Genomic DNA, 57,671 nt, shown 5'->3' on the forward strand with positions numbered 1-57,671 from the left:
TGGCGTTCATCGGCTACGACTGCCCGGAGATCACGGTGGTTGGCGTGCTGACGAACTACCGCGACGAGGGGCACCTGCAGCAGCTGGTCGGCCGCGGACTGCGAGTATGGAAGGAGGGCCCGCGTCCCCGCCAACAGTCCTGCATCATCGTCGCGCCTGACGACCCCAAGATGCAGAACTTCCTCAATGTTCTGCGCGACGAGGAGATGCAGGGTCTTCGAATCATCCAGGAGCGCGACGACGACACGCGCGAACCGGGAGAGTTTGTTCAGGAAGCCTTCTCCTATGTGGAGGCCTCCGTGGCAACCACGACTCGGGCAGCCAGCAACGACACCGATGTCGAAGCGGACGAGTTCCTCCTGATCGAGGGTTACAAGGTGATGGCGGACTCCGGCGAGGACGCCACCAAGCTGAAGAAGATCCTCGAGTTCGCTGGGGTCAGCGTCCAGAGTGAGACGATTCCGCCACCGCGGTCGGAGGCTTCAGCCGCTACAGCTGCTGCAGCTCCGAGGACGGATCGGGCCCAGATCGAGATCCTCAAGTCGAAGGCTGCTGACGCGGTCAAGAGCGAACTCGCACGGCGCGGCGTGACACCGGACAAGCCCGGATACGCCGATGCCATGACCAGGGCGAACTTCGCGTTGAAGCAGGCTTGCGGGTTCAGCGCGGACGAGGCGAATACGCTTCAGAGGGCGGAGAAGCGGCTCCAGGTGGCTCTCAACATCAGTAAGCACCTGGCTTAGGAGACCTAGATGACCGTGCGAGTCGAGTCCAACAGCTATCTCACAGAGGACCAGCAGCGGGTCTACCAGCTCCGCACCAGCCTTGAGCGAAACGGCGGCACCCCCGGGGGGTTCCTCGACTTGCTCGCGGCGGTCGTCGAGGAGGGGACTTGGCGGCAGGTTCCCTCTGACGTCAATGTCGACCAGTCCTTCGCCTCATTCAAGGAGTTCATCGAGGCCAAGCCCCCCTTCGGCCTCGGGCACAAGGCCGAGTACGTGCTGAAGGTTCTCCAGGTTCCTCACCCTAATGAGGGCGTTCCTGAGATTCGCCGGCGCATGGACAAGATGCGGGGCGCGGTCCGCACGATGCTCGCTGAGGACGGGGTCACCGGGTACAGCGAGGACCAGCGAGACCGGGACATCAAGGCATGGGCAGCGCTGGACCGTTCAGGAGGCTGGTGGCTTGCGTTCTTCGTGGCCTGCCAGGTGTCCAAGGGCGCCGACGGCAAGCAGGCGGCTTCCAGCCGTCCTGCAAAGATTTCCGCTGCCGAGTTTGCGCGCCGGTCAGGCACCTCGTCCGAGCGTGTCCTTCGCTATCTGCATGCCTGGGAATCAGCAAAGGAGGCTGGCGTAGTCCAGTTCGGAGGTGCCGATCTATTCCCCGGACACGAACCCGTCGCTCTTCCTGACGAGGAAATCTGGGGCCAGTTTTACAGCTCCCGGAGAAACTCTACCTCGGAGCGAAGCGCCTTGGTCGCAGCGGCAGCCGAGGTCGCCGGCATCCGACCCACCAAAGCGCTGGAGGTCAAGGAGAACCCCACTGCGCTGAAGGTTGCGATCATCGCAGACCAGCGAACCGCTGAGGCGGCCAAGCAGGCACTCGAAGTGCGAGCAGCCGAAGTTCGTAAGGCCGAGCGCGTCGAGTACATTCGGCGGGTTGCTGACCAAGGCAAGGCCAAGACACCGGCCGGCCTGCCAGTCGACCTACCTGCCCAAGCCAAGGAGAAGGCCGCATCGTACGTAGCTGTCGTCCAAGACGAGAAGGCCACGCCAGAAGCGGTGGCCGAAGCCTACGAAGCGGTTCAGGCACTCATCGTCGAGACGGTCACCTCTGACCCAGAGATCTCGATCCGGGAACAGCGGACGCGCTTCACCAAGACGATCAGCTCCACGATGAAGTCCATCGAATCCATTGATCCCGACGACCTCATCGCGGTCGCTGACGACGATCTCCGGGCTATCGTTGCCGCCGCACAGAAGCGGATCAACGAGCTGGCTGATCGAATCTCGCGCCCGTGAAAGATCCCGGCACTAGCTAGACCTCGGAGGCTGCGGGTCCCGCGTGCATCATGCGGGACCCGCACGTATTCCACGACTGTAGCTGCTTAGCTATTAAGTAGCCTGGTTCCTCGTCGTGTCGGTTTTTAGCTCCAGTACAGGTGCGGGATATCACGCTCATCATGAGTGAGAGTGCGTGGGCCAGCTTCTCTTGTGGCTGAACTCCCGAAGAAAGGAAGATGGGCCTTCCATAGGTCGGGATAGAAATTCCGGAAGATGAAGTCGGTGAACCGTCCGATGTGCATCGGCGCAGCGCAGGCGATTCGACAGTTCGCAGAATTGATAGTCAAGTGTGCTGCCGGATGCCCTGGAGCCGCAGCCACCGGGTCAAAATCGAATCGGATCGCGGAGTGCAGAACCATGTTCGTTGGCTCGGTCTCGATGTGGAGATCGATTATGTCGATGATCGGATCTTGGCGCACGAGTTCGCTGTCCATCCGATAGGGGCAAGGAATGTATGCGAGTCGGTGCCCGGCGATTTCTCCCCCTTCGACCTCATAGGTGATCTGCAGCAACGCGCCATCGAACAGGAGAGCCGAATAGGCGCCGGCTTGAGCCCATCGCCGGTAGTCCTGAAGAGTTGGATCCCCTCGATTGACCAGGAAAGGGATGCCAGGGTCTGTCGCATGCCAGGAGACGCGCGTTCCGCTGACAGATACTGTGTTTACGTAAGCGGCTATTTCCGCGATGAGAAGGTAGTCGAGGAGGTTTCGGACTTCCTCGGCGACTGTTCTAGTTGTCGTCACGCGGCATGTCTTCCTTGAGCTTCATCACCAGCCGTGTCCGCATTGCTGGAGGAATGTCATAGAGATCGATCTGATCGGTCTCATAAGCTTCAAGGAAGGTCTGAAGCCCGTCCGTGGCCTTCTGTACCACAGCGCGATCGTCGTCAGAGCGGTCGCGGTGAAGGTGGCGAAGTTGGGCCAGCTCCTCGCGCGAGGGGATGGTGAAACCGAGACGGAAGTTCTTCTCCCGCACCTTGTCGATCTCGCGGGAGATCGCGTCCATCCGGTCGCCCCAGCCCACGACGCGGACCCACGCTCTACTGCGGGTGATGGCGGTGAAGAGGGTGTTGCGACGGGTGACTGCCTGATGATCACTGTTTGCGTACTGAGCATCGACGACATAGACCATAGGAGCTTCGTTGCCCTTGGCCCGGTAAATATGGGCCAAGGCGACGGAGTCCCGTTTGAACACCTCGTCGACACTTGTGCCGACTCCTACCAAATGCGAGGGGATCCCGTGTTGCAGGAGTGTCTGCATTAGCCGCGGGGCCCGGGACTTGGCGCGGTAGGCATCGGGCAAGACGATCAGGATGTCGTCGTGCTCAAGTTCGTCATCGGTCAAGTTCTTTTTGATCTGCTGAGCTACCCAGATGTCCTGGGCGGTCTGATCGTCGAAACGCTTCATTATGACCGCGTCGTCCGAGGTGAGCAGGTCACGGAAGTAGGCCGGGGAGCTCGACTCTGCCCGCTCCAACGTGACCGCTGAGCCGAGAGTAAGACTGCCGTGGACCGTGTTGTAGCCGATGTCCCCCCACAGCTCGGGGGCGTCAAAGTGCTGCAGCAGACCATCTTCGCGGTAAACACCGATTCCCAAGGCATGAGCTGTGGCCAGTGCCCAGGGAGTGTTGCGGTAGCAGACCGGCAGCACAATGTCGCGCCGCGGCTGCTTGTCCTGCTGGGCGAGACTGACGAGGCTTTCCCCCGAAGGACCTGTTCCGAACAGCTCATCTGTCCCGGGCATAGCCGACTCAGACAGCTTCTGGAGCTCGTCGTAGCCCCAGACGATTCGCTTGGGATCCCTCGTCAATAGATAGACGAGCTGAAAGAACTCCGGCGGAAGATCCTGGGCCTCGTCGATGAGGACCGCATCGAAGACCGGCTCGGGCGAGCCGGCACGCACCACCGCGAGGAGTTCCTGGCACACCCCCTGGAAGGCGTTGTCCATGCCATAGGTGGCGCGCGCGTAGCTCCAGTCCCGAGGCGTGACCCCCACAGCCCGGGCCATCTCGCTATACATGCCCGCCTTGGAGTTCGACCCCCAGGAGTGCATGATCTGCAGAAACTGCTCGTCGTAGCGGTCGTTGCTGTACTCGAACGTAAAGCGTTCCACCAGATCCTGGATCTGCTGATACAGGGCTCGGGAGTGGAAGGTCACTGCAATGCGCCACTCGGGGTGCTGGGTATGCAGGTAGGCAGCCTTAAGGGCCAGAACCACCGTCTTGCCCGATCCGGCCAGACCACGGATCCGCTGCGGCCCCTCAGGCGTCTCGATTGCGGCAGCCTTCTGCCACTGGTCTAGGTTCGCAATGCCCCGTTCGATCACCTTCAAGGTGGCGCCGCGGGAGGATGCATCTTGGACCGATGAGCGCTTTTTGACCGGCTTGATCGTCGTTACTCGCTGCAGTGCCGCTTGCAGTGCCCGCTCGGTACCCTCGTCGATTCCGTCGAGACCCGCCACTTCCGTGGCGACGTCTAGTAGGTCGCAATAAATGCCCTCGACGTCGGAGGGCTGATCGCCTACCGGGCCCGGGAAGACGGTGACCGTGGAGATCTCCAGGGCCAGCTGCCGACGCCGACGCAGCCCGCTGTGCTTGCCGAGCGTGCTCTCCAGGACGTTGTACAGACGATCCTGGGCCGAGGAGACGGCCTCCCATTCGTCCGCATCGCGTGGAATGGTGTCTTCGAGGAGGAAAGCTACGAGTCCGTGGCTCCTACTGACCAGTAGAGCATCCACCTCAACACGGTCTTCAGCCGTGGCCAGCACCGGGTATCCGAGATACACCGTGCCATCGGAGACCACGTCACGCAGCTTTTCCGCCAGCTGCGATGCGGTGCTCCGGTCTCGGCTCTCGCCGTATACAACCTCCAGCGGCACTACGGCGCTCTCTTCCCTCTTGATGCGGCCAGGCGTAGCCGTGGCACACATGCGTACCGGTCATCGCTCATCCTAGGGATCCAGGTCTGCCTCCATTGCAGAGTCGACGCGGCGATCTCCAGAAGCTGGAGGTTTTCGTGTAGCGATGCCCGGCGCAATGAGCGCCCTGACCTGGCCGGCTCCGAGCCTGTTCGATGTGGCGGGCGCGAGGTGCTTGCACGGCGACCGCTCGACTCACTTGCATAACGAACTCATAACGTTCGGGGGGTGGTGGTGAGACAGATGCTGGGTCTCAACTCCCGAGTCGGATCGCTTCCTGGGGCCTGTATTGGTGAGACAGGAGACGTCATGAGACAGGCGAACTGTTCCTAAGAGCATACTCGTCACCCTGCGGGACCTGGTCCGGCAGGCCCTGCGGATGCGGCCCGACCGGCTGGTCGTCGGCGAGGTCAGGGGCGCCGAGGCGGTGGACCTCCTCGCCGCCCTGAACACGGGACACGAAGGCGGCTCGGGCACGGTCCACGCCAATACGGCGGCGGACGTGCCGGCGCGGCTCGAAGCCCTGGGGACGGCCGCCGGGCTCGACCGGGCGGCCCTCCACAGCCAGTTGGGCGCGGGTCTGTCGGTCGTGCTGCACGTGGCGCGGGACCGGGGCGGACGGCGACGGATCGCCGAGGCACACGTCCTGGAGCGGGACCGCGAGGGCCTCGTCCACACGGTTCCCGCGCTGCGATGGGGCCCCTCCGGTTTCGAACGCGAGCGGGGCTGGGAGCGGCTGCGGTCGCTCATCGGAGGGGGAGCGTGATGACGACGGACCCGGAGTCGGTACGGGCACTGGCCCAAGCGGTGGCGGACCCGGACCCGGTACGGGCGCTGGCCTGGACGGCGGCGGACCCCGACGCGGTACGGGTACTGGTCCAGGTGGCGGCGGCGCTCTGCGCCGGATCGGCGCTGTGGTGGACGGCCGAGCGGCGGCGCGGTGCGCGCCGGGCGCGAGCGGTCCTCGTGGACGGCACCCTGACCGGGCTGGACGAGCTCGGCGGACCGGTCGGACCCGGCGGACCTGGCGGACCCGGCGGACCCGGCGGGTCTGACGGGAGTGGTGGGTGGTGCACCGGCGGCCGGGGTGAGGGGTGGTCGCCGTTCCGTCCGGAAGGCGGGTGGCGGGCCTGGGGCGTTCGCCGGTGGGCCGTGGCGCGCGAGCGGCGGGCGTGGCTCTGCCTGCCGGTCGCGGGGGTCCTCGCTCTCCTCGGAGCCTCGCCGTTGCCCCTGGTCGCGGGCGCTCTCGCGGTGCCGCTCGTCGGGCGGTGGCTGCGGTCCGCCGCGCACCGGAAGGAACGCGAGGCGCGGGCCGGGCGGGTGGTCGCCCTGTGCGGGGCCCTCGTCGGGGAGCTGAGAGCCGGATGGCAGCCCGCGCAGGCCCTGTTCTTCGCGGCCGGGGAGACGGGCGCGCTGGGCGGCGAGGAGGCGGCGGTACTGGCGGCCGCCAGGTTCGGCGGGGACGTACCCGAGGCGTTGCGCGCGGCGGCGGTCCGGGACGGTGCCGGGGGACTCGCGGGACTCGCCGCCTGCTGGCAGGTGGCCGTGGACGGCGGCGCGGGCCTGGCCGCCGGTCTCGAACGGCTCGAAGCGGCGCTGCGGGACCACCACGAACAACGGGAGCGGCTGCGCGCCGAACTGGCCGGGGCCTGGGCGACGGTGGTGGTCCTCGCGCTGCTCCCGGTGGCGGGGATCGGTCTCGGGACGGCGCTCGGCGCGGGCCCCTTGCGGGTGCTGCTGCACACCCCGGTGGGCCTCGGCTGCCTGGCCGTCGGCGGTGCCCTGGAGGCGGCGGGGCTGTGGTGGGCCGCGCGGATCGTCCGGGGAGGCGAGCGGACATGAGCGACGCCGTACGGCTGGGGGCGCTGCTCGCGGTGCTGCTGGCGGGTTGTGCGCAGGGGGCCCGGCAGTGGCTGGGCGGGCGGCGGGGGCGTGGGACGCGACGGCGGGCGGGCGCCCTGTTCCCGCCGGTGGCGCCCGCGCGGCCGAAGGAACGGTCGGGGCAGCCGGGATGGCTGCGGCACGGGGCCGTGTCCCTCGGGACGGCCGGTCTCGGCTGGGTGCTGTGCGGGGTGCCCGGCGCCCTGCTCGCCGGAGCGGTGACGGGGGCGGGCGCCCGGCGGTGGCTGGTCGCACGGGAGACCTCGGCGGCCGACGAGGAGGCCGCGGCGCGGGACCTGCCGCTCGCCGCCGACCTGCTGGCGGCCTGTGCGTCGGCCGGAGCGGGGCCGGGTGAGGCGGCGGAGGCGGTCGGCCGCTCATTGGGCGGTCCTTTGGGCGAGCGGCTGTGCCGTACGGCGGCGGAGTTGCGGCTCGGTGGCGAACCGGCGGAGGTGTGGGGGCGGTTCGGGTCGATACCGGGTGCCGAAGGGCTGGCCCGCTGCATGGAGAGGGCCGGTACTTCGGGGGCGCCCGCAGCGGAGGCGGTGGCCCGGCACGCGACGGCGCTGCGCGCGGCCCGGACCCGTGCGGCGGTGACCGGGGCGCGCAGGGCGCAGGTGCTGATCAGCGCCCCCGTGGGCCTCTGCTTCCTGCCCGCCTTCCTGGCGGTGGGGGTGGCGCCGGTGGTGATCGGCCTGGCGGCGGGCCTCATGACCGGATGAGCGGTCAAGGCGGGGCGAGTGACGCCACGGCGGCGCAGCCGCCACGGCGACGCGGCGGCCATGACGGCACGACGGCGACGGCAGCACGACAGGACGACAGGACGAGACATGACGGAACACGGACGATTCGAGGAGAACGACATGGCAGTCAGCGAGCGTGGGACCGTGGGCGAGGGCGGGACCGTGGGCACGGGCCGGGGGACGGCGACGGCGGTCCGCACGGGCCGAACGGAGGCCGTGGCTGCCCGGAAGGCGGGCCCGGCGGTGGTCGGGCCGAGGGCGACGGGTACGGCGGAGGTCGGTCCGGGTGGGGCGGATCCGGTGGGCGCGGTGCGTCGGGCGGGGCCCGGCGGCTGGTGGCGGGCGCGTCGGGAGGCCGTGCGCGGGGACGCGGGGATGACCACGTCCGAGTACGCGGTGGGGACGATCGCCGCGGCGGGGTTCGCCGCGGTGCTCTACAAGATCGTGACGAGCGGGACGGTCTCGGGGGCGCTGGAGTCGGTGATCGGGAAGGCTCTCGATGCGCCCTTCTGAGCGCCGTTCCGACCGGGGCTTCGTGACGGTGGAGGCGGCGCTGGTGCTCCCCGTCCTCGCGCTGTTCACGGTGACCCTGCTCTGGGCGCTGGCAGCGGCGGCCGCGCAGATCCGCTGTGTGGACGCGGCGAGGGCGGGCGCCCGGTCGGCGGCCCGATCCGAGCCGGTGGCGACGGCGGAGGCGGTCGCGAGGGCCGCCGCGCCCGAGGGTGCCCGGGTGGCGGTGACGCGGTCGGGGGAGCTGTGGCGGGTGACGGTGGAGGCGGCGGCCCCGGGCCCCGGCGGCATGGGACTCACCCTGCGGGCGGACGCCGCCGCGCTCGCCGAGCACGGAGGCACACCGTGACGGCCGGGTCCCGGCGCCGTGAAGGCGACGGCGACCGGGGTGCGGCGACGGTGTGGGCGGCGTTCGCGGCCTGTGCGCTGTGCGTGGTGTTCGGGGCGGTGCTCGCGCTCGGGCAGGCGGTGGCGGCCCGGCATCGAGCCGGTGGAGCGGCCGATCTGGCCGCGCTCGCCGCCGCCGACCGGGCGCCGTGGGGCGAGGCCGAGGCGTGTGCGGTCGCCGCCCGGGTGGCCACCGCACAGGGCGCCGAACTGGTCCGCTGCGGGCTGCGCGGCGAGATCGCCGAGGTCACAGTCCGGGTCGTCCTCGGCCCCTACCGCCCGGAACTTGCATCCCGCGCGGGTCCGCCGAGTCCGCCGAGTCCGTCGGGGATGCCAGGGTCAGCGGGCCCGCCGGGCCCGCCGGGGAAGCCGGATCCGGCGGATCCGGCGGATGCAGTGGGGACGTCTGGGACACCAGTGATATCGGGGATACCGGCGACATCGAGGAGTTCGGGGCCGTAGGGAGAGGAGCCGGGTCCGGGGAAGGCACCGGGATCTTCGGGTCCTGCCGGGGAGGAGCAGGGGTGGCCGGGCCTGGCTGAGGAGGAGTCCGGGGAGTCCGGAGCCGTCCGGGGAGGTGTCCGGGTCTCCGGGGCCTCCTGAGGGGGCTCCGGCTTCTCAGGGGTCGGCCGGAGGGGTTCCGGCTTCTCCGGGGCCGGTCGAAGGGGTTCCGGGGCTTCCCGGAGGAGTTCCGTGAGGAGGCGTACCGCGCCTCGCTTGTGGAGCGGGTCGTTGCCGTTGCCGCACTTGGGGGACTGGACGCAGGAGGGGCAGCCCGCCTCGCACTCGCAGGAGGCGATGGCCTCGCGGGTGGCAGCCAGCCAGGCGTGGGCCGTGTGGAAGGCGCGCTCGGCGAAGCCCGCGCCGCCCGGGTGCCCGTCGTAGACGAAGACGGTGGGCAGCAGGGTGTCCGGGTGGAGCGGTACGGAGACGCCGCCGATGTCCCAGCGGTCGCAGGTGGCGAAGAGCGGCAGCATCCCGATGGAGGCGTGTTCGGCGGCGTGCAGGGCGCCCCCGAGGATCTCCGGGGTGATCCGGGCGGCGTCGAGCTGGTCCTCGGTGACCGTCCACCACACGGCGCGGGTCCGCAGGGTGCGGGGCGGCAGATCGAGCTTGGTTTCACCGAGGACCTCGCCCGTGATCAGCCGGCGGCGCAGGAAGGACACGACCTGGTGGGTGACCTCGACGGAGCCGTAGCAGAGACGGCCGGTTCCCCAGGGGATCTCGGTCTCGGTGTCCAGGACGGTGAGGGAGGTGGTGTCGCGGGCAGTGGTCGAGTACGGCGGGACGGCCTCCTCGACGAGGGCCACGGAGTCCTCCAGGTCCAGCTTCCGCACCAGATAGGTGCGGCCCTGGTGGAGGTGGACGGCACCCTCGTGGACGGAGGTGTGGGAGGCGGCCTCGTCGACGGTGCCGAGGAGGCGGCCGGTGCCCTCCTCGACGATCCGGACGGGGCTGCCGCCGCCACCCCGGATGTCGGCCAGGTCGGCGGCCCGCTCGCGGCGGGTCCAGTACCAGCCGGTGGAGCGGCGGCGCAGCAGTCCCGCGCCCTCCAGCTGGGGCAGCAGCTCGGGGACGGCCGGGCCGAAGAGCGCCAGGTCCGGTTCGGTCAGCGGGAGCTCCGCGGCGGCGGCGCAGAGATGGGGGGCGAGGACATAGGGGTTGTCGGGGTCCAGGACGGTCGACTCGACGGGCTGGTCGAAGATCGCCTCTGGGTGGTGGACCAGGAAGGTGTCCAGCGGGTCGTCGCGGGCGACCATGACGGCGAGGGCGCCCTCGCCGGACCGGCCGGCGCGGCCCGCCTGCTGCCAGAGGGAGGCCCTGGTGCCGGGGTAGCCGGCGATCAGGACGGCGTCCAGGCCCGAGACGTCCACGCCCAGCTCCAGGGCGGTCGTGGCGGCCAGCCCGAGGAGCTCGCCGGAGTGCAGGGCCCGCTCCAGGGCGCGGCGCTCCTCGGGCAGGTAGCCGCCCCGGTAGGCGGCGACCCGGCGGGCGAGGGCGCGGTCGGTCTCGGTGAGCCGCTCCTGCGCGATCACCGAGATCAGCTCGGCGCTGCGCCGGGAGCGGACGAAGGCGACCGAGCGGACGCCCTGGCGGGTCAGGGCGGTCAGGAGGTCGGCGGTCTCGGCGGTGGCCGTGCGGCGCACGGGCGCGCCGTGCTCGCCGTGCAGCTCGGTGAGCGGCGGCTCCCACAGGGCGAAGACCAGTTCGCCGCGCGGTGAGGCGTCGTCGGAGACCTCGACGACCGGGAGGCCGGTGAGGCGGTGGGCGGCGACGGCGGGCTCGGCGGAGGTCGCGGAGGCGAGGAGGAAGACGGGCTCGGAGCCGTACCGGGCGCAGATCCGGCGCAGTCGCCGCAGGACCTGGGCGACGTGGGAGCCGAAGACGCCCCGGTAGGTGTGGCACTCGTCGATCACGACGTACCGCAGGGAGCGGAGGAAGGAGGACCACCTGGGATGCGACGGGAGGATGCCTCGGTGCAGCATGTCGGGATTGGTCAGGACGTAGTTCGCGTACTGGCGGACCCACTCGCGTTCCTCGACGGGTGTGTCCCCGTCGTAGACGGCGGGGCGGATCCGGGTGCCGAGCGGGGCGGCCAGCTCTCGCACGGCGCGCCGCTGGTCGGCGGCGAGGGCCTTGGTGGGGGAGAGGTACAGGGCGGTGGTCCCGCGGCCGTTGGGGGCCTCGGAGCCGTCCAGGAGGGTGCTCAGGACGGGGGCGAGGTAGGCGAGCGACTTGCCCGAGGCGGTTCCGGTGGCGATCACCACGGACGTGCCGTCGAGGGCGTGCTCGGCGGCCTCCGCCTGGTGGGCCCAGGGGTGCTCGATCCCGGCGCCCTCGACCGCGGCGATCACCTCCGGGCGGATCCGGTGCGGCCAGACGGCATGACGGCCCTCCCGGGCGGGCATGTGCTCCGTATGGGTGATGCGCGCGGCCCGGCTCTCGCCCGAGGAGAGCAGGTCCAGTACCTCGCCGGGGGAGGGGCGGCTGCCCGTGTCCCCGGCCGGACGACGGGGGCGGTGATTCTTGGCCATCGGCATCGAGTGTGTCACTGCCATGACGGACAATGCTTCCAAGGCGTCGTGCATGGCTGCTGGTAAGTGATTGAATGCCATCGCGGCTGGCGATCGGTTCCCCGACTCCGCTCCGGAGATCCGAGGGGACGATCGTTCCATAGCAAGGTGCTGGAGGATCCGTGGACCTGTCCCTGTCGACTCGCAATGTGTCCGGCGCTGGTGGTGACCGTACGGTCGTCGAGGTCGGTGGCGAGATTGATGTGTATACCGCGCCCAAGCTGCGCGAGCAGTTGGTCGAGTTGGTGAACGACGGCAGCTACCACCTGGTCGTCGACATGGAGGGCGTGGACTTCCTCGACTCCACCGGACTCGGCGTGCTGGTCGGTGGCCTGAAGCGTGTGCGTGCCCACGAGGGCTCGCTGCGCCTGGTCTGCAACCAGGAGCGCATTCTCAAGATTTTCCGGATCACGGGCCTCACCAAGGTGTTCCCGATCCACACCTCGGTCGACGAGGCCGTCAACGCCGTCGACTGAGCCCAGGGGGTTCGCATGGCAACCGTTGAACTCCGCTTCAGCGCTCAGCCCGAGCACGTCCGCACGGCCCGCCTGGTGGCTGCCGCGGTCGCCCGCCGGGCCGGGGTGGACGAGGCGGTCCTCGACGAGGTGCGTCTCGCCGTCGGCGAGGCGTGTTCCCGTGCCGTCGGGCTGCACCGCGGCAACGGCGTCACGACCCCCATCCGCGTCGTGCTGACCGAGGACGAGAAGACGTTCTCCATCGCGGTCGGCGACGAGGTGCCGGGCGCGGGGGTGGCGGCGGCCGATGCCGCCGGTGTCCCCGGCGCGAGGTCCTCGGCCCCGGCCGAGGAATTCGACGACGCCGACGGCGAGGACGAGATGGGCCTCGCGGTGATCCGCGGGCTCGTCGACGACGTCGAGGTGAGCGCGGGCGAGGAAGGCGGCACCATCCGCATGACCTGGCCGGTGAGCGCGGCGGACGTCCTGTCCTGAGGACGTACGGGAAAGGGCCCTGCCCAGGCGGCGGGGCCCTTTTCCGTGTGCGCGGACAGTCTGTGAGCGGAAACTCCGCGTGTGGAGACCCCGTGCGTGGAGACCCCCGCGTGTGGAGTCCCCGTGCGTCGAGACCCCGTGCGCGGAAGGGCGGGCGCCTCCGGTACCGGTGTCCGGTCAACCCTGACCCGTAGATCGGCGGCCCCGGGCGCGTACGCCGGTGGCGGCCGGCCTCGGCCTCGGCCTCGGCCGCTCGTGGCGTCTGCGGCTCAGGCCCCGCTGTACCCGCCATCCCGACCGGACCCCGGCGTCCGGGGCTCGGCAGGTGGTTGGTGCATTCGCGCCGATGCCCTATGGGGTCCCTGTCTGTCCGGTTATGCACCCTTGTGGTCCGTATGATCCGTCCCCATGTACCCCACTTCTCTCGCTGCGGCGGTGCTCACCAGCGGGAACCGGACGATCGTGGCCGTGGTCGGGGCGGTAGCCCTGCTCGCGCTCCTGGTCGCGCGGCTCCTCCTCCGGCAGGTGCTCGCGGCGGGCGAGGGCACCGAGCGGATGCGGGAGATCGCCGCCGCCGTGCAGGAGGGCGCCAACGCCTATCTCGCCCGGCAGCTGCGGACCGTCGCCGTCTTCGCGGGAGTCGTGTTCCTGCTGCTGATGGCGCTGCCCGCGGACAGTTGGGCGCAGCGGGCGGGGCGCTCGCTGTTCTTCCTGGTCGGGGCGTTGTTCTCGGCGCTGACCGGCTACATCGGGATGCGGCTCGCCGTCCGGGCGAACGTGCGGGTCGCGGCGGCGGCGCGGGACGCCACGCCGGGACCCGGCGAACCGCCGGGGGACCCGGCCGAGCTCGCGCACCGGGCCATGCGGATCGCGTTCCGTACCGGCGGTGTGGTCGGCATGTGCACCGTGGGACTCGGCCTGCTCGGCACGGTCTGCGTCGTCCTCGTCTACGCCGCCGACGCGCCCAAGGTCCTGGAGGGCTTCGGCCTCGGCGCCGCGCTGATCGCCATGTTCATGCGGGTGGGCGGCGGCATCTTCACCAAGGCGGCCGACGTCGGCGCCGACCTGGTCGGCAAGGTCGAGCAGGGCATCCCCGAGGACGACCCGCGCAACGCCGCGACCATCGCCGACAACGTGGGCGACAACGTCGGCGACTGCGCGGGCATGGCGGCCGACCTCTTCGAGTCGTACGCCGTGACCCTGGTCGCCGCGCTCATCCTGGGCATGGCGGCCTTCGGCGACCACGGTCTGGCGTTTCCCCTGATGATCCCGGCGATCGGTGTGGTCACCGCGGTCGTCGGGGTCCTCGCGGTCGCGCCGCGCCGCGCCGACCGGAGCGGGACGAGCGCGATCAACCGGGGGTTCCTCGTCTCCGCGGTCCTCTCGCTCGCCGGGGTCGCCGCCGTCGCCTTCACCTATCTGCCGTCGTCCTACGCCGGGCTCCGGGGCGTCACCGATCCCGGCATCCACGGCCACGGCGGCGACCCCCGGGTCCTCGCGCTCGTCGCGGTCGCCCTCGGCATCGTCCTTGCCGCGCTGATCCAGCAGCTCACCGGCTACTTCACGGAGACGGGCCGACGTCCGGTCGGGGACATCGGCAGATCCTCGCTCACCGGCCCGGCGACGGTGGTCCTCGCGGGCGTGGCGCTGGGCATGGAGTCCGCCGTCTACACGGCGCTCCTCATCGGGCTCACCGTCTACGGGGCGTTCCTGCTGGGCGGTGCCTCGATCACGCTGGCGCTGTTCGCGGTCGCGCTGGCCGGTACGGGGCTGCTGACCACGGTCGGGGTGATCGTCGCCATGGACACCTTCGGTCCCGTCGCCGACAACGCCCAGGGCATCGCGGAGATGTCCGGGGACGTGACGGGCGCGGGCGCGCGGGTCCTCACCGAACTGGACGCCGTCGGCAACACCACGAAGGCCGTCACCAAGGGCATCGCCATCGCCACCGCCGTCCTGGCGGCCTCGGCGCTGTTCGGCTCCTACCGGGACGCCATCGCGACCGCCGTCGCCGATGTCGGCGCGAGGGCGGGCGGGCCGAGCCTCTCGATGGACGTGTCGCGGCCCGACAACCTCTTCGGTCTGATCCTGGGCGCGGCCGTCGTCTTCCTCTTCTCCGGTCTGGCGATCAACGCCGTCTCCCGGTCGGCGGGTTCGGTGGTGTACGAGGTACGGAGACAGTTCCGCGAGCATCCCGGGATCATGAGCGGCACCGAGCGGCCCGAGTACGGACGGGTCGTCGACATCTGCACCAGGGACGCGCTGCGGGAACTCGCCACGCCGGGCCTGCTCGCGGTGACCGCCCCGATCGCGGTCGGTTTCGCGCTCGGCGTCGGGCCGCTCGGCGCGTACCTCGCCGGGGCGATCGGGACGGGCGCCCTGATGGCGGTCTTCCTCGCCAACTCCGGTGGCGCCTGGGACAACGCGAAGAAGCTGGTCGAGGACGGCCACTACGGCGGCAGGGGCAGCGCGGCGCACGAGGCGACCGTCATCGGGGACACGGTCGGAGACCCGTTCAAGGACACGGCGGGCCCCGCCATCAACCCGCTTCTGAAGGTCATGAACCTGGTCGCGCTGCTCATCGCCCCGGCGGTCGTCCACTTCGGATACGGGAAGGACGCCGACCCCGTTGTACGGGCGGTGGTCGCGGTGGTGGCCGCCCTCGTCCTCGTGGGTGCCGTGTACGCCTCCAAGAGGCGCCCGGTGAGCGTCTCCTGACAGGGTGCCATTCGAGACTGTCACGCGTGTCGTGCGTCTCATTCCCGGGTGATTCCGGGGTGGGTGTGAGGTCTCTCCCTTGGTTCGAAAGGCTGCAATCCGGGGCGAATCCCTCGGACGGAAGGTGGAACTCGCCCGTTCGGCGTGTATGTTCCGGGGCCGAGAGCCTTGGAAGGGACCGATCCGGTGAACAAGAAGCTTGCGGCCGCGCTGTCCGGCGGCGCGGTACTGGTGCTCGCGCTGTCGGGTTGCAGCGATGACGAGGGCGACAAGGTGGGTGACTGGGCCAAGACGTTCTGCGACCAGGCGAAGCCCCAGATCCAGAAGCGCGCCGACGCCCATCAGATCATCATTTCGACGGCCGCCGACAGCAAGCCCGCCGAGATCCAGGCCGCCGACTCGAAGGCGTTCCAGGACATCGCCGACGCCGACCGGGCCTTGGCCAAGGCCGTGGAGAGCGCCGGTGCGCCGCCGGTCGCGAACGGCGAGAAGGTCAAGCAGGACGCCATCAAGGAGCTCAACGCCACCGCGGCGGCCTACGAGGGCCTCAAGAAGCAGGTCGACGCGCTGGACCCGGCGAACCAGCAGAAGTTCGCCGACGGCCTCCAGGGCGTCGCCGACGGCCTCACCAAGATCGAGAAGATGGACCAGGCCGCGCTGTCCAAGCTGGAGGAGGGCGAGCTGGGCCAGGCGATGGCGAAGCAGCCCGGCTGCCAGAAGCCCAAGGCGTCCGTCCCGGCGAACGGCACGGGCTCCGCCTCCCCGAAGGCCGGTGGCACCGCGGAAGGTTCCGGCGACGCCGCCGCCAAGCCGTCGGCGAAGTCCGAGGACAAGGCGTCCGACAAGACTTCGGAGAAGGCGCCGGAGAAGCCGTCGGACAAGCCCGCCGCGACCAAGAGCGAGGAGTAGCGGGGCCGGGACCGGACCCGCACCACTCCGGTTCCTCCGCCCCCGATCCTTCTGCCTGCTCCCGATCCGTCCGCCCCGATCCGTCCGCGTCCGACTGCCCCCGATCGGCCTCCGGTCCGCGCTCGATCCGATCCGTCTCCGGATCCGCACGCGGTCGGCCCCCGATCGGCTCCGGTAGGTCCCCGATCCGTCCGCTCCCGCCGGATCGGGGCCGGATCGGGGCCGGACCGAGGGCGGACCGGAGCCGGATCGGAGCCGGATCGGAGCCGGACCGGAGCCGGATAGGGACCGGATCAGGGGCGACCCGCCGGGTCGCCCGCCCGGATGTCGGTGGCGACGGTCACAATGGGGTCCGTGAGTACGACCAGCCTGACCCCAAGCCTCCCGGTGCCCGCGCACGCCGCCCGTCTGCGCGAGGCCCTGCTCGCCGCCGACTTCACCGCCGACGGACTGCTCGACCTGCTCGGCGCCCCGGCCTACGCGGCGCTCGCCCGCAGCGAGACCGTGCCCGCCCTGCGCGCCACCCGCGGCGACTCGCCACTGGAGACCCTCGTCCGGCTGTTCCTGCTCCAGCGGTCCGTGGGGCACGAGCGGGCCGCCGCCGCGCTGCCGCTCGCCGAAGCCCTCGCCGACGGCTGGCTGGTCCGCACGGACGACACCGTGGCCGCCACGGTCGACGTCCGGCCGTACGGCGGCCCGGACGGCGAGGACTGGTTCATCGTCTCCGACCTGGGCTGCGCAGTCGGCGGCGCCGGAGGCATCGGGCAGAAGGACGAAGGGGTCGTCCTCGGCGTCGGCGGCGCCTCCACCACCCTCGCGGGCATCACCGTCCGCACACCGGTCTCCTCCGCGCTCGACCTGGGCACCGGCTCCGGCATCCAGGCACTGCACGCGGCGCAGCACGCGACCCTGGTCACCGCTACCGATCTCAACCCGCGCGCCCTCGACTTCACCCGTCTCACGCTGGCCCTCTCCGGCGCCCACGAGGCCGAACTGCTCACCGGCTCGCTGTTCGAACCCGTCGACGGGCACACGTACGACCTGATCGTCTCCAACCCGCCGTTCGTGATCTCGCCCGGCGCCCGGCTCACCTACCGGGACGGCGGGATGGGCGGCGACGAGCTGTGCCGGACGCTCGTACGGCAGGCCGGCGAGCGGCTCAACGACGGCGGGTACGCCCAGTTCCTCGCCAACTGGCAGCACGTCGAGGGCGAGGAGTGGCAGGACCGGCTGCGGTCCTGGGTGCCCGCGGGCTGCGACGCCTGGATCGTGCAGCGCGAGGTGCAGGACGTCACCCAGTACGCCGAGCTGTGGCTGCGGGACAGCGGCGACCACCGGGGCGACCCGGAGGCGTACCGGCGGGCGTACGAGGGCTGGCTCGACGAGTTCGAGGCCCGGAAGACCCGCGCGGTGGGCTTCGGCTGGATCACCCTGCGCCGCAACGAGGCCGTGGCCTCCGGTGCCGTCGAGCCGTCGATCCTCGTCGAGGAGTGGCCGCACCCCGTCGAGCAGCCCCTCGGGCCCACTGTCCGCGCCCACTTCGAGCGCCAGGACCATCTGCGCGCCCACGACGACGCTGCCCTCCTCGCCGCCCGGTTCACGCTCGCGCCCGAGGTGGTGCAGGAACAGGTCGGACTGCCCGGCGCGGAGGACCCGGAGCACGTGGTGCTCCGGCAGAACCGGGGGATGCGCCGCGCGACCCGGGTCGACCACGTCGGCGCCGGCTTCGCCGGGGTCTGTGACGGCACGCTCAGCGCGGGCCGCATCCTCGACGCGATCGGCCGGCTGACCGGCGAGGACCCGGTGCTGCTGCGGGACCGCACCCCCCAGGCGATCCGGCTGCTCGTCGAGGAGGGCTTCCTGATCCCCGTCACCGACGGGGACGACACCCCTGCCTGACCCTTCCCACGACCCCGTCCGGCCCTCCCCGCGACGGCTTCCGTCCGCCCCCGCCCGTGGCCGGGAAAGTCGCCCCCGAGGGGTCCCGCTCCTCGGGCGGACGGCCGTCCGGGATGTTCCGCTTATCCGGCGACGAGGGGTTCGTCGCCGGTGCCGTGGTGCCCTGACACCGGGCTCCCCCGCCGGGGCCTAGCCGTCCGGCCCGTGCCGGAACCCGCTGGTCGGACGCCCAGGGCCCGGCCCGCCCGCCGTCCCCGCGGGCGGGCCGCCGGGCGTCCCCGACACCCGCTCCCACCTCGGGAGAAATGTCCCGCCCGCCCCTTCCGCCTGCCGCCCGCCGGGGGCCGGACGGGCAGGACGGAGCGGGTGACTACCGGCCATCCTCGTGAAACCGTACGGACCGCTCCGCGTCGTTCACCCGGAATTCGCGCCCGTGACGTCCGGAGGTGTCAGCCTCGGGCCCGGGGGACGACGTCCCACGGGAACGGAAGCGGGGTACGGGCATGGAGAGCGGGCCGGCGATCTTCGCGGGGGCTGCGTTCACGCTGTTCGGCGGGGCGCTGCTGCTGTGGACCACCGTGCGGACACTGCACCGCGAGCCCGTCGCGTACGGGGTCGCCCCGCGCACCGCCGTCGCGCTGACCGGCCTCTTCGGCACGGTGTTCCTCCTCCTCGGCGTCTGGTGCTTCGGCCGCCTCTGACCTCTCCCCGGCACCCCCGCGCACACGCCCCGCCCCGCCCGACCGGGAGTCCGGGCGGCAGGAATGGCAGGACTCGGGTTACCGTTCGAGTGGCCGTTGCGGGCTTTCGCCGTTTGACACGGGGGCGGGTTGTACCGTCACACTCCGCAGCGACGTGAGCGTCACCGTGCGTGCCGCTGCCGTGCGTGCCAGTGCCGTACGTGCCCGAGAGTGTCGATCCGGAGAGAAGAGCGAAGTTGTCCCCGACCAGCGAGACCGCACACGGCGGCCGCCGACTCGTCATCGTCGAGTCGCCTGCCAAGGCGAAGACGATCAAGGGCTACCTCGGCCCCGGCTACGTGGTCGAGGCGAGCGTCGGGCACATCCGTGACCTCCCCAGCGGCGCCGCCGAGGTGCCCGAGAAGTACACGGGTGAGGTGCGCCGCCTCGGCGTCGACGTGGAGCATGACTTCCAGCCCATCTATGTCGTCAACGCCGACAAGAAGGCGCAGGTCAGGAAGCTCAAGGAGCTGCTCGCCGAGTCCGACGAGCTCTACCTCGCCACCGATGAGGACCGCGAGGGCGAGGCCATCGCGTGGCACCTCCAGGAAGTCCTGAAGCCCAAGGTCCCGGTCCACCGGATGGTCTTCCACGAGATCACCAAGGACGCGATCCGGGAGGCCGTCGCCAACCCGCGCGAGCTGAACCAGCGGATGGTCGACGCCCAGGAGACCCGCCGCATCCTCGACCGGCTGTACGGCTACGAGGTCTCGCCGGTCCTGTGGAAGAAGGTCATGCCCCGGCTGTCCGCCGGGCGCGTGCAGTCCGTCGCCACCCGGCTCGTCGTCGAGCGGGAGCGCGAGCGCATCGCCTTCCGCTCCGCCGAGTACTGGGACCTCACCGGCACCTTCGGCACCGGCCGCACCGGTGACGCCTCCGACCCGTCCCAGCTGGTCGCCCGGCTCGCGTCGGTCGACGGCAGGCGGGTCGCGCAGGGCCGCGACTTCGGTGCCGACGGGCGTCTGAAGAGCGCGAACGTCCTGCACCTCGACGAGTCGAACGCGCGTTCCCTGGCCGCCGCGCTCGCCGACACGGCCTTCTCGGTGCGCTCGGTCGAGTCGAAGCCGTACCGCCGCTCGCCGTACGCCCCCTTCCGGACCACCACCCTCCAGCAGGAGGCGAGCCGCAAGCTGGGCTTCGGTGCGAAGGCGACCATGCAGGTGGCGCAGAAGCTGTACGAGAACGGCTTCATCACCTACATGCGTACGGACTCCACGACGCTGTCCGACACCGCCGTCTCGGCGGCGCGCGCCCAGGTCACGCAGCTGTACGGCGCCGACTACCTGCCGGAGAAGCCGCGCGTCTACGCGGGCAAGGTCAAGAACGCCCAGGAGGCGCACGAGGCGATTCGCCCTTCGGGTGATCGTTTCCGCACCCCGGCGGAGACCGGTCTGACCGGCGACCAGTTCCGGCTGTACGAGCTGATCTGGAAGCGGACCGTCGCCTCCCAGATGAAGGACGCCACCGGCAACTCGGTCACCGTGAAGATCGGTGGCCGTGCGGCCGACGGCCGGGACGCCGAGTTCAGCGCCTCCGGCAAGACGATCACTTTCCACGGCTTCATGAAGGCGTACGTCGAAGGCGCCGACGACCCGAACGCGGAGCTGGACGACCGCGAGCGGCGGCTGCCGCAGGTCGCCGAGGGCGACGCGCTGACCGCCGACGGGATCACCGTCGACGGCCACGCGACCAAGCCCCCGGCCCGCTACACCGAGGCCTCGCTCGTCAAGGAGCTGGAGGAGCGCGAGATCGGCCGCCCCTCGACGTACGCGTCGATCATCGGCACGATCCTCGACCGCGGCTACGTCTTCAAGAAGGGCACGGCGCTCGTCCCGTCCTTCCTGAGCTTCGCCGTCGTCAACCTCCTGGAGAAGCACTTCGGGCGGCTCGTCGACTACGACTTCACCGCCCGGATGGAGGACGACCTCGACCGCATCGCGCGCGGCGAGGCCCAGGCGGTGCCGTGGCTGAGGCGCTTCTACTTCGGTGAGGGCGACAGCGGTACGGGCGCCTCCGGCGGCGCGGCGGACGCGGGCAACGGCGACGGCGACCACCTCGGCGGCCTCAAGGAACTGGTCACCGACCTCGGCGCGATCGACGCCCGCGAGATCTCCTCCTTCCCCGTCGGCGACGGCATCGTGCTCCGCGTCGGCCGCTACGGCCCGTACGTCGAGCGCGGCGAGAAGGATGCCGAGGGCCACCAGCGCGCCGACATCCCCGAGGACCTCGCGCCCGACGAGCTGACCGTCGAACTCGCCGAGGAGCTGCTCGCCAAGCCGAGCGGTGACTTCGAGCTGGGCACCGACCCGGCCAGCGGTCACCAGATCGTCGCCAAGGACGGCCGGTACGGCCCGTACGTCACCGAGATCCTGCCCGAGGGCACCCCGAAGACCGGCAAGAACGCGGTGAAGCCGCGCACCGCCTCGCTCTTCAAGTCGATGACCCTCGACACCGTCACCCTCGACGACGCGCTCCGGCTGATGTCCCTGCCCCGGGTCGTGGGTACGGACGCCGAGGGCGTCGAGATCACCGCGCAGAACGGCCGCTACGGCCCGTACCTGAAGAAGGGCACGGACTCGCGGTCGCTCACCGAGGAGGAGCAGCTCTTCACGATCACCCTCGAAGAGGCGCTCGCGATCTACGCCCAGCCGAAGCAGCGCGGCCGGGCCGCGGCCAAGCCGCCGCTGAAGGAACTGGGCACCGACCCGGTCAGCGAACGGCCCGTGGTGGTCAAGGACGGGCGCTTCGGCCCGTACGTGACGGACGGCGAGACCAACGCCACCCTGCGGACCGACGACAGCGTCGAGACGATCACGCCGGAGCGCGGCTACGAGCTGCTCGCCGAGAAGCGTGCCAAGGGACCGGCGAAGAAGACCGCCAAGAAGGCCCCGGCCAAGAAGGCGACCACGGCGAAGAAGACCGCCACGAAGACGGCGGCGAAGAAGACCACCGCCGCCAAGAAGGCCGCCGCGAAGACGACGACGGCCAAGAAGACGACGGCCGCGAAGAAGACGGCGGCGGCGAAGCCGGAATAGGTACCGCCGGTACCCGTACGGAGTCCGGAGTCGGGGTGTTGGATACCGCCGGTATCCGTACGGGGCCGCTGTATGGATACCGCCGGTCTCCATACGGCGTCGGCAGTGGATGTGGATACCGCCGGTGGCCGTGCGGAGGTCGGGGCTTTGGATACCGCCGGTATCTGTCCGGAGCGTCGGGCAGTGGATACCGGCGGTATCTGTACGGAGCCGGGGTATTGGATACCGCCGGTATCCAAACGCAGCTCCGAGGTGTCAGATAGCTCCGGTATCCATACGGAACCCGGAACCCCGGAACCCGAACCCCGGCGTGTCAGATACCGCCGATATCCACAACAACCCCCCACATCAGATACCGCCGGTATCCACCCCGCCACCGGCAGTGCCGCTCTCCACCCCAGCGGCCGGACAGCCACCGGGCGCGGTCCGCGGTGTCCCGCCGAGGGGGCGGGCAGGACCGTCCACGCCCCCGCCGTTCCCCCGCCGCGTGCCTTGTCACAGGCTCGTCCGGATGTTCGGTCGAGGGCCGCGGGGAGCAAGGCCGTCCGGATAGGGTGGACGGATGCGAGCAGAGCAGCCAGACCGCCTCGGTGATTCCGACGCCGCACTCGTCGCGGACTCCCGGGAGCGTGCCGTACGGGCGCTCCTGCGCCATCAGCCGCTGCGCCGGCTGTGGAGCGCCCACCTGGTCGGCAGTGTCGGTGACGCCCTCGCCCTCCTGGTCCTCGTCGTGCTCGGCCTCCAGGCCGCGGTGGCCGAGGGAGCGCTCGGCGGCGGGTACCGGGGTGCCGGGTTCGCCGTGGCCGCCGTCGTCGGCGCACGCCTGCTGGCCTCGGTCCTCTTCGGGGCGGTCCTGCTCGGTCCGCTGACCGCGCTCACCGGACCCGGCGGGTTCCTCGACCGGCGCTGGACGATGCTCGGCGCCGACGGCGTCCGGGTCGCCCTGCTCGTCGTCGCCCCCCTGTGGATCGACTGGACCCCCGGCAACGCCCTCTGGTACCTGCTCGGCACCGTCTTCGTCACCGGCGCGGCCGAACGGCTCTGGACGATCAGCCGCGAGGGCGCCGCGCCCGCGCTGCTGCCCGCCCCGCCCATAGAGGGCCCGGCCGTGCGCCCCCTCCCCGACCACCTCGGAGCCCTGCGCCGCCTCACCCAGCGCACCGGCTTCCTCGCGGTGCCCGCCGCCGCGGCGCTGCTGCTCGTCGCCACCCTGGCCGGTGAACTGCTCGGTCTCGGCATCGACTGGTTCGCCCAGCACCAGGCCGCCCTCGGCGCGTACGTCGCCGCGGGTCTCCTCGCCGCCTCCGCCGTCATCCTGTACGCGATGGCGCTGCCCGGCGACGCGACCCCCCGGCCCCGCTCGCCGCTGGAGGGCCTGCGCCGCCCGGCCGGGGCGAAGGGCCGCACGGGAGCCCTCCAGATCCTCGTCCTGACCTGCGCACTCGTCGCCGGGGCCATCGCGGCGGCGGCGTCCGTCGCCGTGCTCCACGCCCGTGACCTGGGTGGTGGTCCCGTCACGTACGCCCTGCTGATCCTGGCGCTCAGCGGTGCCACCGCCGTCGGCATCCGCACCGCGCGTTCCGTCCTTCCCGTGCTGTCCCGGCGCAGGCTGCTCGCCCTGGCCACCGCCGTCACCGGCGTCGCCCTGATCGCGACGGGCCTGGTCCCCGACACGGCGACCGTGCTCCTCCTCGCCGTCCTCGCCGGATTCGCGGCCGGGGTCGCCGCCAACACCGGCCACGTCCTGATCGACCAGGAGAGCGAGGAGCCCCGCCGGGCCCGCGCCACCGAGCACCTCCAGGCCGCCGCCCGGGTCGGCATGGGCCTCGGCGCGCTCGTCGCGCCGCTGGTCGCCGCCGCGATCGGCCAGCGCCGTCTGGGCTCCGCCGACTCCGTCCTCGGGCACGGCGGCGCCGCCTTCACGCTCGCCCTCGTCGGCGCCCTGCTCCTGCCGGTCGCCGCCGTCGTCCTCGCCAGGACCGACGACCGCGCGGGCGTTCCGCTCCGCCGCGACCTGCGCGACGCGCTGCGCGGCTCCGACCCGGCCCAGGCGCCCTCCCCGACCGGCTTCTTCATCGCCCTGGAGGGCGGCGACGGAGCGGGCAAGTCCACCCAGGTCCAGGCGCTCGCCGAATGGATCCGGGCCAAGGGCCACGAGGTCGTCGTCACCCGCGAGCCCGGCGCCACCCCCATCGGCAAGCGGCTCCGCTCGATCCTGCTCGACGTGTCGTCGGCGGGCCTCTCGAACCGCGCCGAGGCCCTGCTGTACGCGGCCGACCGCGCCGAACACGTCGACTCCCTGGTCCGGCCCGCCCTGGAGCGGGGCGCGATCGTCCTCTCCGACCGGTACATCGACTCGTCCGTGGCCTACCAGGGCGCCGGACGCGATCTGTCGCCGACCGAGATCGCCCGCATCTCCCGCTGGGCCACCGTCGGTCTCGTCCCGCACCTGACCGTCGTCCTGGACGTCTCCCCGGAGACCGCCCGGGAGCGCTTCACCGAGGCGCCCGACCGGCTGGAGTCCGAGCCGCCGGAGTTCCACGCGCGCGTACGGGCGGGATTCCTCGCCCTCGCCGCCGCCGACCCCAGCCGCTACCTCGTCGTCGACGCGGGCCAGGAGCCCGAGGCCGTCACCACCACCGTCCGCCACCGGCTCGACCGGATGCTCCCGCTCTCCCAGGCCGAGGTGAAGGCCGTCGAGGAGGCGCGCCGCAAGGCCGAGGAGGAGCGCAAGCGGCGCGAGGAGGAGGAAGCGGCCCGCAAGGCCGAGGAGGAGCGGCTGGAGCGCGAGCGGCAGGAGCAGCTCGCCCGGCTCCGCGCCGAGGAGGAGGAGCGCAAGCGCCGCGAGGAGGAGGAAGCCCGCCGCCTGGAGGCCGAACGGCAGGCGGAGGAGGCCCGCCGCAGGGCCGAGGAGGCCCGGCTCGCCGCCGAGGCCGCGGCCGAGGAGGAGCGCCGCCGCCTCGCCGCCGAGGAGAAGGCCCGCCAGGAGGAGCAGGAGCGGCTCCGCAAGGCCGCCGAGGAGGAGGCCCGCCAGCGGGCCGAGGCCGAGGAGCGCCGCCTGGAGAAGCAGCGCAAGGCCGAGGAGGCGCTGCTGCGCGCCGAGGAGGCCCGCAGGATGGCCGAGGCCGCCGCCGCGAAGATCGCCGCTGAGGCAGCCGCCAAGGCCGCAGCCGAGCGCGCGGCGGCCGAGCGGGCCGCCGCGGAGCTGGCCGCCGCCGAGCGTGCCGAGGCGGCGAAGGCGGCCCGGCGGAAGGCCGAGGCCGAGAAGCGGGCCGCCGAGAAGAGGGCGGCGGAGCGGACGGCCGCGGCCGAGCAGGCGGCCGCCGACCGCGCCGCGAAGAGCGCCCGGAAGCCCGCCGGGGGCACCGCCCGGTCCGTCGAGGAGTCCGCGAACGAGATCACCGTCCCGACCCCGGTCGTGAAGCCGGGCGGGACCCCCGAGGAGTCCGCGAACGAGGTCACCGTCCCGAACCCCGTGGTGAAGCCGGGCGGGCCCACCGGCGCCGACCCGCGCGCGGCCCTCAGCCGCGAGACCGGCACCCGGGGCGGCTCCCGGTCCGGGCGGTCGGCCCGGGGACGCGGGGCCGACGGTCCGTCCGTCTCGCCCGAGGAGATCACCGTCGCCACCCCGGTCGTCCGGCTCGGCCAGCCGGAGGACGAGACGGCCGTCCTGCCGCAGATCCGCGACCGCGATACCCGCGCCGCCGACGAGACCGCCGTGCTGCCCGTCGTACGGGACGTCGAGGACACCGCCGTACTGCCGCCGGTGCGGGACACCCGGGCCTCCGATCCGGCCGACCGGGTGCCGCCGGGCATCTTCCGGGACGAGCACGAGGTGCCGCACGGGGCGAACGACCGGACCCGTGAGCTGCCCCAGCTCGACGAGCACGGCCGCCCGCGCCGCCCCGACTGGGCCGAGGAGACCCCGCTCGACGACCTCCCGACGCTCGCCGACGAGCTGTTCGGCCCGCACGACGAAGAGGGCCCGCGCCGCCGCCGCTGATCCGCCGGTGGGGGGTGTAGCCAGCTCCACCCCCCACTGGGCAGCCCGCTCCATACCGTCGTGACCTGGGATTTCCTAGCGTTGTCGGTATGACGACGACCGCAGTGACGCCGGGTGGATCCACCCCCGCTCCCGACTCCGCCGCCCTCGCCCTCGACGGGGTGAGCCGGGCCTACGGGGGCGGCGCCCCCGCACTCGACGGGGTGAGCCTCATGGTGCCGCGCGGCCGGTTCGTGGCCGTGATGGGCCCCTCGGGCTCCGGCAAGTCCACCCTGCTGCGGTGCGCGGCCGGACTCGAACGGCCGACGGCCGGGACGGTACGGATCGGGGGCACCGACCTCGCCACCCTGAAGGCCGCCGCCCTCACCCGGCTCCGCCGCGACCGGGTCGGTTTCGTCTTCCAGTCCCTGAACCTCGTCTCCGCGCTGAACGTGCGCGAGAACGTCACCCTTCCGCTGCTCCTCGCCGGGGCCCGGGAGGGCCGTGCCCTCGACGCCCGCGCCCTGGCCGGACTCGCCGCCGTCGGGCTCGCCGACCGCGCGGAGGACGCCCCGGAGCACCTCTCCGGCGGCCAGCGCCAGCGGGTCGCCATCGCCCGCGCCCTGGTCAACGAGCCCGAGGTGGTCTTCGCCGACGAGCCGACCGCCGCCCTCGACCCGGTCACCGCGGCCGGGGTCCTCGCGCTGCTGCGGCGCGCGGTGGACGAGCGGGGGACCACGGTCGTCCTCGTCACCCACGACCCGGTGGCCGCCGCCTGGACGGACGAGGCGGTGTTCCTCGACCGGGGCCGTCTGGCCGCCCGCCTCGACCGGCCGGACGAGACCGGGGTACGTGAGGTGCTGGGCGCGCCGCTCGCGGCCCCGCGGGGCCGTGGTCCTGCCGAGGCCTATGGCGGATCCGGGGTAGGTGGCGGTTTCGGGGTTCACGCCAGCTCCGTGGCCGGTGGCGGCTCCGAGGCGGGCGGTGGCTTCGAGGTGGGCGGTGGCTCCGAGGGCAGTGGTGGATTCGAGACCCGTGGTCGCTCCGGGGCCGGTGGTCTCTTCAGGATCGGTGGCCTCTTCAGGGCCGGCGGGTCCTCCCGTAAGGCCACCGGGGGCCGTACGGCCGCCACGGCCGGTCTCGTCCCCGGCGGGGCCACGCGCGCGCGTAGGGCGGTGTCCCGATGAGCCCGCGCGGGAACGCCGCCGTCCGGCTGCTCGCGGCCCGGTCCCTGCGGACCCACCGGCGGGCCTGGGCGGCGGTCTTCGCGGCCGTCGCCGTCACCTCCGCGCTGCTCGGCACCCTCGCCCTCGCCCTCGGCTCGACCGCCCTCGGCCACGCGCGCGTGGAGCGGTACGCGGCCAGCGCCGTGGTCGTCGCCGGTGACCAGGAGGTCCGCTGGACGACGAAGCCGTGGGGGAGCGAACCCACCACGCAACGGGCGCACCTCACCGAACGGGTCGGGGTCCCCGAGGCGGCCGTCGCCGTGCTGCGCGCGGTGCCGGGCGTCCGGGCGGCGGTGCCGGACCACACCTTCGCCGTACGGGAGGGTTCCCCGGGGGACGGCGTCCACGAGGGGCGTTCCTGGGACGCGGCACGGCTGGCCCCGTACCGGCTGACCGAGGGCAGGGAACCCCGCACCGGCTCCGAGACGGTCCTCGGCGGTGGCACGGAGGCCCGGCCGGGCTCCGGCACGGGCACGGGAACGGACCCCGTCACCGGGTCGTCCGCCAGGCCCCGGATCGGGGACACCGTCGCCGGGCGGACGGTCGTCGGGATCGCCGACGGGCCCGCCGCGCTGTACGTCACGGCGGCGGAGGCCGGGAAGCGCGCCGGACACCCCGGCACCGTCGGCGCCGTCGGGATCCTCGCCGAGCCCGGCGTCCCGGTGGACACCCTCCACGCGCGCGTACGGGCCGCCCTGGACGAGGCGGGACTCAAGGACACCGCCTCCGGCCAGCCGCTCCGGGCCCTCACCGGCGACGGCCGGGGCGGCGCCGAACACCTCGCCGCGCCGCCCGCCCGCACCGAACTCCTCATGGTCCTCGCCGCCGTCTCCGGCACCGTCGTCCTCGTCGCCCTCCTCGTCCTCGGCTCGCTCGTCGCCCAGGCCCTCGGACAGCGCGCCGCCGAACGGGAGCTGCTGCTCTCGGTCGGGGCGACACCCCGCCAGACGCGGGCCGCGGCGGGCCGCGAGGTGATCAGGGTCGCCGGTCCCGCCGCGCTGCTCGGCGCCCTCATCGGCGCACCGGCGTTCCTGGCCCTCTGGTCCGCGCTGCGCGGCCGTACCGGAGTCGTCCCCGAAGGGCTCGAACTTCCCTCCCCGCCCTGGCTGTTCGCCGCCGTCCTCGTGACCGCAGCCCTGGTGACCGGTCTCGCCAGGGCCGTCGTCCCGTTCGCCGCCCGAGAGCAGGGCCGGGCCGGGAAGGGCACCGCCCGGCGGGTCGGCGGGATCGCGCTGCTCCTCACCGGCGTGATGTCCGCCGGGGCGGGCGTCGCCCAGGGCGGCGCCGCGGCCGCCGCCGCTGCTGGGGCGGCCACGGTGACGCTGGTCGCCGGGTGCGCCCTGCTCGGGCCGTGGCTCGCGCGGGCCGCCTCGGTGGTCCTCGACCGGCCGCTGCGGTGGTGCGGCGGCGCCCCCGGACGGCTCGTGGCCGCCGGGGCGAACGCCCACTCGCGCCGCCTCGGGGCCGCGCTCGCCCCCGTGGTCCTCGTCACCGCCTTCGCGCTGGTGCAGCTCTCGGCGGGCACCACCATGGGACGGGCCGCCGACGCGCAGGCGCGGGAGGCGACCACGGCGGACCTGGCGTTCACCGGGACGACGGCGGAACACGTCCGGAAGCTTCCCGGGATCGCCACCGCGACGGACGTGCTGCGCTCGACGGTGGTCCTGGCCCGGACGGAGCTCGGCACGCCCCGCCTGGACCGGCTCCCCGTCCTCGGCGTCGACGCGGCCGGTCTGACGGGCATGCTCGACCCCGGCGTCGTCGCCGGAGATCTCGCCGGACTCGCCCGTACGGGCACGGTCGCGGTCGGCTCCGACACGGCCGTCTCCCTGGACGTGCGCCCCGGTTCGACGGTCGAGCTGCGCCTCGGCGACGGCACGCCCCGGCGGCTCCGGGTGGTCGCGGTCTACGAACGCTCCCTCGCGCTCGGCGAGTTCCTGCTCCCGAAGGCCGAACTCGCCCCGCACATGAGCGATCCGTATCCGTCGAGGGTGCTGGCGGCGCGGGAGAAGCCCCGTGGCACCGACGCTCCCGCTGGGACCGGAGCCCCCGCCGGGGCCGGTCAGGCCGCCGTCGACGGTGCCGGTCCCGGTCCCGGTCCCGGCACCGGTCCCGGCACCGGACCGGTCCCCCGCCCCCTCCCCGGGCCCGTCGTGCCCGAGCGGGTCACCCTGCCCGGGGCTGAGCTGAACGGGATCGTCTCGGCGGCGGTCGTCTCCGCGATCGGCGGCCTCACCCTCCTCTCCGTACTCAGCACCCTCACCCTGATCGGCGCCGGGCGGCGCGGTGAGTTCCGGCTGCTCGGCCGGGTGGGCGCCTCGGCGGGCCAACTGCGCCGGACGCTGGGCCTGGAGGCGGGCTTCCTCGTCGTCACGGGCCTGCTCGTCGGTGCCGTGGTCGCCGCCCTGCCGCTGGCCTCCTTCGCCTGGACGCTCACCGGCGGGCTGCCGTACCTCTCGCCGGTCCACCTGGGCCTGATCGCGGGGGCGGTGGCGGTCACGGTGGTGGTGGGCGTGTTCCTGCCGGGCACGGGACGGCGCCCGCGCGGGTGAGGTCCTGAGCGGGGAGGTTCCGAGCGGGTCCGGGGCGGTGTGCCCCGGGCCCGCTCAGGCGTTGAGGAAGGCGAGGACGGCGAGGACCCGGCGGTGGCCGCCGCTGTCGCTCGGCGGCAGGTCCAGCTTCAGGAAGACGTTGCCGATGTGCTTGTGCACGGCCCGCTCGGTCACCACCATCGCGCGGGCGATCGTCGCGTTGTCGTGGCCCTGTGCCATCAGCTCCAGGACCTCGCGCTCGCGGGGCGTGAGGGCGTCCAGCGGGTCGCTGCGGCGGGCGAGCAGCTCGGTGACGACCTCCGGGTCCAGGGCCGTACCCCCGGCGGCGACCCGTTCCAGGGCGTCGAGGAACTCGTCGACCCGGCCCACCCGGTCCTTCAGGAGGTAGCCGACGCCCCGGGCGCCGCCGCCCAGGAGCTCGGCGGCGTACGTCTCCTCCACGTACTGGGAGAGGACGAGGACGGGGAGGTCGGGCAGCCGCTCGCGGGCGGCGAGCGCCGCGCGCAGCCCCTCGTCGCGGAAGCCGGGGGGCATCCGCACATCGAGGACGGCCACGTCCGGGCGGTGCTCCAGGAGCAACGGCAGGACTTCGGGACCGGTGGCCGCGACCCCGGCGACCTCATGGCCGGAGGAGGTCAGCAACAGCACCAGGCCCTCCCGCAGGAGGGCGTTGTCCTCGGCTATCACCACACGCACGGCAGCTCCACTTCGATCACGGTCGGGCCCCCCACGGGGCTGGTCAGGCGGACGGAGCCGTCGAGCGCGGCGACCCGGCGGCGCATCCCGGTGAGCCCGGAGCCGGTCCGCTCGCCGGCCTCCGCGCCGCCCCGGCCCTCGTCCGCCACGCGCACATGGAGGGCGGCCGGTTCACGGGAGAGGACGACGGCGGCGCGGTCGGCGCCACTGTGCTTGGCGGCGTTGGTGAGGGCCTCGGCGACGACGAAGTAGGCGGCGGCCTCGACGGCGGCGGGGGCGCGGGGCTGCGGGGCGGCCGGGGGGCCGTCGCCGTGTGCGGGCCGGTTGCCGTGGGCAGGCCGGTCACCGTGCGTGGGCCGGTCACCGTGCGCGGGGTCGTCTCCGGGCGGGGATCCGGCCAGGCCCGGGGACCCGTTCCGGCCCGGGGGCTCGTCTCCGCCCGGGGGCTCGTCGAGACCCGTCACCGAGACCCGTACCTCCAGGCCGCTGCTGGCCGCGAGCGCCCGTACCGCCCCCGTCAGACCACGGTCGGTGAGGATCGGCGGATGGATGCCGCGCACCACGTGCCGCAGCTCGGCGAGTGCCTCCTCGGCCTGCGTCTGGGCGTCGTCGAGGAGCCCGCGCGCGGCCACGGGATCGGATTCGTACGCGCGCTTGGCCAGGCCGATCCGCATGGACAGCGCCACCAGACGGGCCTGCGCGCCGTCGTGCAGATCGCGCTCGATCCGGCGCAGTTCGGCGCCGTGCGCGGCGATCGCGCCCGCCCGGGTCGCCGTCAGCTGTTCGATACGGGCGGCGAGCGCGGCGTCCCGGACGGCCGAGGGCGCGGGCGTGAGGAGCGTCCGGGACCAGTCGGCCGCGAGCGCGGCGAGCCTGCCGTGCAGCGGCAGGGCCACCGGAGGCCGCCCCGCGAGTCCGGTCACGACGCCGTCGACCAGCAGCGCGGGCGCCCACAGGACGAGCGAGGCGTACCAGGGGACCAGTCCGTAGAGGAGCTGCGCACCGGCCCAGATCAGGTCACTGCGGGTGCCCGGATCGCTGACTGCGGTCCGCACGCGCGCGGGGAGTGGCCCTTCGAGCGGAAGGTACGCCTCCGGTACGGGCGTCCCGGTCAAGGCCGCGACCCGGCGCCGCTCCCAGCCCGCGAGGCGGCGCAGCAGCAGCACGCTCTCGGGCAGGACGCCCGCGCCGATGACGGTGACGGTGAGGAAGGCGGTGAAGAGGGCGACCCCGATCATCAGATAACAGACGATCGAGACCGCCGCCCCCACCAGGAGCTGGAGGGACGCCCGGCCCGCATCCCTGATCGCGTCGCGCATGACGACAGGCTATGCGGGATGCCGGGGGGCCTGCGGTGGAGCGGGCTCCACCATCGGTCCGGGGGCGAGCACCGCTGTGCCGGGAACGGATCGGGAAGAAGATCGAACAGTGCCGGGCGATCCGGCCTCTCCTCCCTCCCCTCCCTCCTTTTCCCTCCTTCTTCTCCTTCTTCTCCTCTGGAGTTCCCATGCGGTCCCTGTTCTGGTCGGCGCTGGTCCTGAGCGTCCTCGCCAACGCCTACGTCAACACCTTCGCGGGCTGGAACGGGTCCACCCACATCGTCGCCAGCGCCGGAACGGGCACGGTGGTGCTCGGCTCCGCCGTCGCGCTGTGGCTGACGCGCCCCCGGACCGAGAACTGACCCGGAGGCGCCCCGCCGACCGGTCCCGTCGGCCGGGCGCCGCACCGCCGTTCCCCCTCCGCCACCCGGGAGCCGTCCCGCCCCTGCCCCTCCGCCCGGCCGGGACTGTCGGAGGTCTGCCCCACAATGGGAGGCGTACCTGAGGAGGGGCAGACATGGCCGTATGGGACGACCTGGTCGGACAGTCGAAGGTGGAGGAGCAGCTCTCCGCCGCCGCACGGGACGCCGACACGTTCGTGACCGCCCATGCCACGGGGCAGCCCGTCCCCGAGGCCTCGAAGATGACCCACGCCTGGCTGTTCACCGGCCCGCCGGGGTCCGGGCGGGCGACGGCGGCGCGCGCGTTCGCCGCCGCGCTCCAGTGCGTGAGCCCCGACCGGGCCCTCGGCGGCGCCCCGGGCTGCGGCTTCTGCGACGGCTGCCACACGACCCTGATCGGCACCCACGCGGACGTCGAGATCATCCGCACCGACCTGCTGTCGATCGGTGTGAAGGAGACCCGCGCCCTGGTCCGGCGCGCCCAGCTCTCCCCGGCGGGCGGCCGCTGGCAGATCATCGTCATGGAGGACGCCGACCGGCTCACCGAAGGCGCGGGCAACGTCCTCCTGAAGGCCGTCGAGGAGCCCGCGCCCCGCACGGTCTGGCTGCTCTGCGCACCCTCCCTGGAGGACGTGCTGCCCACGATCCGCTCCCGCTGCCGGCACCTGACCCTGCGCACCCCGCCCGTGGAGGCCGTCGCCGACCTGCTCGTACGGCGTGACGGCATCGAGCCGGAGGCGGCGCACGCGGCCGCGCGCGCCACCCAGGGGCACATCGACCGGGCCCGCAGACTGGCCACCGACGAGCGGGCCCGCGCCCGCAGGTCCGTGGTCCTCAAGCTGCCGCTGCGTGTCGGTGACGTCGGCGGCTGTCTGAAGGCCGCGCAGGAACTGGTGGACGCGGCGGCGGAGGACGCGAAGCAGGCCGCCGAGGAGGTCGACGTCAAGGAGACCGAGGAGCTGAAGGCGGCCCTCGGCGCGACGCAGGGCGGGCGGATGCCGCGCGGCACGGCGGGGGCGATGAAGGAGCTGGAGGACCGGCAGAAGCGCCGCAGGACGCGTACGCAGCGCGACAGCCTGGACCTGGCGCTCACGGACCTGACCGGCTTCTACCGCGATGTGCTCGCGCTCCAGCTGAGTTCGACGACCGCCCTGGCCAACACGGACGTACGGGACGCGATCGAACGGATCGCGGCCGACACCACCCCGGAGCGCACCCTGCGCCGCATCGAGGCCGTCCTCGCCTGCCGCGAGGCCCTCGACCGCAACGTGGCACCGCTGCTCGCGGTGGAGGCGATGACGATGTCGCTGAGAGGCTGAGAGGCTGGGAGGCTGAGGGGCTGAGGGGGTTCGGCCGGGCGGCCGTGGGCTTCTGCTCGGGCACCCGGCCACGGACTCCCGGCAGCCCGGCCGCCGGGCGGCGATTGGACACGTTCCGTACCGGTCCGGATACGCTCCGGGAATGGACTCCAGGCGTTTGCTCCGTATGTCCGCCACCGCCCTCGCGGCGGCCGGGCTGATCCTCTCCGGCTGCTCCGGCGGAAGCGACGCGGCGGCGTCCCGCAGCACGGCCGCGGCGGCGCCCCCCGCGTCCGCGACGCCCGACGCGCTGAAGAAGCACTACGCGCAGAAGCTGAAGTGGCGTGACTGCGGCGTCGAGGGCTTCCAGTGCGCGACCCTGCGGGTCCCGCTGGACTACGCGAAGCCGGAGGCGGGCGACATCGAGCTCGCGGTGTCCCGGGCGCGGGCCACCGGCCCGGGGAAGCGGCTCGGGTCGCTCCTGGTCAACCCGGGCGGCCCCGGAGGCTCGGCCGTCGGCTACCTCCAGGGGTACGCGGGCATCGGCTACCCGGCACCGGTCCGCGCCCGCTACGACATGGTGGCCGTCGACCCGCGCGGGGTCGCCCGCAGCGAGCCGGTCGAATGCCTCACGGGCCCGCGGATGGACGCGTACACGCAGACCGACCAGACACCGGACGACGCGGCGGAGATCACCGCGCTGACGACGGCGTTCAAGGAGTTCGCGGCGGGCTGCGAGCAGAAGTCGGGGAAGATCCTGCCGCATGTCTCCACGGTGGAGACGGCCCGGGACATGGACGTGCTGCGGGCGGTGCTGGGGGACGCGAGGCTCAGCTATGTGGGGGCGTCGTACGGCACGTTCCTGGGCGCGACCTACGCCGAGCTGTTCCCCGCCCGGGTGGGCAGGCTGGTCCTGGACGGGGCGATGGACCCGTCGCTCCCGTCGCTGGACCTCAACCGCGACCAGACGGCGGGCTTCGAGACCGCCTTCCGCGCCTTCGCCGCCGACTGCGTCGAGAAGAAGGACTGCCCGCTCGGCACGGGGTCGGTGGACGCGGCGGGCGAGGCGCTGAAGAAGTTCTTCCGCGACGTGGACGCGAAGCCGGTGCCGACGGGCGAGACCCGCGCGCTCGGTGAGTCCCTCGCGACGACCGGGGTGATCGCGGCGATGTACGACGAGGGGGCGTGGCCGCAGCTGCGGGAGGCACTGACCCGGGCGATCGGCGGCGAGGGCTCGGGGCTGCTCGCACTGGCGGACGGCTACTACGAGCGGGAGGCGGACGGCACGTACGCGAACCTCATGTTCGCCAACGCGGCCGTGAACTGCCTCGACCTGCCGTCGTCCTACACCGGCCCGGCGGACGTGGAGAAGGCCGTACCGTCCTTCGAGAAGGCCTCGCCCGTCTTCGGCAGGGGCCTGGCCTGGGCCGCCCTCAACTGCGCGTACTGGCCGACGCCGCCCACCGGCCGCCCGCACCGCATCACCGCCGAGGGCGCCGCCCCGATCCTCGTCGTCGGCACCACCCGCGACCCGGCCACCCCGTACCGCTGGGCCCGCTCGCTGTCGGAGCAGCTCTCCTCGGGCACGCTCCTCACCTACGAGGGCGACGGCCACACGGCGTACGGCCGGGGCAGCGACTGCATCGACTCGGCGATCAACGCGTACCTCCTGGAAGGCACCCCGCCGACCGACGGAAAGCGCTGCTCATAGGCCCTGTCCGGGGGCGGTCGGACCACCCCCGGAAACTGTGTAGACTTGGCGACGCTGCTGCACCCACCATGGGTCCAGAAAGCGTGCCGCCTTAGCTCAGCTGGCCAGAGCAACGCACTCGTAATGCGTAGGTCTCGGGTTCGAATCCCGAAGGCGGCTCAAGGAAACCCCAGGTCATAGCCTCTGACCTGGGGTTTTTGCCGTCCTGTGACCTTGGGATCGTGGGACTATCGGGCACGAAACCAACGCATGCCGGATGCGTCGATCGGCGGCCACGCTGCGTCGATAGCTTTTCTCCGGGAGGCTCCCGAGCGAGTCGCCGAACTGCGGCTTGTCGCTGTATGTAGTCGTTGTCTCACTGGGCTCTGATCCTGTGGTGCCCCAAAAAGTGCCCGAGGAGTGCCCGCGCGTCCCGAGGCATGTATCGGGGGCGGATCGGGAAGGCGCCGTTCTTTCGCGAATCCCGCCTGCACAGCGGTTGCGGTGAGTGACATTCTTGAGCGTCATGCCCAATGTGGCCACCGCCGAGGCCACCGCCGAGCAGAGGGCGCCCCAGCGCCGCGTAGTTGACCGGGGCGTCTTGTGACAGGGCGGCCACGTGCCGGCTGGGTGGTGTGCGATCGTTTCCGTCGTGACCAGCAAAGAGACTCTTGTCCATATCGCTCTGGCCGACGGTCGGCCGAGCGGCATCCGGAAGGCATACAGCGCAGAGCGCTCGTGCATCTGCATCGCCTTCGGGCGGGCGGACTACCCCAAGGCTCGCATGCGCGAGGAGCTGTCTCGAACTGGCGTCTACCTGGTGCAGGGGCCGGACCTTGACCACCCGGGCAAGCAGCGCGTCTACATGGGGCGCGGGCAGGTCCTAACGACGCGGCTCGACGATCACCAGCGGAAGAAGGACTTCTGGACCGAGGGTTTCGCGTTCACCACGGACAACAAGAGCGGTCTGACCGAAGCTCATGTGGTCCAGCTGGAAGCCCGGCTGATCCGTCAGGCGCGCGCAGCTGGCGTCGCGATCGTGGACAACGACGTGACGCCGAATCCGACGCCGCCTCGTGCCGAGGAGCAGTCTGCCCACGACCGGCTGTTCGAGGACATGTTGCTGCTCATGGGTGTCCTGGGCGTGGTGTGTCTGGAGGAGCCTGCCACCACGGTCGCTCCCGCCGACGCCGAGGGCGTGCAGTACCAGCTGAAGCCCAAGGGCACGTCAAGCTGGGGCTTCGAGTGCTCCGACGGGTTCCTGGTCCGCGAAGGGGCACTGGGCAGGATCGGCAAGGCGGAGAAGCTGTCGCCCGGTTACCGCCAGCGCCGGCAGCAACTTCTCGACGACCATGTCCTGGTGGAGACGCAGGACAAGAAGCACCTGCGCTTGGTGCGCGATCACGTGTTCGGCAGCCCGTCCCAGGCAGCCAGCGTAATGGCGGGGGTGAACCTGAACGGCCGCGTGGCCTGGGTCGACGAGAGCGGGCAGACACTCAAGGATCACCAGGTCGGCAGCACGCTGGTTCCGCCCTCGACCTCATCGAGCGACCAGCCGGCATTGTTCGAGGCGGGGCGGGCCGTGTGACGCCGAGCGGCTTGGTGTCCGCCGATAGTCGGCCCGGCCTGCCGCCGAGCTCAGTGAGCACCTCTCCTGCGGTGAGAGGACCCGCCGTTGGTGCCCTGCCGCGCCGCCTTGCCCCAGTCCAACCGCCGGTTCCCGGAAAGAGCCTGCTCAGCTGGCTGAACGCCGCCGCATCCGACCACAGCATCAGCATCGGCCGGGCCGTGCAGATCACCGGAGTCCTCGCCGAAGGCGAGACTCCGGCGGACCTCATGCTCCCCCAAGGACGCCCCGATCTACGGGCCGGCGCCCGGGCGGTGGGTCTTCGCGTGCGTTCGTCACTCCTGCTACCTGATCGATGCGTGCCCGAACTGCGGCGGTACCTTGGGGGTCCTGGGCGCCGATCTCATCGCGGGAAGCTGCCAACCGCTGGACGGTCGGACCCCGCGACCGAAGCGCCGTTGCCGGATGCCGTTCCAGAACCTTCCGGCCATGCCCGTCCGGGACGCTGAGATGCCCCAGGCTCTACTCCTGTCTACGAACCGGACGCCGTCTTCGTCGCTCCTCCGTGCCGGGTCACCCGCGGACGGAAGGCGAGCTTCACAGCTCCCGTCGCAAAGGCAGGATCCGTCGCCTTGCCCGACCAGATGTAGCCTTCACCCGGAGCAAGACGGGCGAGCTGTTCCGAACTCAGGCTGTTGAGGGAAGCGTTTGCCTTCTGGAGGTGCTTGAGCCAGGCGGGCGAAGTGACCTTGTGCAGGATGATGTGGTTCGACAGTTCGATCAGCGAGACCGGAACGGACGGCGGGTCCTGACTGGCGACGAGGACGCTCATTCCCTTGTGCCGCATCTCGCGGACGGAGGACACAAGCCCTGAGACCAGGTCCTGGTTCGCCATGTACTTGTGGGCCTCGTCGAAGACGACGAGCTTGTTGAACCGCCGGCTCTCCTGGCGCGCTTCGGCGAACAACTGCATGAGCACGACGAACAGGCCCAGGGCCTCGTCCTCGTCGATGAAGTCGTCTCGCAGGTCCACAATGATGAGGCGGCCGGGACGGACGAGGCTCTTCAACGCGGCAGAGTCGTCGATGTACTGCGAGGCCAGCTTGAGCCGTCCGTGTGCCTGCCGCTTGAGGTGGTCCGGCATGTCGGAGTCGTCCACTCCACGACGGAGAGCAGCCAGGCTGAGGTCGTCCCGGTTGGCGCGCATGATGCTCGTCAGCTGGCGGATGTAGGTCGACTGGTTGCCGACCGCCCCCATGAGGAAGCGCCAATGGGCCGCCTGAAGTTCGGTGGAAGCGAACTTCAGGGCGTGTACGGAAAGCCCCGGGTACTCCTCGCGGCGCCGTTGAAGATGGGCCTCCGGAGTGACGAGCACAATGTCGTCAAGTGCTTTGGGACTGGCTCCGTACTGTTCCCTGAGCGCCGCCAACTGTTCGGCGTCGTCGTTGGGTGCGGCCATGCTGGTGAACTCCGGCGCGTAGTCAGAGGTCTGGCTGTAGTGGAACACGATAGTGGCCAGCGGGTGGGGCAGTTCGTTCACCGGTGGGCAGGCCAAGGTGGCCATCTCGATGACCGAACCGAGCGTGTAGCTCTTTCCCCCACCTTGGACACCGAAGAGACTGATCGTGTGGGTCTCGTCAAGGTCCAGGGCGACGCTCCTCCCGGCAGCCCGGCCGAGGATGCCGTACTGAGGAGTGGGCCTGGTCACGCCGACGAAGATGGCAGGCACTTCAGCGGCAGCTGGAACCTGGTCAGTGGTCGTGTCGGATTGGGGCGCCGCCTGGTCAGGAGCGTCCACCGACGGCTCGGTATCAGCGAGTGACCCGTTGCTGGGGGTGGTCGGCCCGTCTTCTTCTGTCTTCTCTCCCGGACCGGCATAAACCGCATCGTCCACCGCTGTGGAGATCGCTTCGACGGGCTTCTCGGCGACGGGATCGCCCGGGGCCGACAGCTTCCCTTCGCCGCGAGGCAGTGTCAGAACGAATCGCGCATCCTCGTCGGCCTCGTTTCGGCTTGCCGGCGTCGGACGCGGAAGATCGGTAGGGATGCCGACGACGAGTTCCCGGACCCGATCGAGGCCGATGCGGTGGAACTCGACGCCGCCTTCCTGATCCTGGCCGGTGCCCTTGCTGCTTAGGTCGAAGATCATCCCTGTGCGGGTGAACTCCATCCGGTAGCCCTCGTCTAGGGTGTCCGCGAAGGCCAAGAATTCCCTGTAGCGGTCGGCTTCGAGGGTTCCGTGTCGGAAGGCACGCTCGGCATAGAAACGGAGTACGGCGCCGAGCTCCACGTTCTTGACCGCCCGGTCCACCCGGTCCGGACTTGTGCACTGCGGGTCGAATGCCTCCGCCAGCACGGTTTGGCTGCGCCGTAGCTGCTCCATGACCGTGTCGCGCAGTCGCTGGTGGCTGCTCAGATCGCCGAGCGAGGCATAGCACTTGACCTCGACGAGGTCACACGTGAGCAGACGGCGTTCGGTGTCGATGCGGAACAGCGCGAGGTCGGTGCGCCGCAGCGGCGCTTCCTCCTGCCCACCGCGCACACGCTTGCGGGCATCCCGGTAGAGGTCCTGGTGAGAGTCGAGCGGCACGACGACGCCTGAAGCGAGTTGCCCGCGGGCCTCCAGTACGAGCCTGGCGAGGGCGAGACCGAGTACCTCCTTGCGCTGGTTACGGGCTACGGAGGCCAACTTGAACGCAAGGCTGCCGTTGAGTAGGCGGAGCTGCTCGAAGAAGGTGCGCGTGTGCCGCTGCTCCACGTCCACGCCGAGTTCCCCGGCCGTCGGCCCCAGCAAGGAACGCAGCTCCTCGACGGAATGGGAGCTGACCATGATGCGGTGGCCGAGACCGGACTCTGCCCCCGGGGTGTAGTCGATGACGTACTCGGGGTCATCCTGGTCACCGCGGGGCCGGTCGAAGTACTCGACCCCCAGAGAGCGGTCAACAGTGACGACCCAGTCGCTCACCTCATGGGCGTGGTACAGCAGGGCGCGGTCCGCCGCCTCAAGTGTGAGCGTGAGGCTGGGAGCTCGGTCTTCGCTGTACCCGCCCAGGGCGATGGAGGCCGCGGCGACCGAGATGACATCCGACAGGCGGCCCAACAGTGGCCCGGCTTGATCGTCCTCATCAATGTCTGTTGCCGTGCCGTGGCGCGGTGTGCGCTGCCAGGCGACGAAGCCGCCGCCGCTGAAGTCGCCCTGCTCCTCGATGTAGACCGTGGCCAGATCCTGCACGAGCCCGTGCACAGCGGCTGGAGCAGTGACTCGCGGTGCAGTGCTGAACCGCTCGCCGCCGAATGCGTCCACCAGCACGGTGAGATGTGCTCGGAAGTCCTCCGGTCGTTCGGTGAAATCTGCGGTGGCCCTCACGGCGTAGGCGAGTTTGGGGCGCAGCGTCCCGCCTGTGGTGCTGCGGAAGGCGTCGGCCTCGGCACTGGTGGCGACTCCGCTGTCACGCAGGAGCGCACCGAGCGCTACCCCTGCTTCGGGCGCCTCCGGATCTGTGACGCACAGGCGCACGTCATAGTGGAGGTCCCGGGTCGCGGGACGCTTCTGAAGCGATAGCAGGGCATCGGCGACGAGCTCGCCGCGGCCCGCGTTCACAGCGTTCACGACCAGGGTCCGCACGTAGGGGTGGAGGCGGACATAGCGTTCGATGCGGTCCGCCAGCCCCGTGCCGGACAGGCCGTACTCCTCAGCCCCGCCTCGGGAGTCAGCCGGAACACCGAGCGTCGCTCCGAGCATGCCGAGGAGCCCCCGCGGGTCCTCACAGCCGTCGGGCAGATAGGCGCCCCAATAGGCGGTGAGGTCCTGCGCCGCGACCATCAGGCGCCCGTCGTCCAGGGGGAGAGCGAAGGGGAACCCGAGAGGGCGCAACCGTTCCAGGAGGGAGTCCCGAGCGGGGATCACCAGGGCCTGTGCGCTGCTCCCGTCCGCGGACGAGCCGTTCGCCTCGCGTTGCACCTGCAGGCGCTCGATCCAGGCACGGCCGAGCTCTCCCCAAGTCGCCAGCCATAGGACGCGCTGGGGGTGGGTCGGGGCCGTGATCAGGACGCGGTGCCGACCGCCCAGCCTGTCCCGCAGCGGCACGTCGGCGGTGTCGATCGTCAACAGGTCACGCAGCAGGACAAGTTCACGGGACTGATGGGGGCCGTCGGTGCCACGGACCCGGCGCAGCTGCTCCGTGCACAGCGAGGTGTACGCCGCGGCGTAGGCGAGGATCTTCGGATACAACGCGCTGAGGTCGCACGTTTCCAGGACGGCTGGGCCCGAGGTGGCTGCCTCTGCGGTGACTGGGGCGGTGCTCTGAACAGCGTGGAAGAGCGTTGTGCGGGCCTCCACGAATTCCGCGTAGGCGGTGCGAGCCTCGCCGCCCAGTTCGTCGAAGGCGGGGCACGACTCAGCGATGAAGTGCGCGGTTTCCCCCGAGGAGCCGGCCGACACCAGCCGGTGCCGTCCTGGGCGCTCCGGGGCCGACAAGATCGCCCGCTCCAGTTCGGTGAGGACCGGGGAGAGCCGGATGCCGACCTGGCCGGCTCGACTGAACCGTGCGACGACACCGGAGGCGCCGCTTCTGCCCGAGGCCGCTGGGGTGACTCCGCGCAGTTCGATGCGCTGGGGGTCGCGGCCTTGATCCAGCGCGTCGAACTGGAGCGCCCGCAGTGCTTGCAGAACGCCGGGGTACTGGCCGAGGGAGAGCTCGGGCGGTTCGTCGGAGGCACCGTCCGGGACGACGAAGAAGCGTTCGCTCTCCCCACCCGAGCGGTGGCCGGCCCCCGGCTGGACATCCAGGGGGAAGCCGTTGTCATCGAGGGGAGTAACCCTGACGTAGTGCCAACCCTCCTCCCAGTCCGGCTTGGTGAGCTTGCTGAGCTGCCCCTTGTACTCGCTCTTGGCGGCCTTGGAGACGGAGACGTGAGTCAGCGCGCCGACCGGATCGCCGCTCTCGGTGAAGATTTCGATCCGGAAGCGCTTGAGCCCGGTGATCTTCCGTGGGTCCGGGGTGACCTGGAAGCGCACAGCCATTCCAGGGGTGCCGTTGAGGCCGGCGAGCAGGTACGGCTGTCCGGCGATCAGGTCGAGTGCTGGATGGTTCTTCAGGGCTGACGGATCGTCGCCCGACCGGGGCAGCGGTAGTTCCAGTACCTCGACAGCGACCGGTTCGGTCCGTGACTCCCGGACGTTCCAGTTGCCGAAGGACAGGCCCCAGTTCTCCCGGTCGACGGCGATGCACCGGGTCCAGTCGCGCGGCTCGGAGAGGTCCACAGTAGCGGCGAACTCGGCAAGCCTGCCGGCGAAGGCGTCATCCGCCAGGCCGAGGGAGAGTACCCGCTGACGCGGGGAGAGCGGGGACTCCATGAGCCGCCGCACCAGGCCCGCGTTGCGTTCCACGCGACCGACGACTTCGGCGGGCTCGGCGAAGAGGTCGAAGTCCGGTACCAGCCCGAGCTCGTAGACCCCGGCGCCGGCCGCCTCGGGCAGGTGGTCGGACCGGCGCAATGCCAGCAGGTAGCAGGCACGAGCCCTAGCGCTCGCGGATGTCCAGTCCTGGGCGGTCAACTGATCCAGGAGTGTGGTGATGCCGGGGCGGAGCGCGGCCGGTACATCCTCCAGCAGAGAGGCTGCCAGGCGTTCGTAGGCGTCGGCGACGGACACCTCTTCGAAGGTGGCTGTGCCGAATGAGTCCTCGGCGCTCGCCCGTAGCCCCGGTGGCACGAAGACCAGCAGCGGAGGTGCTGCCGCGTCGGACTCGGAGCGGTTGCGCAGTTCCACCAGCTTGGTGCTGGAGACCTCGACGTCGGCCCGCCCGCCCGGAGGGTATGTGGAGGCGTTCGACTCGCTGGCCAGCAGCCAGACTTCGGCATCTGCCACCGCGCCGCGCAGCCGTCGGACAAGCCGAGCGGCCAGGGCCGCATCCAGCTCGGTGACCCGCATGCAGTGGCCTGTGCCACGGGACCGGAGAACGGATGACAGGCGGGGTGCGAGCAGATTCTCCAGCGCGGCGGTCATCTCCTCACCGTTGGCCTCGACGACGCCGGTGAGTGGCGGCACGGCTCCGATCCGGTTCATCGCACCTCTCCGGATACCGAGGTGGCGCTGCCGACGTGGTAGCGGGGTGTGATGGTCTGGGTCAGGTAGGCGTCCGACATGTCCTGGTAGTAGCCGATCTCGCGGAGCCGGTGGAGGAAGGCGGCGCGGTTCTCCCGCAGCGCGGCTTGGTCGTCGAGGTGGCCTCCGGAGAAGCCGTCGTCATGGGGGAGCCGGTCCACGTGTAGGCCGTAGCGTTCCCGGAGCACGGAAAGGAACTCATCAACTCGCAGGGCAGTCGTGGAGAAGCCGCCGCGGCCGTCGGGCTGCAGCAGGCAGATCTGCAGGAGAACCTCCAACAAGCGGCTGTCCAGGGCGAAGCGTCGCCCTCCCTGTTTGCCGCGGGTGCCCGCGAGCAGTGCCCCTGGGCGGTTCCGCAGCAGCATCGAGTCCAGGCAGTCGGTGAAGTAGCTGCGCCGGTTGGCACCCCGGTAGTACTGGAGTAGTTCGATGTAGACGCTGAACTCGGACAGGCCGAGGGAGGTGAGTTGGCGGACCTCGGAAGGCTGGTCCTCGGGCTTGACCGAGCCGAGGACAACGGCGAGTCGCGCCGCCGCGTACGCCTCGCGCTCTCCCTCGTACCCGCTGCTTAGCAGAGGCAGGAGCTCGGCGGCCGTGAAATACCGCTTGCCACCGGCATAGACGTACCTGCCCCGGCCGACCAGGTATTCGGCGAGGTCGTCCAGCTTCTTGATGGTGTAGGAGGCCTGCACGAAAGCGGGGATGCGGCGGTACCAGGCCTCGGCGCTGCGGGCGGCAAGCCGTGCCGGCCCGCTGTCGGGGAGCCCGGTCAGGTCGGTGAAGAGGTGAGGCTGATAGGTGCAGTGCGCCGCCCCGCCCCGGTGCCCGGTGGCACAGCCGGTGTCAAGCCGCCCGAGTGCGACAGCAGCCGGGACCAGCTTCATCATGCGCAGGTGGTGGAGGGCGAGGTGGAAGGCGAACAGCAGCTTCAGGTAGTCGACGAGTACCGATCGGGGGATCTGCTGTTCGTGCTGAAGCAGCTTGAGGACGTCCTCCGCCAGCAGCTCCTCCTGCTGAGGGCACGGCGGTGCGTAGACGCGGTGCGGCGCTGCGTCGTTGGGGGTGTCGGCGATGTGCCCCTCAGCCTGGGCCACCAGGTGGAGAAGTGCCTGTGTCTCGACATCGGTGGTCACTGCGGATGTTATCCGGCCGGTACCGCTCTCCACGCCGGGGAAGAAGAAGCCGCGGAGCCGGGAGAGGACGTAGTCGCCGGAGCTGCTGTGCTCCAGCATCGTGTATAGCTGTTCGTCGGCGCCGTATGAGCGGGACTGCCGAGAGTTGCGGAAGCGGTATGCGAATCCGTGCAGTGGACGCGGGCCAGCCACCTTCGCCGTGGTCCGGCCGCGCGAGACGAGGTCGAGGAGGTGCGTCTCGACCCAGCGACGGGTGGTGTCGGTGTCCGCGGCGAAGCCGGCGAAACCTTCCGGGTAGTCCCGGATGAGTTCCACGAAGCTGTCGACCGTGAGCTCGCGGTTGCGCCGGAGGCGGGAGGGGAGTCCTCGATGCCACAGCCGCGCGAGAAAGGCCGTCAGGACGCGGTCCATCTCCAGCGCCTTGTAGTCCAGGTAACTGATCCCGGGGTGGCGGAACTCGCGGTCCTTGCCGTTGACGCTCACTGTTCCTCCTCCGTCGCGTCGGGACTCTCGGTCTGCCCTGTCACGTGCACCTCTTCAAGGGCCAGCTGTCCGTCCGGTCGCCGGCTGATCCGATGGAGGTCGTGGCCATGTGCCGTGAGTAGCACCTCTTGGTAAGGCACGGACGCGAGGGTGTTCTTGAAAATGGTGAGGGCCAGTTGGCGGCCCTGGGAGTCGGCCGCTCCAGGGCGGTAGCCGTGCGCGAACCGGTCCAGGAGCTCGAACAGATCCAGACGGACCGTGAGCTCGGACCGGTGCTGTGGCTGTTCCAGGTCCTGGTACCGCAGGACCAGGGCGTGGGGGAATCGCTCTACGTAGCCGTTCGTCCCCAGGGCTTCGCTTGTGAGGGTGAACGCGGCGGACGGGAATAGCCGGTAGCTGCGGATGGTGCCCTGGGGCACGTCGCGGATCTGGAGGGCGAGGTGGTCGCCAAGGCGTCCCGGGTCGGCCAGTCCCTCGCCACGGTTGAGCGCCTGGAGCAGGGTGCCGAGTGCTTGGGACGCCATCTCCGGGGAGGAGAGCAGAGCCAGGAACCGCAGGGTGGACGGGAACGGGAGCATCGCCTCCGCCCGCTCGTCGTTCAGGCTTTCGAAGTAGATCAACCGTCGGGCGGCGTCCACGTAGGCACGGTGGGCGTCGACCTCCGCCGACGCGGCCGAGGCGCCCCGCGAGAGTTGCTGTTGCAGGGACGCGAGGAGTTCGCGGTCGTGGTTTCCGCGTCCGCCGACGGTGACGAGCGCACCGCTCGGCACTCCCTCGAAATCCAGGCGCCGGTCGAGCTGCGGTTGCGGCACTGCGGCCACGTCCGCCTCCCGGAGCAGGGCCAGCAAGCGGTCCCGCTCGCGGGGCCGTCCGTCAATGTCCGGCGTCCGGCCCATGTATGAGGAGAAGTAGAAGCCGTCGAGCCGTTGCTGAACCGTTCCGCGCTCGTACAGCTCGTGGATCTCGGCGCAATCCCGTCCGGATGTGAGTGTGTAGGCGAGTGCCGACCGCAGGTCCCGCAGTGTGATGTGCAGGTCGCCGCGGAGCTGGGTGACTTGGTAGAGGCGGCGCAATCGGGCCCGCACGACCGGTCCGGCGTCAGGATGGGCGAGGGTCTGCGCGTTGTGCCGGGCGTAGCACTTCGTGACGAGGTCACAGGAGTCGCAGGCCTCCCAGCGGTCGGACCGGGCCAGCCCGGCGGCCATGCGCTCGACGATGGACGTGTCCTTCGGCGACCGCTCCCCGGCCCCTGCCAACGGCTCCGTCTGCCGGGCCGTGACATCGCGGAAGTTGAGGTTGACGATGGTCACCGCATCCGACTCCTGCCCGGTGGACAGGAGTTCCCGCAGGCGCGGATAGCGGTCGGCCCGGTGGCTGAGGTAGTCCGTCAACCGGCCCTCGTTGATGGCGATCAGCCGAGTCTCGTGTGCGGTGGGCCAGGCCGACTCGTCTTCCCCGACGTAGGGCAGGAAGAAGTCGTCGAGAACGTCGTCGCTGTCCTGGCCTGCCTCGTCCTGGCTGCCGTCGTGGTTGGTCCGGAAGGCACGGCCGTTCCAGGTGAAGTCCGCACCATTGGGTCGAGGCGACCCGAAGGTGGCGCCGCCGTTCTCGGCGTCGGCCGCGTGGAGCAGGAGCCGCTCCAAGAAGGCTGTCTTCCCATCTCCGGCATTGCCGGTGACGACGACCAGACCGTGCCGGCCCGCGCCCAGCGAGGCGAGGAGTCGCTGGTCCATCGCGGTCTGTACGTAGACCTGGAACCCGGAGGTGTCGAGGCCGCGGGTACCGCGGTTGCTGCTGGTGCTCTGACTGTAGAGGGTCTTCAGGTACCCGACGAACGGATTCGTTCCCGGGACTTCGTCTTCCGGGGTCGGCTGGCCGGGAAGGGCGACAGCGGCGGACAGGGCGACCGGTTCGGCCTTCTGCTCGATGCGCGCCGAGGAGACCCGGTCGAGGGCGTCCAGCATCTCTGCCGCTGAGGCGAACCGCTGGCTGCGCTTGGGAGCGATGGCCTTGAGGATGATTGCCACCAGCTCGGGCGAGACCTGGCTGTACCCGCTGAAGGCTGCTCGAGGGTCGCGCGGTTCCCTTCCAGGGGGCGGGGAGGGCGCACGTTCCCAGGGATAGGCACCGTTGGTCAGGGCCTCGTACATGGTGATGCCCAGGGCGTAGAGGTCGCGCGCGGCGTAGCCGCCCGCATCGGCGGGGATCTCGTCGAGGTCGGGCGGAGTGTAACGGCCCGTGGACTCGTGGTGTCCCTCGCTGGTGTCGGCCGTCTTGGCGATGCCGAAGTCGATGAGTTTGACGCCCTCGTCAGTCCACAGCAGGTTGCTCGGCTTGATGTCGCAGTGCCACACACCGATTTCGTGGATGTGCTTAAGTCCTCGGGCCGTGTCGCGCCCCAGGCGCAGTACGTCGGCCGGGCCGAGACGCTCCTCGGTGATGAGGAAACTGACGTCTTTCCCCTCGACGAACTCGAAGACGAGATACGGGTAGCGGTCGGGCGGAGGCAACAGGTCGACATCGAACAGCTTGACGACGTTCGGGTGCGGGTTGTTCTGGAGTCGCTCCAGGATCCGCGACTCGCGCTTCGCGCGTTCCAACGTCGAATAGGGGTCGCGCAGGATCAGCTTTACGGCCCGGTCGAGGTTCCGCATGGTGTCGAACACCTTGTAGGCGACGCCGTATGTTCCTGGATTGCCGAGACGGTGACGGATCAGCAGTTTCGTGCCGAGCTCGAAATCGGGTTCCAGATGGCGGAAGAAGTCTGGCCCCCGTGCCGCGCCAGCGGCAGGCTGGGGGGCGGGGCCGGCGGATTCCTCAGGGGGAGCGGGCGTGGCGCTGCCCTTGACAATTCGCTTCTCCGGCTGCCGCCCCGCCCCGATGGCCAAGCTCAGCCTGCGGAGGGCCTCTTGGGCGGTGGGTCGGGCCTCGGGATCCTTGGCGCAGAGAAGCTGCATCCAGTGGATCAGGGCCGGACGTACTCCCGCATCCAGCAACTCCCCTTCCGGGAGCGGGCCGTTCGACTCGGCCCGCTGGCTGGTGGAGGCGAAGGGCAGGACACCGGTGAACAGTTCGAACGCCACGACGCCGACCGCATAGACGTCCGAGGCGAAGCTCATCCGGGTCGGGTCGGCAGCACATTCGGGGGCGAGGTAGGCCCACTCGGCGAAGCGCAGCGCCTCGGGACCAACGGTGACCGGCCGGGCTGATGGGCCCTTGGAGTAGTCGAACCCGGTGAGCAGGGCACGCCCGTCAGCCGAGATCAGGATGGTGGACGGGCTCAGCGCCCGGTGCACGATCCGCACGCGCGGACTGTGCACGTAGGCGAGCCCTTGGAGCGCGCCGACGAGGGTACGCAACTTCTGGTCGGCGGACAGGGCGCCGGCGCCGCCGCCGAGGTGCAACCGCAGTGCGTGGCCGGGCACGTCCTCGTAGACGGTGACGAAGGATCGCTCCTCGTCGTCGGCCGCGAAGAAGTCCTTCACGCCGACGATGTTCGGGTGGGCTCTCAGGTTCAGAAGGGCCTCGAAGGCGATCGCGATCCGCTTCCGCGCGGCGAGCCGCTCTGGCTCCGGCAAGTACGGGTCGGCCTGCCGCACGGAGAGCCGCACCGTTCCGGAGCCCGGCGCGTTCGCGAAGGCGTTACGGGCGCGGTACTCGTCGAGAACGTCCACCCCCGGGGCCCGCTCGGTCTCGCTGAGCCGCTCCACCACTGTCCAACTACCGAACTGTTGAGGACCCGAGGGCTTGCGGACCGTGCCCAGGAGAACCTTCAGAACTGCTTCGTCGAGTGAGGCTGACGCCAGGTCACTGTCGAAGCGGCCCGCGGGAACGCGTGTGGCATCGGAAAGGACAGGGATCAGGTCGGCAAGCCGGACGGTGGCGGCGGCATCGCGGCGACCGGACGTGTGGTCGCGCAGCTCCGCGTTGATGTCGGGGAGAACGACCAGTGCATCGGTGTACAGGCGGCCCAGCCGGAGGTCTTGTTGCTCCAACAAGCCCTTTAGCTGGCGGGAGTTGGCCCGGAGTTTCGGAAGCGGCGACCGGAAGGGAGCCCGGCCGGCCGGGTGCCACTGCGAGCCTTCGACATCGATGCGCCCTCGGGTACCCTTCACATCGATCACGTACACGGCGTGGCTGGTCACGACCACGAGGTCGACCTCGAAGAGCTCCCTAGGGTAACGGGCGATCTCCGCGTTGTGGAGGACCGTCCAGTCGGCGGGCCCGTGATCGCGCAGGTGAGCGATCACGGCACGCTCGGCGTCGTTGGCGGGCTCGCCGACAGGAACGATCCTGGCCATTAGGCGGAAGCCTCCTCGATTGCCTTGGTGAGCAGGGACAGAGCCTCATCCTCCAGCACGTCCGCGTGATCGCGGTCCCGGAACGCCTTTCGCACCGTCTCTGTGATCCGCTCACGATCCGTGACGGGGGCGAGCGGGATGGGGAGATGGGCGCGCAGGACATCGTGGATGTCCTGCTGCTTTCCTCCCGCGCTCATCGAGCGAAGTACGCGGAAGGCAGCCTCAGAGCGGAGGAACGCGAAGAGGTACGGACCCGGGATCTCTGGGTCAGCAGAGGTAATGCGCAGAAAATGCTCAGAGTAGGCAAAGTTAAGCCAACTGCCCGTTGCAATGATCGGTCGAGCAAAAACCTCATTTTCGCCTAGCGTCCCCTGGGAAGCAATCAAGATCGACTCATCCTTGGCAAAAACTTCAGGGGAAATTGAAGCTCGTGCCACCCAGCGCCCTTCGGGGCGGAGCCAGAATGCTTGACGCTGGCCGATCAGCTGCACGCCGTTCTCGGAGTTGCTGTCGACTCGCTTGAACCGCGTCCCTCGACTCAACTGCCCGCCTTCGCAGATAGCGCCGAGGGATTTGTGGCCCGTGCTGGCCAGCTTGTCGAGAATTACTTGGGCACGTGGGGCGAAATTAAGCGCCCGAAGGGAGGTCGCGCCGAGTCCCGTCACCGCGAACCCGAGGTCGCGTTTCTTCTTGTGCCACTGGTAGTTGTCCAGTTCGGCGAGCCCGACGCTCTTAAAGAAATCCGTTGTGGCAGCGCGCACGCCGGTTTGGTGCGCGGCACGCAGGGCTGCGGCTTCCTCGACGAGATCGTGGATCTCTTGCTCCAGCTCGCTTTTGAATCGCGGCACCGGGAGGTTCGCGATGTGCTGCGGCTCGATGTGCTTGACAGCGGTCCCATATACGGCACTCTTGACCAGGGCCTCTCCAAAACGGCTGGCCAGGAAGGTATACAGGTAACCGGACGGGATCTTATGCGGATCGGGCTCGACCTTGAGGACGTCCTGCGATGACCAGATCCCGGCCATATCGGGGCGTGCGTAGGAGCGTCGTCCAGCATTGAACCCCGAGCAGGAGATCAGCGTCATGCCGGGCTTCAGCTGAAGGTACGACAGGCGTGCCGACTCCGCATCAGTCTGCCGCAGCAGGGGCAGGTTCGACAGGTCGAGGACCTGCATGTCCTTGCTGCCGAGGAAGGGCACGCCGTGATCGCGGTCGAGTACGTAGATGCGCCGGAACATCGGCCCGTTGAACAAGCCTCCGTTGTGACCAGTTGTCAACTCTGCAAGTGGAGTTGCTTGAGGCAGCTTCTCGATGAGCTTGCGCGTCTCCAATGCACCCGACAGGTACGTCCCAGCGTCAAGCCGGAGGCCCTGGTCGGTGAGCCAGGTCGACATCACCGGGTTCTTGTCGCTTGCGATCTTCACGTGCCGTACTCCGGGGGAAACCAGGTCTTCAGGGTCTTTGACAGCAGCCGGTATGCAGGGTCGGTGCAGCCTTTTGCTGACAGCGCACCGGCCCGCCGGAACACGGCGTTGCTCCGGTCCGCGCGCACCTTCCGGTCCCGACGCAGGAACTCCAGCGCCGCCTTGGGGTCGGTCGGCTTGGCCTGGCCCGTCGGCCAGGATGCCGAGCCCACCGCTGGAAGCAATTCGCGCACGGTCCTGCCGCCGCGCTGCTCGGGAATGTTCAGCGCGTGCCCCAACTCCGGTACGTCACGCCAGAACCACACTTCCAGCTCCGGATCGAGTACGAGCACCTCGTGCTGCTCCCACACGCCGTCCAACTGCGCGAGGATGTGTTCCCGGATCGCAGAGGCGCCAGGGCTGCCTTCCCACTGGGCGTCCAGCATGACGACCGCGTGCGTCTCCGTCAGCTCGAACGGCCGGAGGAGTTCACGCGCGGTCTGATAGACCCCGGGGTCTTTGGTCGGCGCGACCAAGACCTGGTGCGTGAACGGGCCGCACCCCAGGCGCAGATGCGGCTTGTCCCGCTCGAAGAACCCTTTGAGGAGCTGCTCCATGCCGCCGTCGGCGAGTAGGAACACCACATGGCGCGCGGTCAACCCAGAACCCCCGCCGCGAAAAGCGTCCCGATGTCCAAACCGCCTCGCCAATCCTTGAGCTGAGGGTGCTGGTTGCCACGTACGACGGTTACCTGGCCGTCCTGACCGATCCTAGCGGCGAGCACGACGTCGAGATCGACGTTCGCCAGCACCAGCGGTGAGTGCGTCGAGACCCAGACCTGGCTGTCGTACATGGAGTTGAGGGACTGGACGACGGTCTCGATCGCACGCGGGTGGATGCCGTTCTCCGGCTCCTCGGTCACGAGCAGCTTGGGCGGATTCGGCAGGTATGGGAGCAACGTGAAGGCAAGAACCCGCAGGGTGCCGTCGGACAGGCCGCTGCTGGTGACCGCGTGCCCGCCCCGGTAGGTGACGTGGAAGTAGGCGTAGCGGTCCTCCTCGCGGACCCGCACCGCGATGTCCTCGATCTGCGGCAGCGCGGTCTGTACGTGCTGCACCCAGGCTCGGTACTGCTCGGGGTGGTTCTGGAGCAGGTCGAGAGCCAGCCACGGTGTATTCCTGCCGTCGCTCTGGAGCACCGGCGCGGCCCCAGGCGCGGAGGCCGTACGCAGCGCCGCCCAGTCCGGGTTGTAGAAGACAGCGTCCTGCTGGAGCAGGTCTGTGAACCACAGGGTGGCGCCGTACTGCTCCCGGTCGTAAGGGAGCGTGGCCAGCGCGAGTTGGTCCGGCTGGACGCGCCGCTCGCCGGAGCCGCTCCTTGTCAGCTCGGGCTGGAAGTGTGCCGGACGGCCCGGCTCCCGGCGGATGACGTAGCGCCAGCCCCGGCGCGGCGCCGTGCGATAGCCGCCTTGCGGGCGCCCCTGGAGCACCGCGCCTAGCTCGGGGGCTCCACGGTGCACGTCGAAGAAGTACAAGTACTCCTCGGCGACATGCAGTTCGCGGCCGTTGAAGATCTCCAGGCGAAGCTCGTAGCGCAGATGCGTGGGCGGGTTCCGGTTCCACGCGCCCGTGGACTCGCTGGCTAGCCGGCGCGCGACCTCCTCATCCAGGGATGCCTCTACGGTGAGTGTGAATTCCTGGCCCCGCCCACAGTGGACGAGCTCCTGCAGGGTGTGGGCGCGAGCAGCGGGCGAGTCGCCTTGTGCGATGAGGAAAGCGTCCGCGATCCGCCGTTGCCGCAGTAGGTCCCCGATCAGACCGGGGATGTCGAGCAGCGTGGTCTTGCCGGAGCCGTTCGGGCCGGCGAGCACGTGGAAGGGATCCAGGTCGACGGCGAGTTTCTGGAAGCAGCGGTACTGGTACGCCTCGATGCGTGTGATCATCGCTGATCACCGCCCAGAATCTCCCGGGCACGCTGCGCAGCGAGCCCGGGGAAGCCGTGCTTCCTGCGGAATTCCCTGTACTTGCGTGCGATGACCGGCAGGTCGTTGTCGATGGCTTCACGGCTTCGGGTCAGTTTGCGAGGCTCCCGCTCCCCTCCCACGTTGACCCACTCGATCTCCTCAGTGGTCTCCATGATGATCTCGCCGGTGGGCTGGCGCTTGTAGAGGGGGTTACCTCGCCGGTCGAAGCCGACCTTCTCGGCCACGGCCATGAACACCGGGTACGGCTCTTCCTTCCCGTGGTGTGCGACATCCCTTTCCTCCTGGGTCTTCTTCTGCAGGAAGAGCAGGGTCGTCAGGATGTTGACGTTCGCGTCGACGACGAACGTCTCGACCGGGAGTTCCACGCTCGCCAGGACGAAGCACTCGTCGAGGATGTAGCGGCGGATCGCCTCATCCGTCGGGCCGGGGTTCGACAGGATGCCGTTGGGCAGGACGATGCCGATCCGGCCGCCGGGTCGGACCCAATCGATGGCGCGCTGGATGAACAGCTGCTCGGGGGCCATCGTCGTGATCGGATTGGGGCTCTCGAGGAGCTCCCCGCTTCCCTTGTCCCTGCTCCAGGAGCGCGCGACTCCCCCTCGGTACTGGTTGAGCACCACGTCGTCGCTGATCGGGATGTCCGCACCGAAGGGCGGGTTGGTGAGTACGACATCGACGCTGCCGAGTGGGAACAGCTTCTGTGCCGTTGCGACTTTGGGGAATCGGTCGCTTCCCTCCGGGAAGGCCAGCGAGTCCATGTGGATGATGTGTCCGGTGGAGTCTGCCAAAGTCATGATGTTCATCGTGGTCGCCCGGACCAGGAACGGGTCAAAGTCGGCACCGAACAGCTGCTCTTCGGCGTACTTGCTCAACTTCTCCCGATACCGCAGCATTTGCTCCTCGGTGTCCGGGAAGCCGTAGGTCCCGTCCTCCTTCTGCCACTTGTGGTGGAAGTGGTTGAGCGTCTCCTGGAGGAAGCCACCAGTGCCGCAGGTGGGGTCGAGGACTTTCTCGTGCTCCTTGGGGTTGAGGATCTCGACCATCAGCTTCACCGCGCCGCGCGGAGTGAAGTACTGACCGCGATCGCCGCGCAGGTTGACGCCGACGAGTTCCTGGTACGCGACGCCCTTGGCGTCGATGTCAGTGGCGCCCAGGTCGTACGGTGCGAGCTCGGCGACGATGAACGCGAGGGCCTTGTCCGAGAGCGTGATCTGGTCGGTGGGCTTGAACAGGTCTCCGTAGACCGACTTTACTTCGCCGAAGAGGCCTTCGATGCGCTTGCGGATCTCGGTGCGCCCCTCGGGTGTGAAGCGCTCGGTCATGCCGACCCGGAACCGGGCCGGCCGCTGGGTGGTCCGACTGATCCGTTCGTCGTACATCTTGGCGAACAGCAGGTAGAGGAACTGCCAGAAGGCGGCGTCCTTGGGCATGCCCTCGTTGCCGTGGATGTAGTTGTGGCACCGGCGGAAAGCGATCTTCAAGCGCTCGGGCTCTGCACGCCGCAGGCGCTGGTGCGAGGCCACCTCACGACTGCCGAGACTCTCGGGAGCGGTGTCCCAGTCAGCGGTGTCGGCGTACTGCGGACCGTAGGCAGGGTGGATGGTCTTGCGGAGGAAGAAGAAGTCAAGCCCGTCTGTCCACAAGCCGTCCGTGCAGAGCGGACGCTCCTCGCCGCCCATGAGGTCCTTCAGCTCATCCAGATCCTTGCGAGCCTGATCGGGATCGCGCAGCTTGACGACGTTCCGCCCGAGCTTAGGCTCCGGCTTGCAGACGACGACGCGACGCACGTTCTCCGGAGTGTGAGCGGCCTTATGAGCAAAGATCGCGATGTCCGCCCTCTTCGTCCGCCTTCGCGTCCCGACATCGGTGACGACAGGCAGTGGGAAGTCGCGGGCCATGTCACCAGGAGAGATGCCATGCTCATGGTATAGGGCACGGGCGGTCCGCTGGCGAACCTGCTCCTTCTTGCTGTCGGTCACCGGCTCACCGGTGATATAGTCGACGATCTTGCCTTCTTCGAGCTGCGTGACAGGGGCAGCCTCGGGGGCGGCCTCCTCGACAGCGGCCACCGCGGCCGTGGCCGTCTCGGCGTCCGGCGTGTCGTCGGCGGGCGACAAGGCCAGCTCCAAGGTCAACTCCTTCATCGCGATCATCACTCCTGCGGTTCTATGCCCATGCATTGTTCCGCCTCATGCCTGGCAGAGCTACGGAGAGCCGAAATCTGCTAAGCGCTCCAACAGAAGGATCTCGCACTCTAAGGCCCCTCACCGACACGGCGACCGCAGAAGCTGTAGCGCCATGTGCTCAGTGATCGACCCAGTCGATCACTCCTGCGGCTGAAGCGGTCGTAACCCCCAGGCGTCTGTCATCACCATGAGCTCACCAGCCTCAGCCACGTCCAGCCAAAGGCTGTGCCGCCAGCGGCTTGCTTGCGTCCATGGCAGATGCTGGAGGCCGCGGGTCTTCTGGTGAGGCTTCGGCAGCCCTGGAGCGCGGCGCGACCAACTTGCGGGGAACCAGCTTTACGACGGCCTCTGCCGCCTCCCGTGCGATTTCCTCGAGGACGCTTTGGTAGATGTCGTGAGTGATGGAGGTGTCGCTGTGGCCGAGCATCTCCGACACGACGCGGATGTTCACGCCGGCGAGTAGCGCGAGAGTGGCCGCCAGGTGGCGCAGGTCGTGAAGTCGTACTGGCGGAAGATTGGCCTCTTTGACCAGGCGGGCGAACAGGCTGCTGACCTTGGCGGGGTGCAGCCAGGTCCCGTCTTCCTCTACGAAGATCCGTCCGGTGTCGACCCAACCGGATCCGAAGCGGAGGCGCTCTGCCTTCTGCAGGGCCTCGTGGCGGAGTAGGGCGTCGGTGGTGTCGAGGTCGAGCGCGACCAGCCGAACGCCGCTCGCCGTCTTCGGCTCCCCTTCGAGGACGTCCCAGCCGAGCTGGACGAGCTGGGTCTCCACCGCCAGGGAGTGGGCGTCCCTGGCGAAGTCCATCCATCGGATACCCAGGCCCTCGCCGCGACGGGGGCCGCGGAAGCAGTACAGGTGCCACAGGGCGTAGAGCCGGTGTTCGGTGACGTGGTCGAGGAAGAGGCCGGTCTGGGTGGGGGTCCAGACCATGACTGGCGATGGTTTCTTGCCGGTTTGCTTCCACTCGGCGATGCGGGCCGCGGTCCACACCAGGGCCGTTGGCTTCGGAGCGGTCTCCAGTTCGACGTATGCGGCGGGGTTGAACGTGATCAACTGCAGGGCGATAGCCGTGTTGAGAGCGGCACGCAGTGTGGCCTTGATGTGGTGCTGGGTGGCCAGTCCGGTGACGCGGCGGAAGGGCGGCATCGCGGCGATGGCCGCACGTGCGGCCCGCCGAGCGGCCCGCCCTCGAATCGACCGGAGGTCCTCCAGGGCCTGCCGCCGCTGGTAGTTCTGTTCGAGGATCTCGACGTTGGTTGATGCGATGTCCTCGAACATCGCATCAAGGTGATCCACGCGCAGTCGGTCGAGGCGGATCTGGCCGATGTGTGGCCGGAGATGGCAGCGGATGTCCACTTCGTAGCGTGCAGCTCCGGTCGCCCGCAGCGCCTTCTTGCCCTTGAGCCAGGTGTCCAGCCACTCGCTGACCGTCACTCGGGTGGTCAGGCTGTGGCCGGCCTTGAGAAGGCGGGACGTCGTCTCGACGTCGGGGAGGGGGGGATCGCTCCTTTGCGCAGAGCATGATCATGTCGCTGATGCGCTGGCGGTCCTTTGGGCCATCTTCGTCCGTGGACGCGAGCAGTGCCTGGACGAGAAGAAGCTCCCGCCGGGCGCCTTGCGCGTTGGGGAAGCCGGTGCGTCGGAACTGGCGACGCTTGCCGTCGGTGTCTGCGGCGAGTTCCTGACGCACCGACCACTGGCCGTGCCTCGGGTTGCGCAGCTTCGGGCATGGCGAGGTGGCTGGGTAGGGGATGCCAGTCCGCGAGCTCCGGCAATGGCAGGTATGGGAGATCGAGCCCTTCATGACGCCCACGTCCTCGGCCAACGGAAGGTGCAACTTCAGCTGGCAGAGCAGTCGGCCTGGTCCTGGAGGTGCGCGTTCGTCCGTTGGGCTTTCGCGGGGGACGGTCCTGACAGCGGGGTCGGCATGTTGCCGGAGATAATCGCTGAGAGTGACAATGATAGTCCGGCCTCGTCGAAGCTGGAGTGAATGACTCTCATCGGGCCAGGGGTGCCCGCAAAGTGCCCGGGACGTTTGGGCTCCCATGGGACGGGTGGCACGGCTTGGGACTCACCGGCATGCTCAGAGGCACTCTGATCAGGTAAAACTGGGACTGCGGGCCGCTCGTTGGGACTGATGAGCACGTGGCTGATCCCACTCGTAATGCGTAGGTCTCGGGTTCGAATCCCGAAGGCGGCTCTGAAGGACCCCAGGACTCACTCGCCGTGACCTGGGGTTTTTCGTTTTCTGGGATGGCAGGCGGTTCGAGCGGGGGTGCCGTGAGATGGCCTGCGCGAGCGGCGGGTGCAAGCGGTGGCCTGCCGCGCTTCGTCGGTGCGCTCCACAAGATCATGTGAGATCTCTGTGGGCCCTGGAGATCAACACAGTGCATCGTCCGTGGCTCCTCGCCGCATCCTTGCTCAGCAGTTGAGGCCGGTCGGCCCGATAGACGGCTGAGGAAGCGAGGTGGCGCTCTCAGCGGTCGGCGCTACCAGGCGGTACCACCCACTCGGTGGGTTGGCCGGTGAGGGAAGCGATCATGTCGAAGTCGCCGTCGTAGTGGAGCACGGTCAGCCGACTCAGCTCCGCTGTTGCAGCGATGAGAAGGTCAGGCAGTGACAGAGCCCGGTGGAATCCTGCGTTGAGAGCGTGGCGCTGGACTTCCAGTGCGCGGGCGAACACGTCGTCGTCGCTGCGCACATAGTCGAAGGCGTGGAGCCAGGTGCTGATACGCGTTGCCTCGGCAGTGTCCCGAGCCGAGTGGATCATCTCGTACTCGGTCGGTTGGCAGACCGCGAGCAGACAGCGTTCGTGGAGAGGCTTCAGCACCTCTCTGACGCCGGGTTTCGTCCAGCGTGCGAGAGCCGACTTGTCGATCAGGTAGCGATCCTGCATCAGGCGGCGCGACCGCCCTCGCGCTTGAGAGTTCCGTCGGCGTTGCGAGGGCCCGTGCTCTCGATGATCTCGCTGAAGTCGAAGTCGCCGGCGTCCATGGCGTCGAAGCCCTCCTGCCGCAGGTGCCGTTTGACGGCGTCCTCCATGGCGAGACGTACGGCCTGGGCTTTTGTCTTGGTGCCGAAAATGCGCATGGCCTCGGCGACCATGGTCTCGTCGAGGTCGATCACTGTCCTTGCCATGCGGGCCTCCTCGGGGTCTCGGGCACATCAAACGATATCATTTTCTCGCTTGAGTCGATATCGTTTGGTGTGCTCGGGTGGCTGAGGCCCGGCAACGCGCATGTCTGTGACGCGACGCCGCCGGTTCGGGCCAGTTCTCCTCGGCTTACGGAGGCTCACTCGCCGTGGCCTGGGGTATTTCTTGTTCTGGGGACCTGATCGGCTGTGGGGCGTGGTCCGGCCGCTCGGAAGGCGTGCCGCCCGGCCCTGGTGGGGTGGGCGGCACGGTCAGTTGTCGGTGGTCATGGGGTGTCGGGCTCGGGCGTCATCCGCCCAGGTACGCGTCGTACACCGTCACGCTTCCCTGGCCGCCCTGCACATCGGTGACGTGCGCGCGTAGG

Annotated in this window: 35 protein-coding genes, 1 tRNA gene and 3 pseudogenes (2 of these 39 only partly in view); 23 read left to right on the forward strand and 16 right to left on the reverse strand. The window is 70.3% G+C overall.

Features of this window, described 5'->3' with window-relative positions; genetic code table 11:
• Positions 1–743: the end of a DEAD/DEAH box helicase gene (locus ACIRQY_RS15645; RefSeq protein WP_403925676.1), read on the forward strand. The gene continues 1,291 nt to the left of window position 1, outside the view; 743 of the gene's 2,034 nt are visible here — the last part of the coding sequence; its start codon lies beyond the left edge, outside the window; its stop codon occupies positions 741–743.
• A 9-nt stretch (positions 744–752) separates the two neighbouring features.
• On the forward strand, positions 753–2,021 hold the full coding sequence (locus ACIRQY_RS15650; RefSeq protein ID WP_403925679.1) for a hypothetical protein: 1,269 nt from the start codon (positions 753–755) through the stop codon (positions 2,019–2,021).
• A 125-nt stretch (positions 2,022–2,146) separates the two neighbouring features.
• Here ACIRQY_RS15650 and ACIRQY_RS15655 read toward each other — a convergent pair whose 3' ends face one another.
• Both ACIRQY_RS15655 and ACIRQY_RS15660 read right to left on the reverse strand, forming a co-directional pair.
• Positions 2,147–2,806, reverse strand: a complete 660-nt coding sequence (locus ACIRQY_RS15655) for a DUF2290 domain-containing protein (RefSeq protein WP_403925683.1) — start codon at positions 2,804–2,806, stop codon at positions 2,147–2,149.
• Positions 2,793–4,940, reverse strand: coding sequence for a DEAD/DEAH box helicase (locus ACIRQY_RS15660; protein ID WP_403925686.1), 2,148 nt, complete (start codon positions 4,938–4,940; stop codon positions 2,793–2,795). The genes ACIRQY_RS15655 and ACIRQY_RS15660 overlap by 14 nt, the downstream gene beginning before the upstream one ends.
• 379 nt (positions 4,941–5,319) lie before the next feature.
• On the opposite strand from ACIRQY_RS15660, the pseudogene ACIRQY_RS15665 reads away from it, so the two are divergent.
• From ACIRQY_RS15665 to ACIRQY_RS15690, 6 genes and pseudogenes are all read left to right on the forward strand, one after another.
• Positions 5,320–5,745 (forward strand): annotated as a pseudogene (locus tag ACIRQY_RS15665) (ATPase, T2SS/T4P/T4SS family); the annotation flags it as partial.
• On the forward strand, positions 5,745–6,821 hold the full coding sequence (locus ACIRQY_RS15670) for a type II secretion system F family protein (protein ID WP_403925689.1): 1,077 nt from the start codon (positions 5,745–5,747) through the stop codon (positions 6,819–6,821). The pseudogene ACIRQY_RS15665 and the gene ACIRQY_RS15670, both read left to right, overlap by 1 nt.
• Positions 6,818–7,582: a type II secretion system F family protein gene (locus ACIRQY_RS15675; RefSeq protein ID WP_403925692.1), complete on the forward strand. Its 765-nt coding sequence runs from the start codon at positions 6,818–6,820 to the stop codon at positions 7,580–7,582. Before ACIRQY_RS15670 ends, ACIRQY_RS15675 begins: the two co-directional genes overlap by 4 nt.
• Before the next feature lie 330 nt (positions 7,583–7,912).
• Positions 7,913–8,116 carry a DUF4244 domain-containing protein gene (locus ACIRQY_RS15680; RefSeq protein WP_351786063.1) on the forward strand — a complete coding sequence of 68 codons (204 nt, stop codon included), beginning with the start codon at positions 7,913–7,915 and terminating at the stop codon, positions 8,114–8,116.
• On the forward strand, positions 8,103–8,462 hold the full coding sequence (locus ACIRQY_RS15685) for a TadE family type IV pilus minor pilin (RefSeq protein ID WP_403925695.1): 360 nt from the start codon (positions 8,103–8,105) through the stop codon (positions 8,460–8,462). The genes ACIRQY_RS15680 and ACIRQY_RS15685 overlap by 14 nt, the downstream gene beginning before the upstream one ends.
• Positions 8,463–8,512: 50 nt before the next feature.
• Positions 8,513–8,746: pseudogene (locus tag ACIRQY_RS15690) on the forward strand (Rv3654c family TadE-like protein); the annotation flags it as partial.
• Positions 8,747–8,772: 26 nt separating this feature from the next.
• Here the strand turns inward: ACIRQY_RS15690 and ACIRQY_RS15695 are convergent.
• Complete coding sequence (locus ACIRQY_RS15695; protein ID WP_403925697.1) at positions 8,773–11,616, reverse strand: DEAD/DEAH box helicase; 2,844 nt, start codon at positions 11,614–11,616, stop codon at positions 8,773–8,775.
• 80 nt (positions 11,617–11,696) lie between these two features.
• On the opposite strand from ACIRQY_RS15695, the gene ACIRQY_RS15700 reads away from it, so the two are divergent.
• The 10 genes and pseudogenes from ACIRQY_RS15700 to ACIRQY_RS15745 all read left to right on the forward strand — a co-directional run bounded on the left by ACIRQY_RS15700 (position 11,697) and on the right by ACIRQY_RS15745 (position 29,585).
• Positions 11,697–12,050 carry an STAS domain-containing protein gene (locus ACIRQY_RS15700; RefSeq protein ID WP_015034520.1) on the forward strand — a complete coding sequence of 118 codons (354 nt, stop codon included), beginning with the start codon at positions 11,697–11,699 and terminating at the stop codon, positions 12,048–12,050.
• 15 nt (positions 12,051–12,065) lie between these two features.
• Positions 12,066–12,524: an ATP-binding protein gene (locus ACIRQY_RS15705; RefSeq protein WP_351785912.1), complete on the forward strand. Its 459-nt coding sequence runs from the start codon at positions 12,066–12,068 to the stop codon at positions 12,522–12,524.
• Positions 12,525–12,932: 408 nt separating this feature from the next.
• Positions 12,933–15,242, forward strand: a complete 2,310-nt coding sequence (locus ACIRQY_RS15710) for a sodium-translocating pyrophosphatase (RefSeq protein WP_403925701.1) — start codon at positions 12,933–12,935, stop codon at positions 15,240–15,242.
• Between the two features lie 186 nt (positions 15,243–15,428).
• A complete protein-coding gene (locus ACIRQY_RS15715) occupies positions 15,429–16,151 on the forward strand; it encodes a small secreted protein (RefSeq protein WP_403925704.1) in 723 nt (240 codons plus the stop codon).
• Between the two features lie 345 nt (positions 16,152–16,496).
• Positions 16,497–18,050 carry a methyltransferase gene (locus ACIRQY_RS15720; RefSeq protein WP_403925707.1) on the forward strand — a complete coding sequence of 518 codons (1,554 nt, stop codon included), beginning with the start codon at positions 16,497–16,499 and terminating at the stop codon, positions 18,048–18,050.
• A gap of 503 nt (positions 18,051–18,553) precedes the next feature.
• On the forward strand, positions 18,554–18,751 hold the full coding sequence (locus ACIRQY_RS15725) for a hypothetical protein (protein ID WP_351785901.1): 198 nt from the start codon (positions 18,554–18,556) through the stop codon (positions 18,749–18,751).
• A 236-nt stretch (positions 18,752–18,987) separates the two neighbouring features.
• On the forward strand, positions 18,988–21,825 hold the full coding sequence (topA, locus tag ACIRQY_RS15730) for a type I DNA topoisomerase (protein ID WP_403925710.1): 2,838 nt from the start codon (positions 18,988–18,990) through the stop codon (positions 21,823–21,825).
• Between the two features lie 562 nt (positions 21,826–22,387).
• Positions 22,388–25,828: a dTMP kinase gene (gene tmk, locus ACIRQY_RS15735; protein ID WP_403925713.1), complete on the forward strand. Its 3,441-nt coding sequence runs from the start codon at positions 22,388–22,390 to the stop codon at positions 25,826–25,828.
• Positions 25,829–25,917: 89 nt separating this feature from the next.
• Positions 25,918–26,646: pseudogene (locus ACIRQY_RS15740) on the forward strand (ABC transporter ATP-binding protein); the annotation flags it as partial.
• A 344-nt stretch (positions 26,647–26,990) separates the two neighbouring features.
• Positions 26,991–29,585: an FtsX-like permease family protein gene (locus tag ACIRQY_RS15745; protein ID WP_403925715.1), complete on the forward strand. Its 2,595-nt coding sequence runs from the start codon at positions 26,991–26,993 to the stop codon at positions 29,583–29,585.
• A 54-nt stretch (positions 29,586–29,639) separates the two neighbouring features.
• Here ACIRQY_RS15745 and ACIRQY_RS15750 read toward each other — a convergent pair whose 3' ends face one another.
• Positions 29,640–30,281, reverse strand: coding sequence for a response regulator transcription factor (locus tag ACIRQY_RS15750; protein WP_351785890.1), 642 nt, complete (start codon positions 30,279–30,281; stop codon positions 29,640–29,642).
• Complete coding sequence (locus tag ACIRQY_RS15755) at positions 30,269–31,600, reverse strand: sensor histidine kinase (RefSeq protein ID WP_403925718.1); 1,332 nt, start codon at positions 31,598–31,600, stop codon at positions 30,269–30,271. The genes ACIRQY_RS15750 and ACIRQY_RS15755 overlap by 13 nt, the downstream gene beginning before the upstream one ends.
• A 188-nt stretch (positions 31,601–31,788) precedes the next feature.
• Between ACIRQY_RS15755 and ACIRQY_RS15760 the strand changes: the two genes are divergently transcribed.
• The 5 genes from ACIRQY_RS15760 (at position 31,789) to ACIRQY_RS15780 (ending at position 36,577) form a co-directional block, all read left to right on the forward strand.
• Complete coding sequence (locus tag ACIRQY_RS15760) at positions 31,789–31,962, forward strand: hypothetical protein (protein WP_403925720.1); 174 nt, start codon at positions 31,789–31,791, stop codon at positions 31,960–31,962.
• 155 nt (positions 31,963–32,117) lie between these two features.
• Positions 32,118–33,320, forward strand: a complete 1,203-nt coding sequence (locus tag ACIRQY_RS15765) for a DNA polymerase III subunit delta' (RefSeq protein ID WP_403925724.1) — start codon at positions 32,118–32,120, stop codon at positions 33,318–33,320.
• A gap of 142 nt (positions 33,321–33,462) precedes the next feature.
• On the forward strand, positions 33,463–35,010 hold the full coding sequence (locus ACIRQY_RS15770) for an alpha/beta hydrolase (protein WP_403925727.1): 1,548 nt from the start codon (positions 33,463–33,465) through the stop codon (positions 35,008–35,010).
• 85 nt (positions 35,011–35,095) lie between these two features.
• Positions 35,096–35,169: transfer RNA gene (locus ACIRQY_RS15775), tRNA-Thr, on the forward strand.
• A 472-nt stretch (positions 35,170–35,641) separates the two neighbouring features.
• Positions 35,642–36,577 (forward strand): GIY-YIG nuclease family protein, encoded by a 936-nt coding sequence (locus ACIRQY_RS15780; protein WP_403925730.1) that lies wholly within the window; start codon positions 35,642–35,644, stop codon positions 36,575–36,577.
• A gap of 511 nt (positions 36,578–37,088) precedes the next feature.
• Here ACIRQY_RS15780 and ACIRQY_RS15785 read toward each other — a convergent pair.
• The 11 genes from ACIRQY_RS15785 to ACIRQY_RS15835 form a co-directional block, all read right to left on the reverse strand.
• A complete protein-coding gene (locus tag ACIRQY_RS15785; RefSeq protein ID WP_403925733.1) occupies positions 37,089–42,623 on the reverse strand; it encodes a hypothetical protein in 5,535 nt (1,844 codons plus the stop codon).
• A complete protein-coding gene (locus ACIRQY_RS15790; protein ID WP_403925736.1) occupies positions 42,620–44,278 on the reverse strand; it encodes a hypothetical protein in 1,659 nt (552 codons plus the stop codon). Before ACIRQY_RS15790 ends, ACIRQY_RS15785 begins: the two co-directional genes overlap by 4 nt.
• Positions 44,275–48,579 (reverse strand): protein kinase, encoded by a 4,305-nt coding sequence (locus tag ACIRQY_RS15795; protein ID WP_403925739.1) that lies wholly within the window; start codon positions 48,577–48,579, stop codon positions 44,275–44,277. The genes ACIRQY_RS15790 and ACIRQY_RS15795 overlap by 4 nt, the downstream gene beginning before the upstream one ends.
• Positions 48,579–50,003 (reverse strand): restriction endonuclease subunit S, encoded by a 1,425-nt coding sequence (locus tag ACIRQY_RS15800; protein ID WP_403925742.1) that lies wholly within the window; start codon positions 50,001–50,003, stop codon positions 48,579–48,581. The genes ACIRQY_RS15795 and ACIRQY_RS15800 overlap by 1 nt, the downstream gene beginning before the upstream one ends.
• Entirely contained in the window at positions 50,000–50,641 is a 642-nt protein-coding gene (locus tag ACIRQY_RS15805) for a hypothetical protein (protein WP_403925745.1), read from the reverse strand. The genes ACIRQY_RS15800 and ACIRQY_RS15805 overlap by 4 nt, the downstream gene beginning before the upstream one ends.
• Complete coding sequence (locus ACIRQY_RS15810; RefSeq protein WP_403925748.1) at positions 50,638–51,924, reverse strand: AAA family ATPase; 1,287 nt, start codon at positions 51,922–51,924, stop codon at positions 50,638–50,640. The genes ACIRQY_RS15805 and ACIRQY_RS15810 overlap by 4 nt, the downstream gene beginning before the upstream one ends.
• Positions 51,921–54,119, reverse strand: coding sequence for a restriction endonuclease subunit M (locus tag ACIRQY_RS15815; protein ID WP_403925751.1), 2,199 nt, complete (start codon positions 54,117–54,119; stop codon positions 51,921–51,923). Before ACIRQY_RS15815 ends, ACIRQY_RS15810 begins: the two co-directional genes overlap by 4 nt.
• A gap of 235 nt (positions 54,120–54,354) precedes the next feature.
• A complete protein-coding gene (locus ACIRQY_RS15820; protein WP_403925754.1) occupies positions 54,355–55,587 on the reverse strand; it encodes a tyrosine-type recombinase/integrase in 1,233 nt (410 codons plus the stop codon).
• 1,042 nt (positions 55,588–56,629) lie between these two features.
• Positions 56,630–57,049, reverse strand: a complete 420-nt coding sequence (locus tag ACIRQY_RS15825; RefSeq protein ID WP_403925757.1) for a PIN domain nuclease — start codon at positions 57,047–57,049, stop codon at positions 56,630–56,632.
• On the reverse strand, positions 57,049–57,291 hold the full coding sequence (locus ACIRQY_RS15830) for a type II toxin-antitoxin system VapB family antitoxin (RefSeq protein ID WP_293996899.1): 243 nt from the start codon (positions 57,289–57,291) through the stop codon (positions 57,049–57,051). Before ACIRQY_RS15830 ends, ACIRQY_RS15825 begins: the two co-directional genes overlap by 1 nt.
• 304 nt (positions 57,292–57,595) lie before the next feature.
• Positions 57,596–57,671, reverse strand: partial view of a S8 family peptidase gene (locus tag ACIRQY_RS15835; RefSeq protein ID WP_403925760.1) — the 3' portion only. It continues 3,266 nt past the right edge of the window; only the last 76 of its 3,342 coding nucleotides appear in the window; the start codon falls outside the window, past its right edge — the gene reads right to left on this strand; its stop codon occupies positions 57,596–57,598.

The organism is Streptomyces sp. NPDC101490, assembly GCF_044767145.1.
Classification (GTDB): Bacteria; Actinomycetota; Actinomycetes; order Streptomycetales; family Streptomycetaceae; genus Streptomyces.

Bases quoted from the DNA above. Each gene is read 5' to 3' on its own strand.
- ACIRQY_RS15770 (WP_403925727.1), top strand. From the start codon at position 33,463: ATGGACTCCAGGCGTTTGCTCCGTATGTCCGCCACCGCCCTCGCGGCG.
- ACIRQY_RS15650 (WP_403925679.1), top strand. From the start codon at position 753: ATGACCGTGCGAGTCGAGTCCAACAGCTATCTCACAGAGGACCAGCAG.
- ACIRQY_RS15720 (WP_403925707.1), top strand. From the start codon at position 16,497: ATGGGGTCCGTGAGTACGACCAGCCTGACCCCAAGCCTCCCGGTGCCC.
- ACIRQY_RS15685 (WP_403925695.1), top strand. From the start codon at position 8,103: ATGCGCCCTTCTGAGCGCCGTTCCGACCGGGGCTTCGTGACGGTGGAG.
- ACIRQY_RS15785 (WP_403925733.1), bottom strand. From the start codon at position 42,623: ATGAACCGGATCGGAGCCGTGCCGCCACTCACCGGCGTCGTCGAGGCC.
- ACIRQY_RS15670 (WP_403925689.1), top strand. From the start codon at position 5,745: ATGACGACGGACCCGGAGTCGGTACGGGCACTGGCCCAAGCGGTGGCG.
- ACIRQY_RS15810 (WP_403925748.1), bottom strand. From the start codon at position 51,924: ATGATCACACGCATCGAGGCGTACCAGTACCGCTGCTTCCAGAAACTC.
- ACIRQY_RS15705 (WP_351785912.1), top strand. From the start codon at position 12,066: ATGGCAACCGTTGAACTCCGCTTCAGCGCTCAGCCCGAGCACGTCCGC.
- ACIRQY_RS15755 (WP_403925718.1), bottom strand. From the start codon at position 31,600: ATGCGCGACGCGATCAGGGATGCGGGCCGGGCGTCCCTCCAGCTCCTG.
- ACIRQY_RS15675 (WP_403925692.1), top strand. From the start codon at position 6,818: ATGAGCGACGCCGTACGGCTGGGGGCGCTGCTCGCGGTGCTGCTGGCG.
- ACIRQY_RS15710 (WP_403925701.1), top strand. From the start codon at position 12,933: ATGTACCCCACTTCTCTCGCTGCGGCGGTGCTCACCAGCGGGAACCGG.
- tmk (WP_403925713.1), top strand. From the start codon at position 22,388: ATGCGAGCAGAGCAGCCAGACCGCCTCGGTGATTCCGACGCCGCACTC.
- ACIRQY_RS15695 (WP_403925697.1), bottom strand. From the start codon at position 11,616: ATGGCATTCAATCACTTACCAGCAGCCATGCACGACGCCTTGGAAGCA.
- ACIRQY_RS15760 (WP_403925720.1), top strand. From the start codon at position 31,789: ATGCGGTCCCTGTTCTGGTCGGCGCTGGTCCTGAGCGTCCTCGCCAAC.
- ACIRQY_RS15725 (WP_351785901.1), top strand. From the start codon at position 18,554: ATGGAGAGCGGGCCGGCGATCTTCGCGGGGGCTGCGTTCACGCTGTTC.
- ACIRQY_RS15830 (WP_293996899.1), bottom strand. From the start codon at position 57,291: ATGGCAAGGACAGTGATCGACCTCGACGAGACCATGGTCGCCGAGGCC.
- ACIRQY_RS15815 (WP_403925751.1), bottom strand. From the start codon at position 54,119: ATGATCGCGATGAAGGAGTTGACCTTGGAGCTGGCCTTGTCGCCCGCC.
- ACIRQY_RS15795 (WP_403925739.1), bottom strand. From the start codon at position 48,579: ATGGCCAGGATCGTTCCTGTCGGCGAGCCCGCCAACGACGCCGAGCGT.
- ACIRQY_RS15745 (WP_403925715.1), top strand. From the start codon at position 26,991: ATGAGCCCGCGCGGGAACGCCGCCGTCCGGCTGCTCGCGGCCCGGTCC.
- ACIRQY_RS15825 (WP_403925757.1), bottom strand. From the start codon at position 57,049: ATGCAGGATCGCTACCTGATCGACAAGTCGGCTCTCGCACGCTGGACG.
- ACIRQY_RS15765 (WP_403925724.1), top strand. From the start codon at position 32,118: ATGGCCGTATGGGACGACCTGGTCGGACAGTCGAAGGTGGAGGAGCAG.